The sequence below is a fragment of the Saccharopolyspora erythraea NRRL 2338 genome (assembly GCF_000062885.1).
In the GTDB taxonomy this organism is placed as follows: domain Bacteria; phylum Actinomycetota; class Actinomycetes; order Mycobacteriales; family Pseudonocardiaceae; genus Saccharopolyspora_D; species Saccharopolyspora_D erythraea.
Genome location: NC_009142.1, coordinates 1 through 57671, shown reverse-complemented (window position 1 = coordinate 57671; position 57671 = coordinate 1). Strand labels below are relative to the sequence as shown.

At 71.5% G+C, this 57671-nt stretch carries 39 protein-coding genes, 2 tRNA genes and 1 pseudogene (1 of these 42 running past the window's edge); 9 read left to right on the top strand and 33 right to left on the bottom strand.

What is annotated here, in order from left to right:
• A protein-coding gene (locus SACE_RS38940; protein WP_011872920.1) for an IS256-like element ISSer2 family transposase crosses the window boundary here: on the bottom strand, positions 1-139 show its start. Its footprint begins 1241 nt before the window's first position; 139 of the gene's 1380 nt are visible here — the first part of the coding sequence; its start codon is at positions 137-139; the stop codon falls past the left edge of the window.
• Between SACE_RS38940 and SACE_RS00195 the strand changes: the two genes are divergently transcribed.
• Positions 132-1184, top strand: coding sequence for an IS3 family transposase (locus SACE_RS00195; protein ID WP_231849889.1), 1053 nt, complete (start codon positions 132-134; stop codon positions 1182-1184). The genes SACE_RS38940 and SACE_RS00195 overlap by 8 nt on opposite strands.
• A 67-nt stretch (positions 1185-1251) precedes the next feature.
• On the opposite strand, the gene SACE_RS00190 is transcribed toward SACE_RS00195, so the two are convergent.
• The 3 genes from SACE_RS00190 to SACE_RS00185 all read right to left on the bottom strand — a co-directional run bounded on the left by SACE_RS00190 (position 1252) and on the right by SACE_RS00185 (position 2945).
• Positions 1252-1893 carry an aminodeoxychorismate/anthranilate synthase component II gene (locus SACE_RS00190; protein WP_029621524.1) on the bottom strand — a complete coding sequence of 214 codons (642 nt, stop codon included), beginning with the start codon at positions 1891-1893 and terminating at the stop codon, positions 1252-1254.
• A gap of 75 nt (positions 1894-1968) precedes the next feature.
• Positions 1969-2124 carry a hypothetical protein gene (locus SACE_RS38235; protein ID WP_009945648.1) on the bottom strand — a complete coding sequence of 52 codons (156 nt, stop codon included), beginning with the start codon at positions 2122-2124 and terminating at the stop codon, positions 1969-1971.
• Positions 2124-2945 (bottom strand): class E sortase, encoded by an 822-nt coding sequence (locus SACE_RS00185; protein WP_009945649.1) that lies wholly within the window; start codon positions 2943-2945, stop codon positions 2124-2126. The genes SACE_RS38235 and SACE_RS00185 overlap by 1 nt, the downstream gene beginning before the upstream one ends.
• Before the next feature lie 195 nt (positions 2946-3140).
• Between SACE_RS00185 and crgA the strand changes: the two genes are divergently transcribed.
• Complete coding sequence (gene crgA / locus SACE_RS00180; RefSeq protein ID WP_009945650.1) at positions 3141-3407, top strand: cell division protein CrgA; 267 nt, start codon at positions 3141-3143, stop codon at positions 3405-3407.
• A gap of 219 nt (positions 3408-3626) precedes the next feature.
• Positions 3627-4040 carry a PH domain-containing protein gene (locus SACE_RS00175; protein WP_009945651.1) on the top strand — a complete coding sequence of 138 codons (414 nt, stop codon included), beginning with the start codon at positions 3627-3629 and terminating at the stop codon, positions 4038-4040.
• Positions 4041-4119: 79 nt separating this feature from the next.
• Here the strand turns inward: SACE_RS00175 and SACE_RS00170 are convergent, their stop codons facing one another.
• Together SACE_RS00170 and SACE_RS00165 are read right to left on the bottom strand one after the other, a co-directional pair.
• Complete coding sequence (locus tag SACE_RS00170; protein ID WP_009945652.1) at positions 4120-5046, bottom strand: rhomboid family intramembrane serine protease; 927 nt, start codon at positions 5044-5046, stop codon at positions 4120-4122.
• Between the two features lies 1 nt (position 5047).
• Positions 5048-5602 carry a peptidylprolyl isomerase gene (locus SACE_RS00165; RefSeq protein ID WP_029621525.1) on the bottom strand — a complete coding sequence of 185 codons (555 nt, stop codon included), beginning with the start codon at positions 5600-5602 and terminating at the stop codon, positions 5048-5050.
• Positions 5603-5750: 148 nt separating this feature from the next.
• Between SACE_RS00165 and SACE_RS00160 the strand changes: the two genes are divergently transcribed.
• From SACE_RS00160 to SACE_RS00145, 4 genes are all read left to right on the top strand, one after another.
• Positions 5751-6284 (top strand): hypothetical protein, encoded by a 534-nt coding sequence (locus SACE_RS00160; RefSeq protein ID WP_009945654.1) that lies wholly within the window; start codon positions 5751-5753, stop codon positions 6282-6284.
• Between the two features lie 180 nt (positions 6285-6464).
• Positions 6465-6965: an SRPBCC family protein gene (locus SACE_RS00155; protein ID WP_009945656.1), complete on the top strand. Its 501-nt coding sequence runs from the start codon at positions 6465-6467 to the stop codon at positions 6963-6965.
• A gap of 53 nt (positions 6966-7018) precedes the next feature.
• Positions 7019-7228, top strand: coding sequence for a hypothetical protein (locus SACE_RS00150; protein ID WP_009945658.1), 210 nt, complete (start codon positions 7019-7021; stop codon positions 7226-7228).
• 2 nt (positions 7229-7230) lie between these two features.
• Positions 7231-7767 carry a Clp protease N-terminal domain-containing protein gene (locus SACE_RS00145; RefSeq protein WP_011872917.1) on the top strand — a complete coding sequence of 179 codons (537 nt, stop codon included), beginning with the start codon at positions 7231-7233 and terminating at the stop codon, positions 7765-7767.
• Positions 7768-7841: 74 nt separating this feature from the next.
• On the opposite strand, the gene SACE_RS00140 is transcribed toward SACE_RS00145, so the two are convergent.
• The 12 genes from SACE_RS00140 to SACE_RS00085 form a co-directional block, all read right to left on the bottom strand.
• Positions 7842-8489 carry an RNA polymerase sigma factor gene (locus SACE_RS00140; RefSeq protein WP_009945660.1) on the bottom strand — a complete coding sequence of 216 codons (648 nt, stop codon included), beginning with the start codon at positions 8487-8489 and terminating at the stop codon, positions 7842-7844.
• A gap of 154 nt (positions 8490-8643) precedes the next feature.
• Entirely contained in the window at positions 8644-9993 is a 1350-nt protein-coding gene (gene accC, locus SACE_RS00135) for an acetyl-CoA carboxylase biotin carboxylase subunit (protein ID WP_011872916.1), read from the bottom strand.
• Between the two features lie 2 nt (positions 9994-9995).
• Positions 9996-10502, bottom strand: a complete 507-nt coding sequence (locus SACE_RS00130; protein WP_009945663.1) for an acetyl-CoA carboxylase biotin carboxyl carrier protein — start codon at positions 10500-10502, stop codon at positions 9996-9998.
• Positions 10499-12205: an acetyl-CoA carboxylase carboxyltransferase subunit alpha gene (locus SACE_RS00125; protein ID WP_009945664.1), complete on the bottom strand. Its 1707-nt coding sequence runs from the start codon at positions 12203-12205 to the stop codon at positions 10499-10501. Before SACE_RS00125 ends, SACE_RS00130 begins: the two co-directional genes overlap by 4 nt.
• Positions 12198-13967: an acyl-CoA dehydrogenase family protein gene (locus tag SACE_RS00120; RefSeq protein ID WP_009945665.1), complete on the bottom strand. Its 1770-nt coding sequence runs from the start codon at positions 13965-13967 to the stop codon at positions 12198-12200. The genes SACE_RS00125 and SACE_RS00120 overlap by 8 nt, the downstream gene beginning before the upstream one ends.
• Positions 13964-15544, bottom strand: coding sequence for a PfaD family polyunsaturated fatty acid/polyketide biosynthesis protein (locus SACE_RS00115; protein WP_009945666.1), 1581 nt, complete (start codon positions 15542-15544; stop codon positions 13964-13966). The genes SACE_RS00120 and SACE_RS00115 overlap by 4 nt, the downstream gene beginning before the upstream one ends.
• A 21-nt stretch (positions 15545-15565) precedes the next feature.
• A complete protein-coding gene (locus SACE_RS00110; RefSeq protein WP_009945667.1) occupies positions 15566-22534 on the bottom strand; it encodes a beta-ketoacyl synthase N-terminal-like domain-containing protein in 6969 nt (2322 codons plus the stop codon).
• A 1-nt stretch (position 22535) separates the two neighbouring features.
• Entirely contained in the window at positions 22536-24794 is a 2259-nt protein-coding gene (locus SACE_RS00105; protein ID WP_009945668.1) for a KR domain-containing protein, read from the bottom strand.
• 8 nt (positions 24795-24802) lie between these two features.
• A complete protein-coding gene (locus SACE_RS00100) occupies positions 24803-28747 on the bottom strand; it encodes a type I polyketide synthase (protein ID WP_009945670.1) in 3945 nt (1314 codons plus the stop codon).
• The gene (locus SACE_RS00095) at positions 28744-29652 is read right to left on the bottom strand and encodes a thioesterase domain-containing protein (RefSeq protein ID WP_009945671.1); all 909 of its coding nucleotides are present in this window, start codon (positions 29650-29652) and stop codon (positions 28744-28746) included. Before SACE_RS00095 ends, SACE_RS00100 begins: the two co-directional genes overlap by 4 nt.
• Complete coding sequence (locus SACE_RS00090; RefSeq protein WP_009945673.1) at positions 29639-29926, bottom strand: acyl carrier protein; 288 nt, start codon at positions 29924-29926, stop codon at positions 29639-29641. Before SACE_RS00090 ends, SACE_RS00095 begins: the two co-directional genes overlap by 14 nt.
• A 34-nt stretch (positions 29927-29960) precedes the next feature.
• Complete coding sequence (locus SACE_RS00085; RefSeq protein ID WP_044547048.1) at positions 29961-31262, bottom strand: NAD(P)/FAD-dependent oxidoreductase; 1302 nt, start codon at positions 31260-31262, stop codon at positions 29961-29963.
• Between the two features lie 244 nt (positions 31263-31506).
• Here SACE_RS00085 and SACE_RS00080 point away from each other — a divergent pair, with 244 nt between their 5' ends.
• Positions 31507-32421 carry a class I SAM-dependent methyltransferase gene (locus SACE_RS00080; RefSeq protein ID WP_009945676.1) on the top strand — a complete coding sequence of 305 codons (915 nt, stop codon included), beginning with the start codon at positions 31507-31509 and terminating at the stop codon, positions 32419-32421.
• 243 nt (positions 32422-32664) lie between these two features.
• Here SACE_RS00080 and SACE_RS00075 read toward each other — a convergent pair whose 3' ends face one another.
• The 4 genes from SACE_RS00075 to SACE_RS00060 form a co-directional block, all read right to left on the bottom strand.
• Positions 32665-35424, bottom strand: coding sequence for a helix-turn-helix transcriptional regulator (locus SACE_RS00075; RefSeq protein WP_162131613.1), 2760 nt, complete (start codon positions 35422-35424; stop codon positions 32665-32667).
• A 175-nt stretch (positions 35425-35599) separates the two neighbouring features.
• Entirely contained in the window at positions 35600-37375 is a 1776-nt protein-coding gene (locus SACE_RS00070) for an acyl-CoA dehydrogenase family protein (RefSeq protein ID WP_009945678.1), read from the bottom strand.
• Positions 37376-37451: 76 nt separating this feature from the next.
• Entirely contained in the window at positions 37452-40448 is a 2997-nt protein-coding gene (locus SACE_RS00065; RefSeq protein ID WP_009945679.1) for an MMPL/RND family transporter, read from the bottom strand.
• A 257-nt stretch (positions 40449-40705) separates the two neighbouring features.
• Complete coding sequence (locus tag SACE_RS00060; RefSeq protein ID WP_009945681.1) at positions 40706-42148, bottom strand: carotenoid oxygenase family protein; 1443 nt, start codon at positions 42146-42148, stop codon at positions 40706-40708.
• 111 nt (positions 42149-42259) lie between these two features.
• Between SACE_RS00060 and SACE_RS00055 the strand changes: the two genes are divergently transcribed.
• Positions 42260-42859 carry a TetR family transcriptional regulator gene (locus SACE_RS00055; protein ID WP_009945682.1) on the top strand — a complete coding sequence of 200 codons (600 nt, stop codon included), beginning with the start codon at positions 42260-42262 and terminating at the stop codon, positions 42857-42859.
• Between the two features lie 338 nt (positions 42860-43197).
• Here the strand turns inward: SACE_RS00055 and SACE_RS00050 are convergent.
• From SACE_RS00050 to dnaA, 11 genes and pseudogenes are all read right to left on the bottom strand, one after another.
• Positions 43198-43270 (bottom strand) — tRNA-Ala (locus SACE_RS00050).
• Between the two features lie 144 nt (positions 43271-43414).
• Positions 43415-43522 (bottom strand): annotated as a pseudogene (locus tag SACE_RS38935) (DLW-39 family protein); the annotation flags it as partial.
• 62 nt (positions 43523-43584) lie between these two features.
• A tRNA-Ile gene (locus SACE_RS00045) sits at positions 43585-43661 on the bottom strand.
• 91 nt (positions 43662-43752) lie between these two features.
• The gene (locus SACE_RS00040) at positions 43753-44568 is read right to left on the bottom strand and encodes a DUF3566 domain-containing protein (protein ID WP_009945685.1); all 816 of its coding nucleotides are present in this window, start codon (positions 44566-44568) and stop codon (positions 43753-43755) included.
• 54 nt (positions 44569-44622) lie between these two features.
• Entirely contained in the window at positions 44623-47118 is a 2496-nt protein-coding gene (gene gyrA, locus SACE_RS00035) for a DNA gyrase subunit A (protein WP_009945686.1), read from the bottom strand.
• 154 nt (positions 47119-47272) lie between these two features.
• The gene (gene gyrB, locus SACE_RS00030; RefSeq protein ID WP_029621526.1) at positions 47273-49246 is read right to left on the bottom strand and encodes a DNA topoisomerase (ATP-hydrolyzing) subunit B; all 1974 of its coding nucleotides are present in this window, start codon (positions 49244-49246) and stop codon (positions 47273-47275) included.
• 1361 nt (positions 49247-50607) lie between these two features.
• Positions 50608-51129 (bottom strand): DciA family protein, encoded by a 522-nt coding sequence (locus SACE_RS00025; protein ID WP_009945689.1) that lies wholly within the window; start codon positions 51127-51129, stop codon positions 50608-50610.
• Positions 51130-51235: 106 nt separating this feature from the next.
• Complete coding sequence (gene recF / locus SACE_RS00020) at positions 51236-52411, bottom strand: DNA replication/repair protein RecF (RefSeq protein WP_009945690.1); 1176 nt, start codon at positions 52409-52411, stop codon at positions 51236-51238.
• A 158-nt stretch (positions 52412-52569) separates the two neighbouring features.
• The gene (gene gnd, locus SACE_RS00015) at positions 52570-53451 is read right to left on the bottom strand and encodes a phosphogluconate dehydrogenase (NAD(+)-dependent, decarboxylating) (RefSeq protein WP_009945691.1); all 882 of its coding nucleotides are present in this window, start codon (positions 53449-53451) and stop codon (positions 52570-52572) included.
• A 65-nt stretch (positions 53452-53516) separates the two neighbouring features.
• Positions 53517-54641, bottom strand: coding sequence for a DNA polymerase III subunit beta (dnaN, locus tag SACE_RS00010; RefSeq protein ID WP_009945726.1), 1125 nt, complete (start codon positions 54639-54641; stop codon positions 53517-53519).
• A gap of 1251 nt (positions 54642-55892) precedes the next feature.
• Positions 55893-57671: a chromosomal replication initiator protein DnaA gene (gene dnaA, locus SACE_RS00005; RefSeq protein WP_009945727.1), complete on the bottom strand. Its 1779-nt coding sequence runs from the start codon at positions 57669-57671 to the stop codon at positions 55893-55895.

Genomic DNA, 57671 nt, shown 5'->3' with positions numbered 1-57671 from the left:
CGCCCCGGTCGACGGTGTCCATCACCCCATCGAGCAGGCCTGCCTCGATCATCTCATTGACCGCGTCCCGCGCTGACGAGGGCTGTGCGGCCGTCCCGAACGGATGTCCTTCCTGCTGCTGCGAATCACGCGTGCCCATCGGTGCGTACTCCATCAACTATCGGATCTTGTACACAACCCACCTGACACGCCCGCCGACCGCCAGGCGCCCCGGAACCACCCGAGGGCGAGCTCAGCGAGGTGCAACGGCTGCGGCAGGAGAACCAGCGTCTGGCTGCCGAAAACGCCTACCTGAAAAAATTGCGGGCCTCGAGAGCGCAGGGGCGAAAGTAAAGACCCAGGTCATCGCCACTCTCAAGGCGCAGTACCCGCTGGCTGTGCTGCTGGCGGTCGCGGGCGTAGCCCGCTCGACATTCTTCTACCACCAGGCCCGGATGGACGCCGAAGATCCGCAGGCAGACCTCAAAGAAGCGGTGACGGAGGTCTTCGAGCAGGCCCACCGTCGGTACGGGCATCGGCGGGTTCACACGATCCTTGTCCGCCGGGGCTGGCAGGTCGCCAAAAAGACCGTGCTGAAACTGATGCGGGCCCTGGGCCTGGTCTGCAAGGTCCGGCGCCGCCGACCGTATGTGTCCTGGAAAGGGGAGGTCGGCACGATCGCCGCCAACGTGCTCAACCGCGAGTTCGCCGCGACCGCGCCGAACACCAAGTGGGTCACCGACGTCACCGAGTTCCGCGTCGGCACCGGCAAGATCTACCTGTCCCCAGTGATCGACCTGTTCGACCGGTCCGTCGTGGCCTACTCCTGGAGCACCTCACCCAACACGGAGCTGACGAACTCCTCGCTACGCAAGGCCATCGCCACACTCGAACCAGGGCAAACCCCGCTGGTGCACTCCGACCAGGGATTTCAGTACCAGCACGCCTCCTGGCGCAGACTCCTCACCAACGCCGGCCTGACACAGTCGATGTCCCGAAAAGCCACCTGCCTGGACAACGCCCTGGCCGAGAACTTCTTCGGCCACCTCAAAGAAGAACTCTTCCACCACAACCAGTTCGACACCGCCAAGGACCTCACCACCGCCCTCGACGACTACCTCGACTGGTACAACACCACCCGCATCTCCACCACGATGAAGGGTCTGAGCCCGGCCGAATACCGAGCCCAGACCCCCACCAACTAGCCTTCAATTAGTCGGTCCAACCCTCGGGGACCAGTTCAATCCGCGGGGCCCCTTCTTCGTCGGTGGGTCAGCGGCGCGCGGCCGCAGCGACCTGGCGCATGCCCTCTTCGAGCTGGGACACGACGTGCTCGTCGACCGGGTTGCCCGCCGAGGCCATCCAGTTGGCCAGCATCCGGTGCCCGCCGTCGGTGAGCACCGACTCGGGGTGGAACTGCACGCCCTCGACCGGGAGCTCCCGGTGGCGCATGCCCATCACGATGCCCGACTCGGTGCGGGCGGTGACCTCGAACTCGTCCGGGATGGTGTCGGCGCGGACGATCAGCGAGTGGTAGCGGGTGGCGATGAAGGGTTCCGGGAGCCCGGCGAAGACGCCGGCGCCGTCGTGCCGGATCTCGCTGACCTTGCCGTGCAGAAGCTCGGGGGCGCGCTCGACGACGCCGCCCCACGCGGCGCCGATGGCCTGGTGGCCGAGGCACACGCCGAGGACCGGCCGCCGCTCGTCGGCGCAGCGCCGGACGAGCTCCATCGTGCGGCCCGCCCGGTCGGGGGTGCCCGGCCCGGGGCTGAACAGCACGCCGTCGGACCACTCCACCTCGTCGTCGGTGACGACGTCGTTGCGGCGCACGACGCATTCGGCGCCGAGCTGCGCCAGGTACTGGACGAGGTTGTAGACGAAGCTGTCGTAGTTGTCGACGACGAGTACGCGCACGCCCACAGGGTACGTGGCACGCCGCCCGGTGTCGCGCACGTTCCGGCACGTGGCACCCGACGCGCCCGGGTGCCTTCAGAGCGTGGTGACCTCGTTGAACGGCAGCAGCGGCTCAACCCGCGGGAAGACCACGAACAGCAGCAGCGCGATGACCGCCGCGACCAGCAGCACGGCCTGGACGGCCTTCGCCGCGGTGGGGCCCGGCAACCGCCGCCAGATCCAGCCGTACATCAGCGCTCCTCGAGTTCGGGTGGTCGCAGGCCGGTGTCGGCCGGGTCCTTCGGGTACCGCTTCACCAGCACCCCGTGCACGATGAGCCGCTGCGCCGCGGAGAACTCCGGGTGACAGGTGGTGAGGGTGATGAGCCTGGTCTGCTGGTCCTTCGGCAGGGTGTCCCGCGGCCGGCCCGGGACCGGGTGGATCACCTCGCCCTGTTCCGGACCGACGATGCGCCGGCCGACCGCCTGGTCGTAGGGCACTCCGATCGGAGCCACGCCCCGGCACTTCGGGTACGCCGCCCGGGAGTCCCAGCTCGGGGCTTCCTCGGCCAGGGGCAGCACGCGGTAGATGTACCACTCGGTCGCGGTCTCGACGACCAGCGCGTCGCAGGAGTGCAGCCGGTCGAGGTCATTGAACGGCGCGCCCTTGCCGATGCGGTGTCCGGCGACCGCGAAGTTGCCCTGCTCACCTGGGCGGGCGGTGGCCGAGTAGTGGCCGGGTCCCGCCGCGAGCGTCGCCGGATCGGTGCCCTCGAGGACCGTGAACCGGTAGTCGGGGCCGAAGGCCGGTATGTGGAGCCGGGCGAACGCGTCTCCCTCCCCCGGCGCGGGCGGCGGGGGCCCCGGAGCCCGCCACTGCTGGTCGAGCCGACGGCTCGCGTCGTCCTGCTTGCGCGCGGTGAACCAGTCGGTGACGTAGACCTCGTAGAACACGAACAACAGGAGCACCAGGCCGAGGGTGATGAGGACCTCGCCGAAGACCCGGACCGCCGCGCGGACCCGGTGGGGACGGCGGTCCGGCGGTGGTGCCACTGCGAAGTCGGTGGACCCCACGGTGTCCCTTCCCACTGCCGGCCGACCGAACTCGCCAGCGCACGGGGTGTTCGGTCGGCTACGAGATTACGTTAACGTGTTAGTCGGAAAACGAGCCGCTCCGCCTCCGGTTCCGCTCCGGGCCGGATCGCGCGGTACGGCCGCCGCCCCCGAGCACGCAGCCGACGCTGCGCTGCCTCCCCTGGCGAGGACACCATGCCGAAGTCCAAAGTCCGCAAGAAGGACTCCTCCACCCCGGTGGCTGATCGCCGCACGCCGGTGAAGGCGAAGGCGGTAGGACCGTCGCACCCGATCTACGTCGTGGTCATGCTGGGCATGATGGTCATCGGCCTGCTGTGGCTGGTGGTCAACTACCTGGCGGGGGACAAGATCCCGTTCATGGCCGACCTGGAGGCGTGGAACTTCGCGGTCGGGTTCGCTTTCATGATCATCGGCCTGCTGATGACCATGCGCTGGCGCTAGCCGCCGGAAAACCGCACGTGATCGAGGCCCGGAGGTGCTACACCTTCGGGCCTCACTCTGTTCATGTCGGCGAAAGCGTCCGGTAACCGAACAACACGTGTGTAACTCATCCCCACTGGGGATAACTCCTGTGGATAACTTCACCCGCTGAACGGATCAGCGCTGGTCAGACCCTGGTTTCACGTGAAACCACGGCGGTGGATGAGGAGGCGGAAAGCGGTGCGTTCCCAGATTTCGCGTGAGTGGTCCACACCCGTCGGCCTGGCCGCTTCCGGGTGGGTGCTCACCGCGGCCGCGGTTGCGTGGTGGCTGCTGAGCGGCAGCGCGCCGGACCGGCTGTTCGTCGGCGCGGTGGTGGTCGTGCTCGCGGCCGCCTCGGCCTACGCCACGCTCTGCCGGCCGCGGCTCAGCGCCGACGCCGCAGGCATCACCGTGCGCGGTCTGCGCGGCCGCAGGTCGTGGCCGTGGGCGGCGGTGACCGTGCGGACCGAGCGCAGCTCGCGGCTCGGCCGCACCGTCGAGGTGCTCGTCCTCGACACCGCCGACGACGAGCTCGTGGTGCTGACCAGGCTCGAACTCGGCGCCGATCCGGTCGAGGTCGCGGACGCGTTGAACGCGATGCGACCCGGCTAGGCCCCGTTCGGCAAGCGGCATCAGCTGCTGGCACGGGACCCGACCCGGACCGCTACGCGAACCAGCTCTGGAACATCCGCTAACCCACGGCGCAGCGGGTGCCCGCGCCGCCGTAGCCCGTGCAGACCATGTTGCCCAGCGACATGTCCTTGGTGACCAGCGCGACGGCGAGCACCAGGAAGATCGCCGCGAGCGCGCCGCCCTGGAAGAGCAGCCTGCGCTGCCTCGGCGCGTAGACCAGCGCCGCCGTCGCGGCGGCGCCCACGAAGAGCCCGCCCAGGTGCCCCAGCAGGGACAGCCCCGGGATGGTGACGCTGAGCAGCACGTTCAGGCCGATCACGATGAGCACCGGCCGCAGGCTGACCTTCAGCCGCAGTGCGGCGACCGCGATGCCGCCCATCAGGCCGTACACCGCGCCGGACGCGCCGGCGACCGGCTGCACCAGCTCGCCGAACACGAACACCGCGGTGCTGCCGCCGAGCAGCGACAGGAAGTAGACCGCGGTGAACCGCAGGCGGCCCAGCACCAGTTCGAGGTCCCGGCCGATCACCCACAGCGCGATCATGTTCATCGCCAGGTGCGGCAGGCCGATGTGCAGGAAGCCGGAGGTGACCAGCCGCCACCACTGGCCGCCCGCGACCAGGATCGGCAGCAGCGCCGACGTGGCGAACCCGTCGGAGTCGAAGTTGTCCATCCCGCTGCCCGCCTGGACGGACGTGTAGACGTGCACCAGCACGTTGACCGCGATCAGCACCGGCACGACGACCGGCTTGGCGGCCAGCCGCGCACCGGCGACCGTGACCGCCTGGCGGGTGCCACCGCGGCCGGCCTGCACGCAGTCGACGCAGTGGTAGCCCACCGACGCCTCGCGGAGGCAGTCCGGGCAGGCCGGGCGTTCGCACCGCGTGCAGCGCAGCCCGGTCGGCCGGTCCGGATGGCGCACGCACGCCTGAAGCGGCGGCGCCCCGTCCGAACCGGTCGGCTGCCCGTGCGGCGGTACCGTCACGTCAGCCCTCGCCGCGCTCCACGGTGACCTTCTCGATCACGATGTCGTTGACCGGGCGGTCGGCGGGACCGGTCGCGGTCGTGGCGATGGCGTCGACGACATCGCGCGAGGCCTGGTCGGAGACCTCGCCGAAGATCGTGTGCTTGTAGTTCAGCCAGCTCGTCGCGCCCACGGTGATGAAGAACTGCGAGCCGTTGGTGCCGGGACCCGCGTTGGCCATCGCCAGCAGGTACGGCCGGTCGAACTGCAGCTCCGGGTGGAACTCGTCGCCGAACTGGTAGCCGGGGCCACCGCGCCCGGTACCGGTCGGGTCTCCCGTCTGGATCATGAAGCCCTCGATGACCCGGTGGAAGATGACCCCGTCGTAGAACGGCCCGGAGCGCTCGCCCTTCGCGTTCGGGGCGTCGTACTCCTTGGTTCCTTCGGCCAGGCCGACGAAGTTCGCGACGGTCTTGGGCGCCTTGTTCGGGAACAGGTTGACCCGGATGTCGCCCTGCGTCGTGTGCAGGGTCGCGGTCAACGTCGTCCCAACGAGCGATCCGTTGTCTTCAGCCACCAGACCATCCTGCCATCGAAAGGCGGGAACGTGGTGTCTGGGTGCAGTATGGGGGCTGATCGTCACGTGCCAGGCGTTCCCGCCACCCGGCCGGGCCGCCTGGACGCCAGAGCGAAGACCGGCGAACGCCGGGCGTAGGAGGCACACGATGGACGAAGTGAAGGCCATGACCCGAGCCGGTGAGAACGTGGGCCGGGCAGTCGGCACCGGGATCCGCTCGGCCCGCATCGGGGCCGCGCGAGCCGGGCGGGCCGGAATGGCGATGTCGAAGACGGCCGCGGCGCGCGCCGAGTACGAGCTGGCCCACCGCGGTATCGACACCGACGAGTTGCAGGAGCTGATCGCCCGCAAGGCGACCGGCATGTCGCGCAAGCAGCTGGCCAAGCGGCGGCGCAAGGCGCAGAAGCAGTTCGCCAGGAACGCCGAGATCGCCCGCCGCGAGCTGGCCAGCCGCATCGCGCCCGAGGCGCGGCGCAGGCGGAAGTGGCCGTGGGTGCTGCTGGTGCTGGCCGGGGTGGCCGCGGCGGGCGTCGCGCTGTCGCGCCGGCCCGAGGAGCTGCCGGTCGCCGAGGCCGAGGACGGGCCGCGGCACGGCGCCGACGGCCGCCACTCGCCGGTGCCCGCGCAGGGCGACGGCCGTGCCGACCGGCCGACCTCGCTGGGTTCGGAGTACCAGCGCTGAGGGCCTCCCTGCCCCTGAACTCGCCTTGCGTGGCGGTGCAGGTGGCGGAACCTAGGCGCCCTCTGACTTCGGGATCTTTTTCTCGCGTATCACCCGAAGACGGAATGTGAGAACGGCGGCACCCGCTGGGTGTCGCCGTTCTCACGTCCGAGGGTGCCTTGCGTCGCACAGACTGATCAGATGAGTGAGCAGATCGAGCTGTCCTTCGACATCGAGGCCACCACGGAGGTCGACGCGTCCCCCGATGAGGTCTACCGGGTCGTCAGCGACATCACTCGCATGGGCGAGTGGAGCCCGGAGTGCACCGGCGGCGAGTGGCTGCGGGGCCAGCCCGGCGCGGCCGGGTCCCGGTTCCACGGGCACAACCGGGCCGGCGGGGAGACGTGGACCACCGAGTGCGAGGTCGTGGCCGCGGTCCCGGGCCGGGAGTTCGCGTGGGCGGTGCTGACCTACGCCAGGAGCCCCGAGGTGTCGGTCTGGTCGTTCGCGATCGAGCCGGACGGCGACGGCTGCGTGCTCACCCAGCGCTACCGCATGCAGGAGCCGCCTGCGAGGTTCGCGAGCTTCATGCGCGGCATGGACGCCGATCAGGCCGCGGCCCTGGGGGCCAAGCGGCGGGCGATGCTCGAGGACGCCATGTCCAGGACGGTCGCCGGGATCAAGGCTGCCGTGGAGGACTGACCACCACGTCAACCGACGTTGACATACCTCCCGTGTCAACCTACATTGACACCATGACTGAAGCGACGGAACTGGCCTCGGCGGCGGGCGGCCGGGACCCGCGCGCGGGCCTGCGCGCCGTGGCCGCCCTGCGCAAGCTGCTCGAACAGCTCGAGGCGGTGCAGGTCCGCAACGCGCGCAACCAGGGCTGGTCGTGGCAGGAGGTCGCCAACGAGCTGGGGGTCTCCCGGCAGGCGGTCCACAAGAAGCACGGGAGGGCATGACGATGTTCGAGCGATTCACGCGCACCGCACGCGACACCGTCGTCCGGGCCGTCGAGGAGGCCAAGCGGGCCGAAGCCGCCGAGGTCACCGCGGAGCACCTGGCGCTGGCACTGCTGGCGACCCCGTGCGGAGCCCTGCTGGCCGAGCACGGCGTGCGGCGCGAGGACATCGCGTCGGCCTACGAGACGGCCCGTCGCCGCGCCGGGCTCTCCGAGTCCGACGCCTCGGCTCTGCGCGCGCTGGCCATCGAGGTGGACCACGTCGTCGGCAGCGTCGAGGGGGCCCACGGCACCGGAGCGATGGTGCCGCGCGGGCGCCGCCGCCGCTTCGCGCCGCGCGGGCACGTCCCCGTCGCCGCCGACACCAAGGAGGTGCTGCGGCGCTGCCTGCGGGAGGCGGTGGACATGGGCGACCGGCAGCTCGACGACCGCCACCTGCTGCTGGGTCTGGTCACCACCTGCGGCGTCGCGGCCGACCTGCTGGACGAGCACGGGATCGACTACGCCTCCCTGCGGGCTCGCCGGCGCAAAGCGAGCTGACGGAAGCCGGCCGGGTATCTGCCGCGAAGTCCCCGGCCGGTTCCGCGGCGCAGCCGCTCAGCGCGGACGGCGGTTCACCCCGGGTCCGAACCGTCTTCGGCGGTGAGCATGTCGCGCATCCTCGCCAGGACGCGCATCCGCGTCGGACCGACCGAGCCCCGCGGCATCCGCAGGGCCTGGGCGACGTCGTCGTAGCTGGTACCGGGATCCGACACGAGCATCCCCAGCAGCGCCTGGTGCTTCTCCGGCAGCAGGCGGAAGGCCGCGAGCACCTCGCGGTCGCGGTCGTGGGTGACCGCGACCTCCTCGGGTGTCGCACCGGCCGCCGCGCGTCCGGGCCCGACCTCGGTGGGATCGGCGACGGGCACGGTGCGGATCCGCACCCGCCGGTTCCGGATGGCCTCCCGCTTGGCGACGGTGACCAGCCACGGCCGGATGCGGTCGGCGCGGTGCAGCCTCGGCAGGTGCTCGACGAGCCGCTGCCAGGTCATCTGGCAGACGTCCTCGCAGTCCGGCGGGGACAGTTCGTAGGAGCGGGCCACGGTCCAGATGACCGGGCTGTAGCAGCGCACGAGCTCGTTCCAGGCGCGCCGGTCGCCACGCCGGCACCGGTCGACCAGCGGTGACGGCTCGGTCCGCGGCTCTCTGGCGGTCGGCTCCGCCTCCGCGGCCGGCGCCGCGTTCGCGGTCGTCTCCCGGTCGGCAGTCCCCAACGCAGGCATCGTGTTCTCCCTCCGGCAACTCTCCTCGCGGGCAGGTGGCTGGCGTTCGAACCTTGATCACCTTCGATGGTGGTGCCGGAAGATTCGCGGGAAATCGGTCACGATGACTGGTTCGCGTTCGGGATCGAGAAAGAGCCGGGCCGCGCCGACCGGGTCACCCGTCGCGGAGCTGCCGCACGAAGTCCGTGCCGGCGGCACCGTCGCGGAAAACCGGGTGGTCGACGACCTCGCGGTGGAAACCGATGGTGGTGGCCATGCCTCTGCCCTCGACGCGGTACTCGTCCAGGGCGCGGCCCATCCGGTCCAGCGCCCGGTCGCGGTCCTCGGCCCAGACCAGGAGCTTGGCGATCATCGAGTCGTAGTTCGGCGGCACGGTGCAGCCGGGGAAGCAGTGGGAGTCCACCCGCACACCGGGACCGCCGGGCGCCACGTACTGCTCGATCGTTCCCGGCGTCGCGGCGAAACCGCGGTCCGGGTCCTCGGCGTTGACCCGGCACTCCACGGCGTGGCCGCGCATGCGCACGTCCTGCTGGCGCACCGACAGCCTCTCCCCGGCGGCGACGCGGATCTGCTCGCGCACCAGGTCGAGCGAGGTGACCAGCTCGGTCACCGGATGTTCGACCTGGATGCGCGGGTTGACCTCCATGAACCAGAACTCGCCGTCGTCGTCGAGCAGGAACTCCGCGGTCCCCACGCCCTGGTACCCGGCGGCCACGGCACCGTCGACGGCCGCGCGGCCCATCCGCGCGCGCAGGTCGTCGCCGACGCGCGGCGAGGGCGCCTCCTCGACGAGCTTCTGGTTGCGCCGCTGCACCGAGCAGTCGCGTTCGCCGAGGTGGACCGCGCCGCCGTGGGAGTCGCAGACGACCTGGATCTCCACGTGGTGCGCCGGGCTGAGGTACTTCTCCAGGTAGACCGACGGGTCCTTGAACAGCGTCTGCGCGGTGGCCCTGGTCTCGGCCAGCGCCGAGGGCAGGCTCTCGCGGTCGCGCACGACGGTGATGCCGCTGCCGCCGCCGCCCGCGGACGCCTTGATGATCACCGGGTAGCCGATCTCGTCGGCGATCCGCTCCGCCTCTCCCGCGGAGGCCACCGGCGACAACGTGCCGGGCAGCAGTGGCAGGCCCGCGTCGCGCATGACGCGGCGGGTGCGGGCCTTGTCGCCGAGCACGTCCATGACCCCGGGCGGCGGGCCGATCAGCGTGATGCCGTGCTGCTGGCAGATCTCGGCGAAGTACGGGTCCTCCGACAGGAAGCCGTAGCCGGGGTGGATGGCGTCGGCACCGGTCTTGCGCGCGGCTCCGATGATGTTGGGGATGCTGAGGTAGCTCTGCCGCGCCGCCGCGGGACCGATCCGGACCGCTTCGTCGGCCAGCCGGACCGGCAGCGACTCCGCGTCCGCGGTGGAGTGCGCCGCCACCGTCGCGATGCCGAGCTCGCGGCAGGCGCGGATGATCCGCAGCGCGATCTCCCCGCGGTTGGCGACGAGCACCTTGGCGAACACGGTCACACCTCCTCGACGGGGTCGAGCTCCACCAGGACCTGCTCGAACTCCACCAGTTCGCCGTCGGGGGCCAGGACTGCGCGGACCCGCCCGGGCCGATCGGCCGTGACCGGGTTCATCAGCTTCATCGCCTCGACGATGCCGAGCTGCTGGCCCTCCTCCACCACGTCACCGACCTCGACGAACGGCGCTTCGCCCGGTGACGGGGCGTGGTAGAAGGTGCCGACGAGCGGCGCGACGACGCGGATCGCGCGGTCCTCCCCCGCGGTCTCCTCGACCGGCGGCTGAGCGGTACCGACCGCCGCGGCACCTCCCTGCTCGTCGCCGGTCTCCCAGTCGACCTCGATCGCGTTGCCACCGGCGCGCAGGCTCACCCGGCGCACCGGCCGGCCCGCCGCGCGCATCAGCCGTTCCGCCTCGGCGCGAAGGGTGGCGAGGCTGTCGCCGTGTTCGGGTGCCTCACCCGCGATCCGGGTGACGCCGGTTCCGTCGGTGATGTGCGCGGTCATGGTTGCACCTCGCTGTCGCTGTGGTCTGGGTCTCCGAACCGGTCGAAGCGCCGCCGCCGCTGGTCGAGCAGCGCGTCCCCGTCCAATTCGGACAGTTCGCCGATGCTGGCGCGCAGGGCGGCGGCGAGCCGGGACGCCATGGCGGCGTGGTCCTGCTGCGCTCCCCCGGCGGGTTCGTCGACCACGCCGTCCACGACGCCGAGCCGCAGGAGGTCCTCGGCGGTGATCCGGAGCTGTTCGGCGGCCTGCGAGGTGCGTTCGGCGGTTCCCCACAGGATCGTCGAGCAGCCCTCCGGGCTGATCACCGAGTAGTAGGCGTTCTCCAGGACCAGGACCCGGTTGCCGACGCCCAGCGCGAGCGCGCCACCGCTTCCGCCCTCGCCGGTGACGACGGAGACCGCGGGCACCTTCAGCCGCGCCATCCGGCTGATGCACTCGGCGATGGCGGTGCCCTGACCGCGCTGCTCGGCGTCCACCCCGGGATGGGCGCCGGGGGTGTCTACGAAGGTGACCAGCGGGAAGCCGAAGCGCTCGGCGTAGTCCATCATCCGCCGCGCCTTGTGGTAGCCGGCCGGCTGCGGCATTCCGAAGTTGCGCTGCACCAACTCCGCCGTCTCGTGGCCCTTCTGGTGGCCGACGACCACCACCGGCCGGCCCCCGAGCGTGCCGATGCCCGCGACGACGGCGGGGTCGTCACCGGACACCCGGTCGCCGTGCAGCTCCACGAAGTCCTCGAAGATCCGGGCGCAGTAGTCCGATGTGCTCGGTCGTCCGATGTCGCGAGCGGCGTGGAGGACCTCCGAGGCGTCCCGGTCCGCGGCCGGGCGCGGCCGCGTGCGGTACCCGCGCTCCGCCGCCGGAGCGGCGGTCCCGCCCGAGTGCACCCGCAGCAACCGGGCCAGGTGGGCGCGCAGCTCGTGGCGCGGCACGACGAGGTCGACCATGCCCGCGTCGCGCAGGTACTCCGCGGTCTGGAAACCGGCGGGCAACTCCTGCCTGATGGTCTGGCGGATCACCTGCGGGCCCGCGAAGCCGATGCGCGCGCCGGGCTCGGCCACCACGACGTCGCCGAGCATGCCGAACGACGCGGTGACGCCGCCGTAGGTCGGATCGGTGCCGATGCTGACGACCAGGACACCCGCTTCGTGCAGCCGCGCGACCTCCTGGCTGGTCTTGGCCATCTGCATCAGCGAGATGGTGCCCTCCTGCATCCGGGCGCCGCCCGAGGCGCAGACCAGCACCAGCGGTGTCCGCCGGTCCAGCGCCGTGCGCGCCGCGCGGGCGACCAGCTCACCGGTGACGCCGCCGACGCTGCCGCCGAGGAAGCCGAAGTCCAGCGCGGCCACGACCAGCGGCGCGCCGTCGATCGTCCCGGTGCCGCACAGCACGGCCTCGTTCGAGCCGCTGCGGCGCTGGGCCTGCGCCAGCCGTTCGGTGTAGGGGCGGGAGTCGGTGAAGCCCAGCACGTCCACCGGCGCCACGTCCGCGCCGAAGCGCTCGAAGGAGCCGGCGTCCAGCAGGGACTCGATCCGGTCGTGCACCCCCATGCGCATGTGGTGCGCGCAGTCCGGGCAGACGTGCCCGTTGCGGCGCAGCCGGCGCAGGTACACCAGCGACCGGCAGTTCGGGCACCGCGTCCACCGCACCTGGTCCGCGTCGGCCAGTCTGGGGTCCTGGGCGAGCGTGCGAGCCGGCTCAGCCATCGTGCCTCCCTCGGTCGTCCTCGGTGCCCGCGTGCGCGCGGCCGGACTCGGCGAGCGGGAGCGCGACCGCCGACACCAGCCGCCCCGAGCCGTGCAGCGCCCTCACGTGCCGGGCAAGCGGCTCGGTCAGCCCTGCTGGGAGCCGGGTGGTGACTCCCCGGGCCCGGTCGAGCAGCAGCCGCAGGGCGGCGGCCAGCCAGTCCGGCGACTCCGGTGCTCCTCCGAACAACGGCAGGTGCCTGCTGAACCACCACAGGTGCACGCAGCAGGCGGCCGCGTGCAGGTAGCAGAAGCGTTCCGCGTGCTCGAAGCGGTCCTCGGCGTCGCGGGCCGGGCCCGTTTCCTCTCCCATCTCCGCGAGTTCGTGGGCCACCTGGCGCACGAGTGCCGCCGCGTCGCCGTTCCCGGAGGTCAGCAGGGCGCGGTCGGCACGCCCCACCACCGCGGGCAACGCGGAGACGAAGGGGTCGCGGCGGCAGGAGAGCACCAGCCGGTCGAGCCGGAACTCGGGAAGCGGCGCGTCGAGCGCGAAGGTGGCGGCGAGCGCGTCGTCCGGGTCGCTGCCGTCGGCGGCGAGCACCCGCGCCGCCTGCGCGGCGACCTGCCGGATGTTGGCCACCGGCCCGGTGTCGACGTAGCGGACCACCTCGTTGTCGCGTCGCGCGGTCTCGAACGCGCCGGGCAGCTGGCTGCGGGTGCCGAGCACGTCCGCGCAGCGGGCGAAGACCTCCGCCGAGAGCTCGGTGAGGACCTTCTTGACCACGCTGGAGTGCAGGCTGGCCGCGGCGGGCGCGGTGTGCAGGGCGCGGGTGCACGCCAGCGCCAGCGCGTCGCAGGCGACGACGGCCGCCGCCGCGGTGCCCAGCTCGCGGCGGGCGTGCTCCTGGTCGATCAGGGCGCTGCCCGCCACCACGTGCTCGGTGGCGAAGTCCAGCGCCAGCCGCAGCGCGGTGTCGCTCGCGGCGAGGTTGGCCGCCGCGCTGGTCGTGCGCACCAGTTGCATGGCCGTCATCGCGGTCTCCATGCCGCGTCCGGTCTCGCCGACCACCGACTCCTCCGGCACGGGCGCGCCTTCGAACCGGAACCCGGCGAAGTCGATGCCCCGCATGCCCGCCGGGTGCTGCTGCTCGCCGGTGCGGGCCTCGCGCACCGCGTCGCCTTCCACCAGGACGGTGGAGAAGGCGGCGGGACCGCGGCCGCCGGAGCGCGCCACGACCAGCAGCGCGTCGCACCGGCGGCCCAGCCCGACCAGCCACTTGTGCCCGTCCAGCCGCGGCGCGCCTTCGGAGTCGCGGCTCAGCGCGCAGGTGTTGGACAGCAGGTCGCTGCCGTGCTCGGCCTCCGACAGCGCGAACCCGACCGCTCCGCCGCCGCGCAGCAGGCCGACCACGCGCCGCCGTTGCTCTTCGGAGCCGGCCAGCAGCACGCACCCGGCCGCGGTGATGCTGAACATCGTGGCCGGCATGACCGTGATGTCGCGCCGGGCGGCGACGCGCACCAGAGCCAGGGTTTCGTCCATGGTGGACAGTTCACCGCCGTGGCGGGAAGGCAGGTAGGACAGCCGCAGCGCGGGCCCGGCGGACTCGACCAGCGCGTCCGGGAACGCGGCGCATTCGTCGCGCCCGCGCATCGCGGCGAACCCGCAGGGGTTGTCCGGATCGGCCGGATCGCCGAGCTTCGCGTCCAGCTCGGCGGCAGCGGCGTAGGGCCCCGTCCAGTTCCCGGCGGCTCCCCGCCACGCGACCTCGTTCACCGTCGTCACCGCTGGTCACCTGCCTCCGGACGGTATTCGGCGCACGACGCCGGCAACCGCACGCCGCAGAGCTGGAGCTGGTGCACCCGGCTGGTGAAGGCGGCGCCGCGCAGCAGTTGCCAGGCGACCTCGGCGACCGCTCGGTTGTCCGGTTCCGCCAGGTGGCTGCCGCGCACCCACTCGTTGAACGCGCCCATCGCCGGGCCGCACCAGATCTGGTAGTCCTGCTCCCGGCCGGCCTCCCCGGTGTTGGCCCAGCGCGAGGCCATGCCCAGGTACCAGCGGAATATCAACGCCATCCGGCGCCTCGGGTCGGCGGCCGCCCGTTCGAGCTGGTCCGGGTCGCGCCGGCGGAAGTAGCCGACGACCTCCTCCCACACCTGCTCCACCGGACGCCGCAGCACCGACTTCTCCAACCGCGCGCGCTCGACCTCCGGCAGCGCCTCCACGCCGTCGTGGTCGCGGTACAGCTCGTAGAGCTGCTTGGCCCGCATCGGGAACAACGTGCCGCGCTTGAGCACCTGGAGCTGCACGCCGAGCTCGAACATGTCCGCCGCCGGGGCCATCTCGCAGTCGGCGATCCCCGCGCCGGCCAGCAGCCCGCGCACCGCGGGCGAGGTGCCCGCCTCCAGGCAGGACTGGTTCACCGAGCCGGTGACCACGTAGTCGGCACCCATCGCGAACGCGGCGGTCGCGGCGGTGGGGGTGCCGATCCCGCCGGCCGCGCCGATCCCGACCCGTTCCCGGTAGCGGTGGCGCCGCCGCACCTCGTCGCGCTGGCGCAGGATCGTCGGCAGCAGCGCGGGCATGGGCCTGCGGTCGGTGTGGCCGCCGGAGTCGGCCTCGGCGGTGACGTCGTCGGCCAGCGGCACGTGCCTGGCCAGCTCCGCCTGCTCCGCGGTCACCAGCCCGTCGGCGGCCAGCGCGTCGACCATGGACGGCGGGGCCGGGTGCAGGAACTTCTCGGCCACCTCGGGCCGCGACACCTTGGCGATCAGCCGGTTGCGGGCCAGCGGTGCGCCCTGGGCGCCGCGTTCGAGCCCGGCGACGCGGTAGCGCACCAGGTGCGGTGTCACGTCCATGAACGCCGACGCCTCGACGCACCGCACGCCGTGGCGCAGGTAGAGCTCGACGGCGCCGCGTTCCAGGCCCTCCTCGCTGGGGCTGTGGATGAGGTTCACCGCGTACGGGCGGTCCGGGATCTCCTCCGCGAAGCGCACCAGCGCCTTCTCGATGCGTTCGGGCAGCAACCCTGCCGAGCCGAAGGACGCCAGCAGGCCCGCCCGCGCCATCGCGATGACCAGGTCCTCGGAAGCGACGCCGCCTGCCATCGAGCCGGCCATGTAGGCGTAGCGGGTGCCGTGCCGGTCGCCGAACGCGGTGGAGCCCAGCCGCTCCGGAGGCAGCGGGCCCACGGCGGCGAGCACCTGGTCCTGCTCGGCGGGCAGCTCGTTGGACGCCCCGTACCCGGCGCCGGTGTCGACGACGTAGCAGGGCCGGTCGAGCCGGCGCAGCGCCTGGTAGACGCCGGCCGGGTCGGTGCGCACCGGTGCAGGGGCCGCGTCGGGTGCGGTGGTGGCGGTCATGGGCACCTCCGTTCTCGGCTGTCAGCTCACGCGGCGGGCCTGCACGGCGACGCCGGTGAGCTCGTAGATGCGCAGTCCGGGTTTCCACACGTTCGCGTCGGCCACCACGACCACCCGGTCGTCGTCGACGCGGACGTCGGTGATGTGCGCGTCGAAGGTCATCTCGCCGTCGGTGCGCAGGATCTGGCCTCGGTACTTCCACTCCATCCGCTCGTCGACCGGCGTTGCGAAGGTCGCCTCGCCCAGGTGCCCGGCGAGCCCGGTCTCCAGTACGTACAGGTGCAGGGCCTGGATGACGGCTTCGACGCCGAGCGAGCCGGGCATCACCGGGTCGCGGTGGAAGTGGCAGTCGAAGTACCACTCGTGCGGGTCTATCTCGCGCCGGCCGCGCAGGTAGCCCCTGCCGTGCTCGCCGCCGTCCTCGACCAGGTCGACCTCGTCGACCAGCCGCAGGTGCCCGCCGGAGAGCCGCAGCCCGTCGCGCGGGGTGAACCAGCGCTCGTCGGAGCGCACCGGGACGGTGCGCACCCGCGCGGGGTCGATGTCGGTCTGCCGGTCGAGCCACGGTGCGACGTGGCTGCCGGAGTCGAGACCGACCTGGTTGGCCAGCGCCTGCTCGGTGAAGTAGCCGAACAGCGACTCGCCGCGGTAGAACACCTCGCCGTCGGCGGAGAGCTCGTAGCGGAAGCGCTGCAGGATCGCCCCGGTCGCGGTGCCGCTGGAGAGCATCGTGGTCTCGTGCCGGATAGTCCTGCCGCGCAGGTCGACGCGCTTGACCAGCTCGGCGTTGCCGTCCAGGTTGCGGATGCTCAGCTCCTGGTGCGGGTGCTCCAGCGTCGCGCCGAGGTAGTAGCCGAGCAGGATGGCGGCCTGCAGGGAGGTCTCCATGTAGACGCAGTTCGGGATGTCCTCGACCGCGGCCTCGCGGTGGAACCAGGCTTCCGGCGGGCAGTCGTACTCGGTGGCCATCGACACGCCCGGTTCCAGCCGCCCGCGCGTGCCGTCCAGCCGCATGATCCGGTCGACGAACCTGAAGTCGCCGTTGGGGATGTGCGGCGCGCGCCGGTCGTCGTAGACGTCGAACTCCGGTCCCATCGCGGTGCCCAGGTGGCCCTTGGCCGCGTGCGCGAGGTGCAGCTCGTTGATGAACGCCGCCTCGCCGGACTCGTTGCGCCTCGGCCGCACCTCGGGCACACCTCCTGCCCCGGGGCGGTACGGCGTGCCCGGCTTCTCCCGGACCTGGACGCCGAAGTCGCGCATGGCCACGATCGGCTTGTCCCCGTCGTAGACGGTGATGTCGGCGATCACGGTCGGGCGCGGCAGCATGGTGATCTCGGTGATCTCGACGTGGTAGTCGATGCGCGGGGTTTGCGGGGTGATCTGCCCGCGCACCTTGACCTCGGTCCGCAGCCCGGGCACCGACTGGAACTCCGCGTCGGGCAGCACCAGGTGCAGTCCGAGGTACATGGCGTAGACCTGCAGGATCTGCACGCCGCCCTCGGCCACCAACGATCCGGCCAGCACCGGATCACCCGGGAAATGGCACTCGAAATACCAGCCGTCCGGATCGAGGTGCTTGACCGCCGCCAGGTCACCCAGCTCGCGCGGTCCACCCTGCCGTTCGATCCGCGGCATCTCGTCGATCATGCGGAGCGCGTCGCCGGGCAGCCGCAGCGACGGGTTGAAGCCGTCGGCGGACTGGTCCCAGCTCGGCCCGAAGACCTCGCCGGGGCGGCCCTGCGCGAGCAGCCGCAGGTCGGCGGCCGTCAGCGAGGTGCGGCCGGTGCGGGCCAGGGGTTTGAAGTCGCTCGGCGTCATCGCCTCGCGGCGCCTGCGGTCGGCGTCGGTCTCGACGATGCCCAGCGACTCGTCCAGCTCCTCGCGGCTGAAGAACCCGGCGGACGCCTCCAGCAGCTCCAGGATCAGCTCGCCGTCGGCGTAGCAGCGGTAGTCGAAGAAGAACAGCAGCCGGTCGCCGGTGGACACGAAGCGGTCGATGCCGATCTCGTAGCGCAGCGTCTGGCCCCGCCGCGGCAGGTCGCCGTGGAAGACCAGGCTGCTGTCCAGCAGCCGGTACACCCGTTCGCCGCGGTTGCGGAAGTCGATGCCCAGGTAGCTGATCAGCAGCATGTCGCACTGGCCGGCCTCGATCGTCACCGCGCAGGGCACCAGGCCGTCCACCGCGTACCAGGGGTCGTCCGGGACGTCGTACTCGGTGGTCAGCGAGGAGGGTTCGTACTGCCCCGGGCGTGCGTCGAGGTCGGTCACGCGGCTGACGAACAGGTACGGCGGGGCGGGCAGCCGCACCCGCACCGGGTAGGAGTCGATCTCGGCGTAGGAAGGGCCGAAAACCTCGCTGATGCGTCCCTGGGCGAACTCCAGGAGGTCGGACTCGCCCCACACGACGCCCGGACGACCTCCGGTGGGCCCGCCCGACGGGGGATCGGCGGGCCCACCGGGGTCTGCCGCGGGCGGCTCGGTGCCGTGGGCTGAGCCGTTGCCGCTCGCGTCCGGTTCCGTCCTTTCCAGCTCGCGCAGCGCGCATTCCTGCAGCGCGGCCTGCGTGCGCAGCGCGCTGCGGTGCGCACGTCCGACGGTGGCCGCGATCGCCTGCACCGGCCCGGGAGCGCGCCGCTGTTCAGGCGGCGACGACCGTTGCCCGTGCTGCCGCGCCGGCGGTGCACCGCGCTGGGTGGGAACGGCGTGCGTCACCGTCGTGAGGTGCACGAACGGCTCGCGCTCGATGGTGATCGCCTCGTCGTCGGCCGGCCCCGCGTCTCGGTCCTCCGCCTGCACAGCGGCGTGCAGGACCGGCTCGGCCGCCTCGCGAACCCGCTCCACCACGGACTCGCCGCCGCAGGGCACGACGTGGGTCGTCGGGGCCTGGGCGGTGGAGTCGGGCATCCCCAGCAGCCGCGTCAGGTCCACCCGCATCCCGTGGCTGACCAGCCGGGCCACCGCCCTGGCCAGCGAGGCGCCGGCCGGTGCGCCGCGGCGGTCCAGCGACACCGCGACGTGCTCCCGCCCGTCGAGGGTGTCGTCGATCCACCGGGTGCACGTCGATCCGGGCCCCACCTCGACGAAGTAGCGGAACCCGCGCTCGTGAGCGGTCCGGGCCAGCCGGGCGAAGTCGATGGGTCCGCGCAGGGTCCGGGCGATCCGCTCGGCGATGCGACCGCGGTCGGCGAAGTCCACCGGTTCGTAGTCGTAGGCCGACAGCAGCTCCAGCCCGGGATCGGGATCGCCGAGCGGGTAGTCGTTGAGCGCGGCCAGCGCGTCCAGGTGCGGATCGACCAGCGGCACGTGCATCACGTGGTTCGCGGGCGCCTTGGCCGCCTGGCAGCCCACCCGCTCGACCAGCGCGCGGCACTGGCCCGGATCACCCGCGACCACGACTTCCTCCGGCGTGTTGACGTGGGTGAGGAAGACCCGGTCCAGCTCGCGCATGTGGCCGCGCACGGTTTCGGGGTCGGCCAGCAGGACGTGGGTGGACCAGACAGCCGAGTCCGCCGTCTCCGGAGCGAGGTCCCAGCTCCGCCGCACCTGCCGCTTGGGGCCGCGCAGCTCGTCCCGGAACAGCGGACTGGCCGCGAGCGCGGTGTCGTCGCGGGCCTGCGCCGACCACACCCCGGTCGCGAAGAGCATGCTGCTCTCGCCGAGGCTGTAGCCGAACCCGCCGTCCGGCCGCACACCCAGCACGTCCCGCAGCATCCTGGTGGCCAGCACCGCGAAGTTGGTGCCGGTGGCGAGCATGACCGGGATGTCGTCCAGCAGCTCGGCCTCGTGGCGCAGCAACGTGCGCCGGTCGAGCGGCTCCCGCGCCCGCGGGTAGAGCTCGCGGTGCTTGAAGCGCTCGGCAGGGTGCTCGCACTCGGCCTCGAAGTCGGCGAGCAGCTCGGGGAACAGGCGGAACATCTCGCGCCCCGCCCCCGGATAGGTCGTGAACGCACCGGGGTAGACCAGCGCGACGCGGCCCTGCGGTCCCAGCGGCCGGCCGGTGCAGAAGCTGCCCGCCGGCGTGCTCCACTCGCCGTCGGCGACCGCGGCGGGCAGGTCTCGCTCGGCGCTGCGCAGTTCCTCGCGCAACCCGTCGCCGCTGTCCGACACCAGCACCGCCGTCAGCCTCGCGCTCTGCGCGCCGTGCGCGTGCTCCCAACACAACGCGAGCGCGTCGCCGCCGGAGTCGAGCTCGGCGGCGCACCGGGCGGCCTGCTCGGCGATCCCTTCGGCGTCGTCGGCGGAGAGCGCGAGCACCAGCGGTCCGGCGACGTGGGCCGTGCGCACCGCGTCGCCGGTGGCCACCTGCCCCGACGACAGGACCAGGTGCGCGGCGGTGCCGCTGCCGACCGCGCTCAGCGCGGCGATCCTGCGGCCGTCGCGGTGGCGGCGCAGCCACGGGCGCGGCTCGTCCACGCGGTAGAAGGCGCTCTCGGCAAGCTCGGGTCCGGCGAGCGGCGGCTCGGCCGGGGTCGCGGGCAGTTCTGCCCCGTCCAGGCACAGCGCGACCTTCACCAGCGACGCGACCGCGCAACCGGCCTGCGTGTCGCCGACCAGCGGCGCCAGCCCGCCGACGGCGCAGGACAGGTCGTCGGCGCGGTAGGCCCCGGCCAGCTCGGCGACCTCGGTGGCGAGCCCGTCCGAGGTCGCCGATCCCAGCTCCAGGTAGTCCACCTCGGATGCGTCCGAGCCCGCGGCGCGAAGGGCTTCGCGAGCAGCGGACCCGGGGTCCGGCCGCAGGCTGACCGAGTCGACCGTGGCGTACTCCTGACCCTCCGGGCCGACCTGCCCGGCGCGGGTCAGCACGACCGCCGCCGCGCCGTCGCCCAGCGGCGGCAGCTCCTCGCCGCGCTCGTCGGCGAGCCGTGCGCGGGCGTTGACGTTGGCCGGTCCGCAGGCCAGGTCCACGCCGCCCACGACGACGGCCTCGATGCTCTCGTCGAGCAGCAGCAGACCGGCGATCTCCACCGCACGCGCGCCCGCGGTGCGGTCGGCGGAGATCGTGAACGACGGTCCGACCAGGTTGCGCGACGCGGAGATCCGGCTGGACATGATGTTGCCGATGTAGGAGAGCACCTCGTTGGCGCCGATCGGCTCGTGCACGGCGTCGCGCACCGACCGCTCCAGGCGCTTTAGGACCTCGCCGCCGAGCTCGACTCCCGCCCGCGCGCATTCGGCGCGGACGTGCGCGCCGATGTCGAAGCGCGCGCGGTGGGTGTGGGTGTGCGGCTCCATCTCCATCGCCACGACCACCGCGACGCGGCGGGCCGGTCGCCGCTCGGCGCCGGAGGTCTCCTCCGGTTGGTCGAACCCGGCGTCGGCGAGCGCGGCGTCGGCGGCCTCGAACATCATCAGGTGCTGCGGGTTCGCCTGGTTCAGCTCGAACGGCGGGATGCGGTAGGTGGAGAGGTCGACCTTGAGCTGCTCGGCGTAGCCCGACTCGCCGAGCTCACCGGGCGGCTCCGCGATGTCGTCCGCGCCGTACCAACGGCCGGCCGGGCGTTCCCGCAGGCCGCTCTCCGCTCGGCGCACCTTGCGCTGGAGCGGCGCGGTCGTCTCCAGCGGACCCAGCCTGGCGCCCACGCCGGTGACGGCCATGCGGGGAACCCGCCGCGACGGTGCGTGCCGCGAAGGCTCCGGACCGGGCTCGGAGGAGAGCACCAGGTGCGCGTTGGTGCCGCCGAAGCCGAACGCCGACACCCCCGCGCGGCGCGGACGACCCGCGGTTTCCGGCCACGCGCGCTCCTCGAGCACCACGCGCCGGGCGGCGGCCTCACCTCCCGACGGGCTCAGCGCTTCGCCGACGCCCGGCGTCGCGGGGATCCGGCCCTCCCGCATCGCCATGATGACCTTGAGCATGCTGGTCAGCCCGGCGGCGGTGAGCAGGTGTCCCACGTTGCCCTTGACCGAGCCCAGCAGCGGCGCGCTCCCGCGTCCGTCGAAGAACTCGCTGAGGCTGCGCAGCTCCGTGGAGTCCCCGAGCGGTGTGCCGGTCGCGTGGCACTCGACGTAGTCCACGGTGGCCGGATCGACGTCGGCGTAGGCGGCGCGGTAGGCGTCGAGCTGCCCCGCCGCGTCCGGGCTGAGCACGTGCCTGCCCGCACCGTCGTTGCCGAGACCGATCGACTCGACCACGGCGTGGACGCGGTCGCCGTCGGCCAGCGCGTCGGGAAGCCGCTTGAGCACGAACGCGCCCGCGCCCTGGCCGGTCACGATGCCGGAGGAGCGCGCGTCGAACGGCTGGCTGACGTCGTCGTCGGAGGGCAGGGCGCGCAGGTCGGAGAAGGAGAGCTGGATCAGCAGCGGGTCCGGCGCGCACACGGCGCCGGCCAGCATCACGTCGGCCGCACCGGTGAGCAGGTAGTCGCGGGCGAGCGCGATGCCGTAGAGGGTGGACGAGCACGCCGCGTCCAGCGCCAGGTGCGGTCCTCCGAGCCCCAGCGCGGTGTGCACCACACAGGCGGGCAGGCCGCTGGCCCACACGCTGCGCGGATCGGCGTCGGGCCGCGGGGACGCGTCGTCGGGCAGCGGCAGTCCCGCGCGGCGCAGCCCGTCGCTGACCTGCGCGCGCAGCATCGGCAGCACGAAGCGCGTGGACTCCTCGGTCGGGAACGAGTAGTTGCCCAGCACCAGGCCAGTGCGGGCGAGGCCTTCGCCGGACTCCGGCAGCCCGGCGTCGGCCAGCGCCCGCCGGGCGGTGTGCAGGGGCCAGCGCACGACCCGGCCGAGACCGTCGAGCTCCTCGGCGGGCAGGCCGAGACCTTCCAGGTCGGTCTCGACCTCGCCGACGAAACCGCCGCGGGTCGTCGTGATCGAGTGCTGGTCGTCGCCCCATCCGCCGGGCACGCTCGGGTCGGTGCCGAACACCTCGCGACCACCGTGGCTGCGCTGGTCGGCGCCCTCCCGCAGGCTCGCCCAGAACTCCTCGGGGGTGCTCGCGCCCGGCAGCAGGCACGACATCCCGACGACGGCGATCGGTGTACCGCTGGACATCTCAGCTCCCCCGCTCGCTGCGCGTGAACTTGCTTTCCAATGCCGTGCTGACCACCGCGTCGACGTCGCGGAACCGCAGGAGCACCCCGCCCGCGGGATCGCAGGCGGTGGCGGTGGCCCGCACCGAGCCCTCCGCGGCCCGGACCTCGTCGACGACGACGTGGAACGGTTCGCCGTCCGGCAGCGGCGCGTGCGGTTCGACGCTCCCGACGGCGGTGGGCAGGCTGGGCCGGCCGAGGTGCCGGCGCACCCACACCAGGACCGCTTGGAGCAGCAGGTCGGCGTGCTCCGGCCGGTAGGCGGCGACCTCGTAGGCGCCGTCGGCGATGCCCGCCGCGCGGAGCCGGCAGCCCAGCACGAGCCGGTCGTCGTCGGCGAGCAGCCGCTCGATGCCGCGCAGCGCCGGGCCGTGGAACAACGTCCCGTCGGAGTACGGGTCCAGCGGCTCCCCCGCCGTCGTCGGTGGCAGGTCGCGCAGCGGTTCGGCGGTAGGCGGTTCCGTGCGCGCGGCTGCCCGGTACCGCGGTTTGCCGGTGTCGTCCGAGGCGGTGACATCGTCACCCACCGCCAAGTGCAACGCCGGCACCGATCCGTCGAAGACGACGCCGCTGAGCACCTGGAACTCCTCCAGCGCTCGCACATCAGGGCGCACCTGGCGCACCGCGTTGAGCATTCCGCCGATCGCGACCGCGGCCGGCAGTACCGCGGCACCGCCGATGACGTGGTCGGCGATCACCGGGTCGTCGGTGAGCGGGCCGAGGTCGCGGCGCAGGTGCACTTCCCCGTCCTGCCGCGGCGGTACCCGCTCGGACAGCGGCTTGCCGGGGCCGACAACGCACACCACATCACCGGAGCGTTCGGGCCGGAACTCGTTGACGAACACGTCCACACCGCTCTGGAGCGGGATCAGCTCGACGCCCCGCTCGGCGAACATCCTGGCGAGCTCGGGGGTGACCATGCCGCCGTCCCATGCTCCCCAGTTGACGGCCGTGACCGACGCATCCGGGTGGTCCCGCTTGAACGCGCAGGCCAGCGAGTTCAGCGCGGCGTTGGCCATGCCGTAGTCGGACTGCCCCCGGTTGCCGAAGAACCCAGCCACCGACGAGAACAGCATCAGGTGGCGCAGGCGGTCCTGGTCGACCGCGCCGAGCACCGAGCGCAGGCCCGCCAGCTTCGGCGCGAGGACCCGCGTGACCTCCGGCTCCTGCTTGGCGGTGATGAGCTGGTCGGCCAGCACCCCGGCGCCGTGCACAACGCCGGTGACGCGGTCGCGGTATGCCGCCAGCGCCTCGGCGGTCGCCGCCGCGTCGGTGGTGTCGACCGGCAGGTACTCGGCGAACGCACCGCTCTCGCGGATCGACGCCAGGGTCTGGCGGATCTCCCGCTGCGCGACGAGCTCCCGTTGCAGGCCGCCGACTTCGCGCGGTGTGGGCTTGCGCCCCTCGGCTCGCAGGTGGTCGGCGATGGCCGCCTTCAGCTCGGCATCGCCGCTGACGCCTTCGGCCCACGGCGGTTCGTCGGCCGGCTCGGTGCGTCCGAGCAGCAGCGCGCCGCAGCCGTATCGCCTGGCCAGACCGACCGTGCACGCGGCCGTGACACCGCGTCCGCCACCGGTGACAACCAGCAGGTCGTCAGGCCCCGGTTCTGGTGCCGCGCAGCCGCCGGCGGAGCCGTCCGCGTCGGCCGCTTCGACCGTCCAGCGGGCACCGTCGCCCGAGTAGCCGGTCTTCACCAGGTCCGAGCGCGCGTCGTGCAGCTCGGCCACCACGAGTTCGGCGCAGCGCTCCTCGGAGAGTTCCGGGTCCAGGTCGAGCGAGCGGCAGAACAGCGCGGGAGCCTCGATCGCCAACGTGGAGACCAGGCCGACCACCCCGCCGAGCACGGCATTCGCCATGTCCCCGGCACCGGACATCCCGAGCCCGCCGTCGATCCGGGTGACCGTCACGAACGCCGCGCGCCCGGACTCCGCGACCCGCTCCAGCGGCTCCTGCACGCGACCGGCCAGCAACAGCGCTTCGGTCAGCGCCGACGACGCCCGGTCCCAGTCGGCGGGCCGCTCGGGTGCCAGCCAGAGGACCACGTCGGGTTCGCCGCCGTCGCCGGGCTCCTCGTGCCGGACCCGCCAGCCCGCGGCGCACAGAGCATCGGCGAGCGCGGTGCTCAGCGGCGACTGCTCACCGGCGACCAGCACCACCGGGTCGGTGCGGTACGCGCCCGCGAGGTGGTCGGGGGCGGGGAGCCGGCTCGTGCGCGCCGGCATCCGCCCGATCAGGCTTTTGGGGCTTGAGCCTGCCCGCCTTCCGACGCTCCGGCGCTCGCGATGAGGCCGACGATATCGTCCAGCGTGCGCAGCTCGGCGAGCTCCTCCGGGCTGGGTTCGGGCATCGCCGGGAACCGCTCCCGCAGGCCGCCCATGATCTCGACCCGCTTGATCGAGTCGATGCCCAGGTCGGCCTCGACGTCCATCCCGGGATCGAGCATGTCGGCCGGGTAGCCGGTCTTGGCGGCGACGATGTCCAGCAGCGTCCGGCGCACCTCTTCGGCGTCGGCAGGCCCACCACCGGACTCCGGCTCGCCGCTCGCGGTCCGCGCCGGCTCGGCCGGGGCGACGGCGTCCCCCGCCTGCTGCGGCGGTTCCGGCGCCTGCGGCGGTACCGGGGCGGGAGCGGGCTCCGGCGCGGGAGTTGGCAGCGCGATCTGCTCTTCCGGCTCCGGTGCCGGGGCTGCCGGCTGGGCGGGCGGCGCGGGCTGGTCGCTGTAGGCGGTCGGCATCCGGCGCGGCGGGACGGCCGGTGACGGCGGCGCCCCCGTTTCCATCTCGGCGAAGCCGCGGAGCACGTCGCTGGCGTGCATGTGGCTCTCGCCCACGGTGACGCTCTGCTGCGCGACCGCGGAGATGCCCGAGATCATGCCGTCGCGGGGCCCTTGCTCGGACTCCCGTTGCAGCATCGAGCTCAGTTGCTGCGCCACCCGGAGCTGGCCGTCGAGGAACTCGCGGTGCGCGGCCATGTGCTCCGCGGCGACCGAGCCCGGTCCGAAGGCCGCAGGCACGCCGTCATGCGCCGCCGGCTGCCGGTCGTCCGCGGGCTGCTGCCCCGACGCCTGGCCGTTGTGCTGCCTCGCGACCTGGCCGTCGGACTGCTGCGCCGGTGCGTGGCCGTCGGACTGCTGCGCCGGTGCGTGGCCGTCGGACTGCTGCCTCGCCACCTGACCGTTCGACGCCTGCGCCGGTGCGTGGCCGTTGGACTGCTGCCTCGCCACCTGACCGTTCGACGCCTGCGCCGGTGCGTGGCCGTTGGACTGCCGCGCATGGCCGTTCGCCGGGGGCGGCGGTGCGTCGCCGTTGCCGGTCTGCGCGGCCGCGCCGCCCTGCTGGTCGACGCGGTAGCCGTTCTGGAGTGCTTCGCGGTATGCCTCGCGGCGTGCTTCGGACACGTGGTTCACACCATTCAACGGAATCGTCATCCCCTTGCCCGGCTCGCGCCGGGCGGGCTCGGCGGCATAGCGGTTGAGGCGCGTCAGCGGGGCGCCGAGCACCACCAGCCGGGCCGCGAGCTGCTTGAGCGCGCGGTCGCCGTCGCGGTCGGGACCGGCGTCGGCGCTGAGCACGACGACGTCGCCCCGGTCGGCAAGGGTGCGCCGGACCATGCCGGAGAGCAGGGATCTGGGACCGAACTCGACGAAGACCCGGAAGCCGTCGTCGTGGAGCTGCTCCAGGCGCGGAGCGAACGAGAGCGTGCTGGTGAGCTGGCCGACCAGCACATCGCGGTTGGCCTCCTCGTCGGGGCCGTAGGAGGCGCCCGCGGTGTCGGCGTAGACCGGGAAGGCGGGCTCCCGCACCGCCACACCGGCGACCTCGGCGGCGAACGGTTCGACCGCGTGCGCCACGTACCGGGTGTGGAAGGCGCCCGACACCGGCAGCGGGCGGACGTCCACGCCGGCGTCGCGGGCGGCCGAGACGAACTCGCCGACCGCCTCGGTGCCGCCACCGACCACGGTCTGGTCCGGTGCGTTGAGGTTGCACACCACGACGTCGTCGTGGCCGTCCAGCAGCTCCCGGACCCGCTCGGGGCCCGCGCTCACCGCGGCCATCGTGCCGGGGTCGGCGCCGCCGTCCGGGGAGACCGCCATGGCGCGGCCCCTGGCGCGGGCGAGCCGGTGGAAGCCGTCGTCGTCGAGGCTGCCCGCCGCCCACAGCGCGGTCAGCTCGCCGAAGCTGTGCCCGAGGGCGCCGTCGGCGCGGAACCCGAGCTCGGCGAGGAAGCGGTGCTGTCCGGACGAAAGTGCGCCGATCGCAGGCTGGGCGTGCTCGGTGCGGCGCAGCTCCTCCTGCTGCGCCTTGCCGGTCTCCTCGTCGAACGCCGGGGGCGGGAACACCACCCGGCCAAGCGCCGTCGAAGCGGATGCGGCGTCGAAGGCGGCTCGCACCGGCGGCACCGCGACGGCGGCGCGAGCGCCCATCCCGACGTACTGGCTGCCCTGCCCGGCGAACAGCGCGGCGACCTTGCCGCCCCGTTCGGACCCGACCAGCGACCGGCTGCGGTAGTGGGCACCGCCCGGGAGGTCGAAGGACTCCTGCCCAGGCTCGGAGCTCAGCCGCTCGATGCTCTGCTCGCGCAGGCTCGCGAGCTCATGCTCATCGGTGGCGACCACGGCCAGCCTGGCGTCCTCGGCGGGGACCGGTTCCTGCGGATCGATGCCCTCGGCGTCCTGCCGCAGCGCGTCGAGCAGTTCGTCCGCGGTCGGGGCGTGCCAGACGTGCACGCGCGTTCCCGGATGCAGTCTCCTGGTCGACGAAGTTGCCGCGTGCTCTTCGAGCACGGCGTGGAAGTTTGTGCCCCCGAAGCCGAACGACGACACCGCCGCGCGCCGCACCGGCCGGTCGGGGTCGTGCACCCAGGGCCGGGTCCGCGCGGCGACGTGGAACGGGGAGTTGGCGAAGTCGGCGTCGCGCCGCGGCTGCTCGACGTTGATCGTCGGTGCCAGCACCTTCTCGTGCAGCGCGAGCGAGACCTTGATCAGGCTGGCCGCGCCCGCGGCGGCCTTGGTGTGCCCGATCTGCGACTTCACGCTGCCCACGGCGGCGAACTGGGTGTCGTCGGACTCGGCCGCGTAGACCTCCCGCAGCGCCGAGAGCTCGGTGAGGTCGCCCACCGCGGTTCCGGTCCCGTGGCACTCCACCAGCCCGACCTGGTCCGGCCCGAAGCCGGCGTCCTGGTAGGCCCTGCGCAGCGCGAGCACCTGGCCTTCCTTGCGCGGCGCGTAGATGCTCTTGGACCGGCCGTCGCTGGCCGACCCCATGCCGCGCAAGACCGAGTAGACGCGGTCACCGTCGCGCTCGGCGTCCTCCAGCCGCTTGAGGGCGAGCATGCCCATGCCCTCGCCGATGAGCGTGCCGTCGCTGGACTCGTCGAACGGCCGGATGCGGCCGCTGCGGGAGAACGCCGGGGTCTTGGAGAAGCACAGGTACATCAGGATCGTGTTCTCCGCGTCGCAGCCGCCGGTGACCATCAGGTCCGCGCGGCCCGACACCAGCTCGTCGACGGCCATGTCCACCGCGGCCAGCGAGCTGGCGCAGGCCGCGTCGACGGTGCAGTTCTTGCCGCCGAAGTCGAACCGGTTCGCCAGCCGGCCGGCCACGACGTTGCCCAGCATGCCGGGGAAGGAGTTCTCCTCCCACGGGGCGAACGCGCGGGTGAACTTGTCGGCGATGGCGTCGGCGTCCTGCTCGGTCAGCCCGCAGGACCGCACGACCTCCTTGAGCACCGGTGTCTGCAACCGGGTGGCCAGCGGCTGGGTCAGCGAGTTCGCGCCGGTGACCCCGAGGACCGCGCCCGTGCGCGACGGGTCGTACCACTCGGCGCCCCGCACGCCCGCGTCGTCCAGCGTCTGCTTGGCCACCACCAGGCTCAGCAGTTGCAGCACGTCGGTGACCTCGAGCATGTTCGGCGGCAGCCCGAACTCCATCGGGTCGAAGTCGACGGTGGGCACGAAACCGCCGCGCTTGCAGTAGGTCTTGTCGGGTGCTTCCGGGTCGGGGTCGTAGTGGTCGTCGATCCGCCAGTGCGACTCCGGGACCTCTTCGATGCAGTCCCGCGCCTCGACGACGTTGCTCCAGAACTCGCCGAGGTCGCCGGAGCGCGGGAACAGCGCGCCCAGCCCGACCACGGCGACCGGGTTGTCGGCCAGTCTGCGTTGCGCGGTTGGTGTCATGACGGTTGCCTGCCAGTCGTGCGGGATGGGGCGGGGGCACGGGAACCGCCGCGCTCCAGCGCGGCGTCGGCGAGGACCGCGACGGCGTCGGGATCGGACAGCATCGAGTAGTGGTCGCCGGGGCAGTCCAACGTGGACAGACCGGCTGCTGCGAGCTGGTCCCAGCCGAGCGGTCTGCTGCCGCCGAGCAGCCCGGAGCGGGGACGCACCAGCGTGATGGGCACGTCCACGGGCTTGGCGGCGTGGTCGCGCGCGACCCGGTCGTTGCGCAGGAGTCCCCGCGAGTACGCGCGGTAGACGCTGCGCAGGCCCGCCACGCTGGTGTCGGGCGGCAGCGCGCCCGCGTCGAGGACCGCGGTGAGCGCGCGCTGCAGGCCCGCTTCGACGTCCATGCCGCGGACGTCGCCGGCGTCGAGGTCGATGGCGACGCCGCGCTTGGCGCCGAGGTACATCGCGAACCACGGCAGCAGCAGCTCCGGGCCGATCTCGTCGTCGGTCGTGGTGGTGAACTCGGCCACCGGGGCGATGCTGTCGGCCACCAGCAGCCGGCGCGGACGCTTCCGCGGCGCCGACCTGGCGGCCACCGCGTAGCCGACCACACCCCCGAACGACCAGCCGCCGAGGACAACGTCATCGCCCAGCAGGCCGTGTGCCGCCAGCTCGCGGTGGACCCGCTCGGCCACGCCGTCCAGCGACAGGCCGGTGTCGTGGTCGGTCAGCGCCGCCTCGAAGTACTCCGGGACCTTCTCCAGGTCCACCACGTGCAGCGAGGTGTCGCCGGAGAGCTCCGCCGCGAGCGGCCGGTAGCAGCTCAGCGGCAGCGCGCCGGGGTGCACGAGCACGACCCGGCGGCCGGGACCGCTGCCGGCCAGCAGCTCCCGGACCAGCGGCTCATCCCCCCGCATTGCCGCCCCCGTACTCCTGGGCGATGTGCCGGGAGAGGTCGGAGATCGTCGGGTGGTACCAGAGCGCGGTGGCCTCCAGCTCGAAGCCGAGCCACTTCTCCAGCTCACCGGAGAGCACCAGCGCCTCGGTGGAGTCCAGGTCGAACTCGTCGAAGTACATGTCCACGTCGACCTTGGCCGGCTCGACGTCGAGCTTGTAGGCCATCTTGTCGACCAGCCACCGCTCGACCTGCTCGGGGGTGAGCGTGCCGGTGCTGTTGGTGGTCTCTGCCATGGGAACGGCTCCTTCGCGGCAGGGTCGGTGTTCTTCAGGCCACTGCCCGGTCGGCGGCGTCGCGCCGCACGGACTCGGCGGCCGCGGACCCGGAGTCGAAAGCCGACTCGTGCGAGCCGACGATGTCCGGACCCATCCGGCGGCTGTGGAAGTAGGAACCGGCGAACTTCACCCGCGAGCCCTCGTTGACCGAGTGGATGTCGGGCTGCATGCGCCGGACGTCGATGGTGAAGATCGGGTGCCGGTAGTCGAACCGCTCGATCAGCCGGCTCTCGTCGATGGGCACCGGGCAGTCGAGGGTGACGAAGTAGTCGTGCTCGGAGGTCAGGCCCTGCAGCTCGTTGAGGTAGTAGACGACCCACGAGTCCTGGGTGCCACCCCCGCGGAGCCGGCCGTAGTTCCAGCTCCGCCAGCGGCCGCGGTCGGCGGGCATGACGGCCGGATCGGTGTGCAGGTCCACCCTGGTCCGGTGGTAGCGAACGGCCTCCAGCATCCGCTGCCGCTCGGTCGGACGGTCCAGCACCGCCAGGGCGTCGTCGGCGTGCGTCGCCAGCACCGCGTAGTCGAAGTGCTCCACGCCTTCGTCCGTGCGCACCGCGACGCCGTCCTCCTGCTCCCGCACCCGGGTCACTGGCGCGTTCACCCGGACTTCGTTGCCGCAGCGGCGCAGTTCCTCCACCGCCGCGCGCACGTAGTGCACGCTGCCGCCGGTGACCGTCCGCCAGGGCACCGCGCGCCCTCCCAGTCCTTCGGCGCCGTGGGCGAGGAAGAACGCCACCACGGTGCTCGCGGGCATGTCCCAGATCCGTTCGGCGGGTACCGACCACGCCGCGGTGGAGACCAGCACGACGAACCCGTACTTGAACTCCTCGCTGTAGCCGTTGCGGTCCAGGTACTCGCCGAGCGGGCAGTCGGTGCGCTTGCGGATGAAGTCGCGCGGCGACTCGCGGTAGAAGCGCGTCGCCTCCTCCCACAGCCGCACGAACTCGTCGGGGTAGCGCTCCCGAACCTGCTCCGCCGTCAGGTCGAAGTCCTCCGACACGTAGGCCGTCGGGCTGTCGAGGTCGAAGAACGAGAACCGGCCCGGATGCTCGCGGGTCGCGACGCCGAGGTGGTCGAAGAACCGGGTGATCTCCGGGTAGTGCGGCTCGTTGTAGACGACGAAGGCGGTGTCCAGGCCCAGCGTCCGGCCGTCGTCGGTGACCTCGACCGTGCGGGCGTGCCCGCCCGGCCGGTCGGACGCCTCGAACACGGTCACGTCCGCGTCCGAGCGCAACCGGTGCGCGGCCGAGATGCCGGCGGCGCCGGCGCCCACCACAGCGACTCGCACACTCACCACGTCCCTCCTCACAGGTCGTCGCGGACGAGCGGGACCCGTCTCGCGCGGTGACCTCGCGCGTGGCTCGACGCGGAGTCGGCTCGCCCGCGAGATCCACCCGTACAGAGCGGGCTGCGCCGCCGCGGGATACATGCCGAGGCGGATCCGGATCGACGGCGCCGGTGACGTATCCACGCGCGCCCGCGCCGCCTCGGTGTAGGTGAGGACACGTCCAAACCGACCGCACCAGGAGGAGGACGTCGTGACGCTCGCCGGAAAGGTCAGGGCGGCCAAGGGGGCCACCAGCCCCACCGCGGAGCTGTGCGCGGTGATCCGGGCAGCCGAGACGCAGCAGCCGGAGCGGTCGCGACTGCTCGACGACCCGTTCGCCCAGTACTTCCTGCAGAACTGGCGGTTCCGGACCACTCATCCGTTCCCGCCCGTCTTCAGGCTCTGCCTGCGCATGGCCGACCGCCGCTACACCGGTCTGCTGGCCGAGGTGGTGCTGCGCCACCGCTTCTGCGACGAGGTCGTCGAAGCCGAGGTCGCGGCCGGTTGCACGCAGGTCGTGCTGCTCGGTGCCGGGTACGACACCACCGCGCTGCGCCACGACTTCGGCCCCGGCGTGGTCGTCTACGAGGTCGACAAGCCCGACACCCAGGCCGAGAAGACGGCCATCATGCGGCGGAACTCCTTGCGGCCCAAGGGACGCGTGCAGTACGTGACGTGCGACTTCGCCGCCGGCGACGACCTGGGCGAGCGGCTCACCTCGCAGGGGTTCGACCCCGCGCTCCCGTCGGTGGTGCTCTGGATGGGCGTCACCTACTACCTGCCGGGCGACTCCGTGCTGGACACCCTCGGCAAGCTCGGCGCCATCACCGCACCGGGCAGCAAGGTCGTGCTGGACTACATGGACGCCTCGGTCGTCAGCGGCTCCGGCGACGACTCGGCGCGGCGGGCGAGGCAGCTCGTGGCCAGCGGCGGCGAGCCGTTCGTCTTCGGCGTCGAGTCCGACGACATCCGCGCCTTCTGCGACGCGGGCGGGTTCGGCGTCGCCGAGCACCACCGCATCCCGGACCTCCTGCGCCGCTACGGCGACGACGACCGCTTCTGGCTCACGGTCGTCGACTACATGGGAGTGGTGGTGCTGGAGAAGGAGAACGCGCCGGCCGCCTGAGCGGGCTCCCGCCCAGGACGACCGGTGCGGCTCCCTCACTTCGAAGCGGCGAAGCCGCTTGGCCCACCCCCGCAACCCGCACCGCCGCGGGTTCTCAGGCGTCCTCTGGCGAGGACGGCTATTTCGCAGCGTATGCGCATACGTCAGAAAAAGATCCCGGAGCCAGAGGGCGCCTGAGGTTCCGCCACCGGCACCGCCACGCAAGGCGAGTTCAAGTTCCGCCACTGGGGCGAAGGCAACTCCTCAGCCGTCCTGGGTGGGGGCCGACTCCAGGTCGAGGCCCCGCAACTGGGCGCGCGAGGAGATCCCCAGCTTCGGGAAGAGCTTGTACAGGTGGTGGCTGACCGTGCGTGGGCTGACCGAGAGCTGCGCGGCGATCTCCTTGTTGGTCATGCCGGTGGCGGCCATGCCTGCTATCTGCTTCTCCTGCCTGGTCAGCACGGCCGGGTCGGCGGTGCGCAGCAGCGCTCCCCGAGCCGCGCGCAACTGGCCGCGGGCACGTTCGGACCAGGGCGCCGCACCGAGGCTGTCGAACAGCTCCGCCGCCTGCTGCAACTGCCAGCGGGCCTCGGCCTGGCGCCGGTTGCGACGCAGCCACTCGCCGTGCAGCAGGGCCGCGCGGGCGCGGTCGAAAGGGCGGTCCTCACCCAGGTCGGCGCCGGTGGCGGTGGCGAAGTCGGCACCGGACTCCTCGACCAGGGCCCGGCACATGTGCAGGTGCAGCTTCCGCCACCGCGCCGTCGTCCCGCGGCAGCCTTCCCGCACCTCGGAAAGCAGCACCTCGGCGATGTCCGAATGTCCACATCGGACCGCCGCTTCGACGAGGTCGGGGTGGACCAGCGCCGCGACCTTGCTGTTGGCGTACGGCGATCCCTCCGACCTGATCGACGACAACCGCCGGTACGCGTCGGCGTCCCGTCCCCTGGCCAGGTCCGCCAGACCCAGCGCCCAGCTCACGTGCGCCGCGGCGGCACGGTTGCGCAACACCAGCGCCGTCTCCAGCGCGGCGTCGGCGTGGTCCCGGCACCCGTCCCAGTCGCCCCGCACGGAGGCGAACCGGGCGAGCAGCGCCAGGCCGTCGGCCATCCGGTTGCGCTGCCCGGTGTCGCGGGCCAGCCGCACCGCCTCCTCGGCGTGCGCCTGCCCGTCGCGCCACAGCCCCAGGTGGTACTCGGTGTCGGCCACCCAGTTCAGCATCACGGGCAGGACGCTGGCCACGCCCTTGAGCCGGAACGTCCGGCAGGCCGCGAGCCCGAACTCCCTGGCCTGGCGCTGGTGCGGACCGAGCCAGCTCATCGCCATCACCCACAGGAACCGGATCTCGTCGTCGGGCGTGGGCAGGGCGGGTGCGGCATCGAGCAGCTCGCGCGGGGTGGTGCCCTCCAACGGCAGGCGCCCTTCGAGCGCGGCGCACATCCGCTCGGCGAGCAGCCGGTAGTCCGGCCCGCAGTCCAGTTCGGTCATCAGCCGCGCGGCCCGGCCCGCGTCCTCGATCCGCCCCGACAGGTAACCGCCGTCCACGGCGAGGAAGAGCAGGGTCAGCGCCTCCTCCGGGTTGTGCTCGGCGACCTCCTGGGCACCCCGGACGAACTGCGCGCACGCCACCGCCGGGTCGTTGCTGTCCAGGTCGATCAGGCCCAGCAGACGCGTCAGCCCCACCCTGGCGTGCATGTCCGTCGGTGCGGTCATGACCTCGGTCGTCAGCGCCCTGGCGAGGTCGGGCTGGCCGGACTGCCACGCCGCGTACGCGGCCGAGGCGGTGCGCCGCGTCCGCCCCTCCGGATCGGTGCTCAGCTTGGCCGCGCGCTGCAGGACCGACACCACCGCGGCGCTGCCGCCGCGCCGCTCGGCGGTGTCGGCGCTGCGCTCCAACGCCGTGGCGAGCTCCTCGTCCGGTTCGACCGCCGCCATCGCCCGGTGCCAGGACGCCCGGTCGGACTCACCGCGGTCGGTCAGCTCCTCGGCCACCGCGGCGTGCGCCTTCGACCGCATCCGCAGCGACGCCTTGTGGTAGGCCGCCGACCGCATCAGCGAATGGCGGAAGCGCACCCAGCGTTCGGTGATCTCGAGCTGGTCGTAGCCCCTGAGCACCGAGTCCAGCACCCCGGCGTCGATGCCCAGGCGGGCGCAGGCGCCGAGCACCACGCCGAGCCTGCCGGTCTCCTCGACGGCCACCACCAGCAGCAGCGCCCGGGCCTTGGCAGGCAGCCCCTCCATCCGCTGGATGAACGCCGTCCGCAGGCGCTCGCTCAACGGCACGGTGCCCAGCAGCAGCGCGTCCCCGACGAGCTGCTCCGGGGCTCCGAGCCGGGTCAGCTCCCGCAGCGCGAGCGGGTTGCCTCCGGTCGCGGTGATCAGCGAGTCGCGGGCCGGTGCGTTCCAGCCCAGCTCGTCGAGCAGGTCGTCGGCGGCTTCGTCGGACAGTCCGGTCAGCAGCATGGTGGGCAGATCGCGGGCCTCCCGCTCGTGCTGCTCGGCCTCGCCCATGCCGAACAGCAGCGCGATCGGTTCGGTCGCGATCCGGCGGGCGGTGAAGTACAGCGCGCCGAGCGTGGCCCGGTCCAGCCATTGCGCGTCGTCGACGACGACGAGCAGCGGTGTTCCGCGCGCGGAGTACGACAGCAGCGAGCACACCGCCGCCGACACCACGAACTCGGTCACCGGCAGTTCGGACATCCCCAGCGCCGCGCGCAGCGCCTCGGCCTGCGACGGCGGCAGCCCGTCGATCTCGTCGAGCAGCGGAGCGACCAGGTGCTGCAACCCGGAGAACGCGAGCTCGGACTCCGATTCCAGTCCGGAGCAGGACAGCAGCCGCATTCCCGCGGCCCGGCGTTGCGCGTACTTCAGCAGCGTGCTCTTGCCGATCCCGGTTTCACCCCGGAGCACCAGTGCGCGGCCTCTCGCCGACCTCGCGTCCTCCAGAATCGACCGGATCGCGCGGCGTTCGCGTTCGCGCCCGTGCAACACGTGTTCTTCGGCCGGGCGAAACGCATTGCCCGGCATGCTCGCGACATCTTCGGTTAAGTCGTAATCATCCACAGCGGCACCCCATCGCGCGGCCGGAACCCCCCAGTGCCACCAGCCGCGGCGAACGGGTTCACCGGTCCACATCGTCATGGCTTTTCGTGATTGTCCCCCGCGAACGCGAACCTGGGAAACCGGAACGCGTTCGCCGCGGTCACGACGATGACGCCCGGAGCCGGAATTGCCAGTGCGAGAACAGCCGGTGCTCGCTGTGCTGCCACCTGAGCACCTCGACGACGCGGTCGATCACGTCGATGTCGGTGACGGGTTCGTCCGAGCGGAACTGCCGCCACACCCTTTCCAGGCACAGAAGCAGCACGGCGCCGTCGGGCATCGGGTCCTGCAACACGTCGGCGGACCTGGTCACCAGGTGGACCAGCGCGGCACCCGCGTGCACCGCGCAGTACTGCTCACCGAGCCGGAACAGCTCGTCGGAGGTGCTGTACTCCTTGCCCCACCGCTGCTTGAGCCGCGTGGTGCCCTCGTGCAGGCGGTCGAGCTCGCCCATCAGCCGCTGCGCGACCTCGGCGGATCGCAGGTACCACCGCCGTTGCGCGGGGTCATGCTGCCTTTCGGCAAGGGCGCGCAACCGCTCGATGCCGTCCGGCATCGCCAGCACCGTGTCGTCCTTCCCGCGGCTGAACAACGACTGGCGTTGCGGTTGCCAGCGCGGCAGCTTCGCGTCCACGTCGTACAGCAGCCCGACGCTCTTCTCGGCGCCGGCGCGCAGTTCTTCTCCGGGATCGCGTGCGGTGCCGAGCAGTTCGTGCAGTTCCAGGGCGATGTTCTTGAGGTTCACAACGGTGTTGCCGTCGGCGAAGATGGCCACCAGGACATCACGCATCATCTTCTGGTACACACCGAAATGGGGATGGTCGCGCAGGTAGAGACGAGCCCCGAGAACGACCGACGTCTGCGCCATCGTGCGTTCCAGCAACGTCGGCACGAAGTACTTCACCACCGATGAGAAAACGCTCGCCTGCGCCGGATTTCCCTGCAAACCGCGCACGGCCTCGGTGCACAGCGCATCCCCGATCAGCAGGTCCGCGAAGCATTCGGCGAGCTGCCGCCGGGAGTACGGGATCTCGACGACCTTCCTGCCGAAGATCTCGCGCTGCTCGGCGAAGTCCATCGCCAGCCGCAGCGCGGTGTCGACGGCGCCGAGCGACATGCTGCAGATCGAGATCCGGGCGACCTGGGCACCCTTGATGGAGATCTCCAGGCCCCTGCCCTCCTCGCCGAACCTGCTTGATTCGGGTACGAAGACCTGGTCCAGCCGGAACCCGCCGAGGTCCGAGGCGCGCAGCCCGTGCAGCCGCTCCCGCGGCAGGTGCTCGAAGGTGCCGGGAGCGCACTCGCGCTTGTCCACCGCGAACAGCGACCACCCGCCCGGTCCGCCGCGCTCGTCGGTGCGCGCCTGCAGGCTCACCACGTCGGAGACCGTCGCGTTGCCGATCAGGTACTTCTCGCCGGAGAGCAGGTAGCCGCCGGGCACCTTCTCGGCCCGCATCTCGTTGGCGAGCACGTCGCTGCCGTGGTGCCGCTCGGAAAGTCCCCACGCCATCTTCGTGCCGTCGGTGATCGCGCGCACGAACCCCTCGCGCTGCTCCGCGGTCCCGGCGATCCAGGCCGGCATGAAGGCCAGGTCGGTGAGCATGACCGCGGTGGCCGCCGCGGGGTCCCGGCGCGCCACCAGGCGCAGCAGGTTGAACCCCACCTCCACGTCGATCGCGCGCCCGCCCCACTCCTCCGGCAGGAGGTAGGTGTGCAGGCCCCACTCGTGCAGGACGTCGACCAGCTCGTGCGGGTACCGCTCGCTCTCGTCGTGCTCCAGGATGCGCTGGTAGGACATCCGGCTGGACGGGTCGTGGGGGTCGCCGAGGTAGCGCTCCACTTCCTCCGCGAGCGAGATCAGGTGTGAGACGGTCACGGTGCTGCGCCCCTTCCAGACAGCTCTCTGCAAGACAGAGGCCCCGCATGCCCGAAGGGATACATCGCTCAGCCGATCAGCCGCTCTCCCCGGCATTCTTCGAGGGCCACCAGTTCCACTTGCGCAGCAGCACCGCGATGGCGGGGATGACCAGCGTCCGCACGACGAAGGTGTCCAGCAGCAGGCCGACGCCGATGGTGAAGCCGAGCTGCGCCAGGATGTCCACGGTTCCCGACATCAGCGCGAACATGCTCGCCGCGAAGATGATGCCCGCCGAGGTGATCACGCCTCCGGTCGTGGCCACCGCACGCGCGATTCCCGCCCGCGACCCGTCGTCGGACTCCTCCCTGATGCGCGACATCAGCAGCATGTTGTAGTCGGCGCCGACCGCGACCAGGATCACGAACGCGATCGGCTGGACGCTCCAGTCCAGCTCGCCGCCGAGCAGGAACTGCCAGAACAGCACGGCGATCCCCATCGCGGCGGCGTAGGAGAGGATCACCGAGACCAGCAGGTAGATCGGCGCCACGACGCTGCGCAGCAACAGCATCAGGATGACCAGCACCGACAGCAGCGCCACCAGCGCGAAGACCGAGAAGTCCGCGTCGGACATCCGCGCGAGGTCGCGGTTCACCGACGCCGAGCCGGTGTTGTGCACCCCGCTTCCGTCCAGCGAGGTACCGCGCAACGCGTGTTCGGCGGTACGCACGATCTCGCCGGTCCGGTCCATCGCGGCCCGGTCCAGCGGGTCGCCGCTGTGCAGCACGACCAGCCGGGCCGTCCTGCCGTCGCCGGACAGGAACATGCCGCTGGCCATGGCCATCCGGGGATCGCTGAGCGCGTTGGGCGGCAGGTAGAACCCGCCGACGCCGGGGTGGTGCGACTCGGCGCGCACGGTGCGCAGGAAGTCCGCGGCCTGGGCCAGCCCCCGTTCCAGCTCCTTGACCGAGACGGTCGCGTTCGCGGTGCCGTCGCGCAACCGGCCCGCGCCGTCGGCGGCCAGGCCCGCGTTGTCGGAGAGCTGCTGCGCGCCGTTGGCCGCCTGGCCGGCCCCGTCGGCCAGGGCGCCGAGCTGGTCCCGCATCGTGCGCTGGCCCTCGGCGAGCCGCGCGATGCCGTCGCGCGCGGTGGCGATCCCACCGCGCAGGTCGTCCATGCCGGAGGCGAGGTCGCCGTTGCCGTCGGCGATCTTGTGCGCGGCGGCGGCCGCCTGCTCCAGCCCAGGCAGAAGCTGGTCGCGCTCGCTGACGTAGATGTCGCCGATGCCCTTGCGCGCCTGGGCGCAGATCGGGTCGAGCGAGCACACGGCGTCGGCTTGCAGCGCGTGGTAGGCCAGCCCGAGACCGTCGACGGCCAGCGATGTCTGGTCGCGCGCCAGGTCGAGTCCGGTGGCGAGCTGCCGCGCCCCCTCGGCGAGCGTGGTCGCGGCCGATCCGGCGTCGTCGGCGCCGTCGCCGGCGGTGCCCAGACCACCGTGGGCCGTGTTCAGGCCGTTGAGCAGCTGGTCTGCGCCGTCCACCGCGCTGCGCGCGCCCGCGGCCAGGCGTCCGCTGCCCGCGGCGAGCTCCGCGGCTCCGCCGGCGAGCCTGCCCGTGCCGTCGGCGAGCCGCCCCGCACCGTCGGCCAGTCCGCCGATGCCCTGCTGACCGCCGCCGAGCTGCTCCTCCGCCGCGCCGAGCCGGTCCCCGACCACCCCGACCTGGTTGCCCACGTTGGCTTCCGCGATGGGCTCGCCGGTCGGCCTGGTCACGCCGCGCACGGCCCGCACACCGTCCACTTTGGCCACGTTCGCCGCCGCGGTCTCCAGGGCCGCGAGGTCCTGCGGGTTGCGCATGTCGTGGTCGGAGTTGACCAGTAAGTACTCCGGGAGGATCTCGCCCGCAGGGAAGTGCTTGCCCAGCGCGCCGTAGCCGAGGTTGCTGTCGGTGGCGGCCGGTTGCACGGCTCGTTCGTCGTAGCTCAGCCGCGCTGCCGGGTAGAACGCGGCGAGCAGGAGCAGCACCACCAGCCCCGCCGCCAGCACTCGGGCCGGCCTCGCCACCACGCGTTCGGCGATGGCCGTCCACCGGCCGTTCTCCGGCGAGCGCCGCGGCATCGCCCAGCCGCGGGTGGCCGCGATGGCCAGCAGCGCGGGCGTCAGCGTCAGGCCCGCCGCCAGGGTGACCGCGAGGCTCACCGCGATGGCCGGCCCGGTGGTGCGGAAGATGCTGACTTCGGCCAGCGCCATGCCGCTGCAAGCCGCGATCACGGTTCCCGCGGAAGCCGCGATCACCGCCGCCACCCGCCGGTTCGCCGTGATCACCGCCTGCTCGGGGTCGTCACCGGCGCGTATCCGCTCGTGGAACCGGCTGAGCAGGAACACCCCGTAGTCGGTGCCCGCGCCCAGCACCACGGCAGTGAGCAGCGACGCGGTGAAGGTCGAGACGTCGAAGAACTGCAGCCCGCACACCGCCGTCACCGCGCGGGCGGTGCCCAGCGACAGCCCGATGAGCGCCAGCGCGACGAGCGCGGTCACCACCGACCGGTAGATCACCAGCAGGATCGCCGTGATGAGCCCGACCGTCACCGCGGTGATGACGAGCATGCTCCTCTCGATCTCGTCCTGCATGTCGGCGATCGTGGCCATCGGCCCGGTCACGTGCACGGCCAGCGAGTCCGGCCGCCCCTGCTGCGCCGTCTCGCGGATGTGCTTGATCTGCGCGGTGGTTTCCGGGGATCCGTTCTCCCCGCGCAGGCCGACCGGGATGTAGATCGCCTTGCCGTCGCGGCTGACCAGCGCGTCGGCCAGCTCGGGCTGCGAGACGGCGTCCTGCACCGAGGCGATCCGCGAGTCGTCGCGTTCCATCCGGCCCACGAGCTCGGCGTAGTAGCGGTGGTCCTCTTCGGACAGACCACTTTCGTCGGCCAGGACGACGAACACGAGGCTGTTGGCGCCCTCGCCGCCGAACCTGCGGTCCATCTCGGGCAGTGCCCGCACCGATGGTGCGCTGTCGGGGACGAACGGGACGCGGCTCTGCCCGATCACCGCCTCGAGCTGCGGCACCAGCACGTTCAGCAGCGCGGCGAAGGCCACCCAGGCGCAGACGACGGCACCTCGTCTGCGGACGACGAATCTGCTCAGGCGGGCTAACGGACCACCGTCCCGCTCGTCCGACCCCGTCGCGTTCATCGGACCGCCGACACCGGACGCGCGCCGCGCCGCGGTGGTGGAGCGTGGACCGGGATGTGCATGACGCGCTCCCTTCCCCAGGTTCCGGAGCGCTGCCAGGGAAGAACGGATCGATCACCGTTGTCAAGGGCTCGATCGACTCCTGGCGGCGTATGCGCTGGTCAACGACTGCTGAACTGGCCGTGGAAGCCGAACGGGATCGCATGCGGCACCTCGGCCCTGGCGATCTCGGTGAACGACCGGCCGTCGAGCGCGAGCATGAACGACCGGCCCGCGGCCGAGTCGAGGACGACCGAGAGCACCGCGCCGTCGTCCTCGGCCTCCGCTTCCGGGGCAGGCACGAAAACCGGTTCGCCGGGGTAGCAGCCCCCCTCGTACCAGGTGCTCGACCGCCCGTCCTCGACGTCGATCTTGACGAGCTGGTCGAGGAAGTCGCGCCCGTCGTGCCCGCGCATGCCGACGCCGTAGGCGCAGCGGTAGGGCCGGCCGTTGCGGTGGCCGTAGGAAATCCCCGGCAGTTCCAGCGGTTCTTCGGCCAGGCGGTGCGAACGGGCGGTCCCGGCGTCGAGATCCACCCGGTACCGCATCGGCGCGGGCACCGGCATCCGCGCACCCGAACGCAGGCGGTCCAGGTAGAAGGAGTCGACGACACCCGAGTCCGGATACGCGCAGACGTCGACCACCAGCTCCCCACCGTCCACATAGGAGTTGATGTGGTGGAAGGCGAAGAACGCCTCCTCGGTGCGGACGCTGCGCACCGACCCGTCGTCCAGTCCGATCACGATGAACCGCGTCCCGAGCTCCGGGCGCCAGCGGTAGTTCTCGATGAAGGGCTTGCCGCTCAGCAGAAACGCGAGCGGGTTCACCACGAACGGGAACTCCACGAGCACCACGTGGTCCTCGGTGATGGCGAAGCTGTGCAGGTAACCGGGCTGGTCGGTGGGCACCGACGCGAGCAACTCGCGAGTCCGGCCGTCCGGTCGCTGCCGGTAGATCCGGTACTCGCTCTGCCGGGAGAAGCGGAGCACGTAGTTCACGAGGTCGCCGGTGCGCGGGGCCTGGTGCGGGTGCGCGGTGGTGACGTTGCCGCCGATGCTGTCGTCGTACCCGGAGATCCCGATCGTCTCCAGGGTGTGCGGGTCGAAGTCCACGGCCATCGGGATCTCGGTCAGCGCCGCATACGTGTCGTCGCCGTTGGGCACGACGTTCACGCACGCGTTGGCCGAGGGTTCGCTGCGCCGGAACCGGGTGAACAGCCGCGCGAACAGCGAGCGGCACGGATCGGTGGCGAACTCGGCGTAGCGGATGCGCCCGTCGCGGGCGCTGCGCAACGCCGGGCTGTCCAGGAACCGGTTGCGGTAGGCCACCCTGCCGTCGGCGATGGCGAAGCGGTGCAGCATCGCCTGGCCGTCGAACCAGTGCCGGAACCTCCTGCGTCCGGCCTCGAACTTGGCCGGGCCGTTGCGCAGCAGCTCGCCGCTGAGCCACTCCGGGAGTTCTCCGGTCACCGGCAGCTCGGCGACCTCGACCTCGCTCTCGAGGCTGGCGAACCCCCGCGCGAAGCCGGTGGCGGGCGTGTCGTCGGAATGCGTCCGAGTACTCATAACATAGTTATGTAACACTGTTTGAAAACGGCGTCAATCCTCATCCCGACGACGAAGGCGCAGCTCAGGCGGCACCCGAAAATCAAAACATTGTTATGCTATGTTGCCGGGATGGGGCGAAAGAGGGTCCACGACGACAAGCTGCGGCTGCGACTGCTCGACCGCGCGGGCGAGCTGCTGGCCGAAGGCGGTGCCGACGCGCTCGGCCTGCGCAGCCTGGCCAAGGCGGCCGACACCTCGACCAGCGCGGTCTACTCGCTGTTCGGTGGCAAGGACGAGCTGCTGCACGCCCTGTACGAGGAGGGCTTCCGCCGCCTGGCCGAGCGGCTGCGGGCGGTGCCCGCCGACGACGACATCGTCGAGCACCTGGTCCGCTTGAGCCACGCCTACCGGGCCAGCGCCCTGGAGGGCCCGCACTACTACCGCGCGATGTTCGACCGCCGGCGGACCGCCGAGGAGGACGACGCCGTCCGCCGCGCCGGCCACGACGCCTTCGAACCGCTGCTGGAGACCGTCCGCCAGTGCGTCGAGCAGGGCAGGCTCGTCGACGCCGACCCCACCCTGGTCGCCTCCGCCCTCTGGGCCCACGTCCACGGCCTGGTCTCGCTCGAGCTGAGCAACCTGCTCCCCGACGTGGGAGACGACATGTTCGAACGCGCCATCCGAGCCGGCCTCTCCGGCTGGCAAACGACGACTACCGCCGATCGCTGAATACGAGCGGCCCCAACCCGAAAGCCCTGACCACCGACAACCAAATTGCAAACGGCGAAAACGGGCGGTCCGGACTCAAAAGCCCCAATCCACCGAAACCAAAGCCGACGAAACAACCGAATCGACGACAACCCCGAAAAGCGCCTGCCGGCCACGAACGACCCACCACATCCCCAAGGAGGACCGAAGGGTCTGGTCGAAGACCAGGCCGGGAACGGCGGAGAAGCTGCGAAGCCGGAGAGAAGCGACCACCGCACCGTGGGGGTCTACGGGGGCTCGGCCCCCGTAAGGAAATCAGGAAAGCGGGAAGGTGCGGAACGCACCGAACACGCGGAACGTGGAGACGAGGGGAATCGAACCCCTAACCCCCGCCTTGCAAAGGCGGTGCTCTGCCAATTGAGCTACGTCCCCCGGCGTCGAGCCGGTCACCGTCTGCTGGCTGTCCGCCGCGATGGCAACCGAGCCTCGAACGACATGAACTCCGCCCCGACCTGCTTCCGCTCTGGGAAGTGCAGGAGTGGAGGCGGAGTCGGCTCGCCGGTCGGCTCAGGCTTCCGCGGTGGCCTCGCGCCAGAGGTCGGCCTCGGCCTTGGCGGCGCGGTTGCGGCGGACGACGAACAGAACGGCACCAGCAACCACGGCGAGTGCGATCAGCTTCTTCACTTCAGTCGCCTCCTAGCACGGCGTTGGCCCGTGTCGTTCCGGATCAGTTCGTCGACACGGGGTGGTGGGCCTAGAAGGACTTGAACCTTCGACCTCTTCGTTATCAGCGAAGCGCTCTAACCGCCTGAGCTATAGGCCCCTGGTGCGCTCCAAACATTACATGACGCTCGGAGCGCTCCGAAACGGGGGGTGCATGTGGCGGCTGCCCTGGGGAAACCGCCACATGCTCGTCACTCCCGCTCGGACAGCGTCACCTCGACGCCACCGGCGAAGTCGGCGGCCACGTTGTAGATGAACGCGGCCACCGTCGCCAGCGCCGTGATGAGCACTATGTTGATCGCCCCGATGATCGAGGCGACGCCGAACACCCGGCCCGCGCTGATCAGCGGCTCGGCGGCCGCGTCGTCGGGCTGGGTCAGCTCGGTGAACGTGCCGTTGAGCTGGTCCCAGACGCCCATGCCGTCCAGGACGCCGTAGAGCACCGCCACCGCGATCATCCACACGAAGAACAGCGCCACGCTCAGCACCAGGGCGAGCTTGAGCACCGACCACGGGTCGACCCGCTTGACCTGCAGGCTGGCCCGCCTCGGTCCCCGGCTGGGACGTCTGGCGCTGCCCGCGGCGGTGGTGGCCCGCCCGGCGGACCCGAAGGTCACCGCGGTCCGGCCGCCCGAGGACGACTGCGGGACCTCGTTGCGGGCGGTCTCCTGCTCCTGCGCGGGCCGCGGGATCTTCTGGGTGTCCTCGGAGTCCGGCGCTCCGCCGGCATCCGCCGGGGACCCGGAGGTCCCCACCGGCTGCTCCGTGGGCCAGGAGGGCTGCTCACCGGCCGAGGAGGTTGCCGCACCACGTTGCCACGGCGGCGGTGCGTCGGTGCCGTCCAGCGCGGCGGCCTCCTCGCCGTGGTTCGGTGCCTGGTCCTCAGCGGCCGGCGTCCCCCGCTCGGCGGTGGACTCGGTGGCTTCTTCGGACTGCGTGATGACCGAGGTGTGGCTCGCGTCCTTGGACTGCGATGCCGATTCCCCCGGCTTCTCGGAAGGTGTCACGAGCGATCCTTCGATGATCGTCGGTGGCCTGTGGCGGTGTGGTTACCCGCTCCCCTATTTTTGCTGCTCCGGCCCGGCGGCGTCGGGATCGGCGGCCTCGTCGGCATTGCGTGCGACCGCGACCACCGAGGTCCCGTCCCCGAGGTTCATGAGACGAACACCCTTCGTCTGCCTGCCGGCCTTGCGCACCTCCTTGGCGGTGGTCCTGATGACCCCACCGGTCGAGGTGATCGCGTAGAGCTCATCATCCACATCGACGATGAGCGCCCCGACCAGCCTGCCACGCTTCCTGTCGTACTGGATCGTCAGCACTCCCTTACCGCCGCGACCCTGCACTGGATAGTCGTCGATGGGCGTCCGCTTCGCATATCCACCGTCGGTCGCGACCAGCACGTAGCGGTCCGGACGGACGACACCCATCGCGAGCAGTTCGTCGCCCTCGTTGAAGCGCATGCCCAGCACACCCGAGGTGGCCCGGCCCATGGGGCGAAGCGCCTCGTCACTGGCGTGGAAGCGGATCGACTGGCCCTCGGCCGAGACCAGCAGCAGGTCGTCGTCGGCCGAGCACAGCACGGCCCCGACGAGCTCGTCGTCGTCCTTGAGGTTGACTCCGATGAGACCACCCGATCGGTTGGAGTCGAAGTCGGTGAGCCGCGACTTCTTCACCAGCCCGTTGCGGGTCGCCAGGACCAGGTACGGCGCGGCCGTGTAGTCCTTGATCTGCATGACCTGGGCGATGTGCTCGTCGGGCTGGAACGCCAGCAGGTTCGCCACGTGCTGCCCGCGCGCGGTGCGGTTGGCCTCCGGCAGCTCGTAGGCCTTGGCGCGGTAGACGCGGCCCTTGTTGGTGAAGAACAGGATCCAGTCGTGGGTCGAGCACACGAAGAAGTGCGACACGATGTCGTCCTGCTTGAGCTGTGCGCCCTGCACGCCCTTTCCGCCGCGCTTCTGCGCCCGGTACAGGTCGGTCCGGGTCCGCTTGGCGTAACCGGTCCGGGTGAGGGTGACGACCACGTCCTCGTCGGCGATGAGGTCCTCCATGGAGACCTCGCCCTCGTGCGGGACGATCCTGGTCCGCCGGTCGTCGCCGTGCTTGTCCACGATGGCCATCAGCTCGTCGCGGATGATCTGGCGCTGCCGCTCGGGCTTGTCGAGGATGTCCTTGAGGTCCTCGATCTCGCGCTCGATCTCGGCGAGCTGGTCGACGATCTTCTGCCGTTCCAGGGCGGCGAGGCGCCGCAGCTGCATCTCCAGGATCGCGTTCGCCTGGACCTCGTCGACCTCGAGCAGCTCGATCAGGCCGGTGCGCGCGTCGTCGACCGTCGGCGAGCGCCGGATCAGCGCGATGACCTCGTCGAGCATGTCCAGCGCCTTGACCAGACCGCGCAGGATGTGGGCGCGTTCCTCGGCCTTGCGCAACCGGAACCGGGTGCGCCGGACGATGACCTCGACCTGGTGCTTGACGTAGTGGCGGATCACCTGGTCCAGGCGCAGCGTGCGCGGCACGCCCTCCACCAGCGCCAGCATGTTCACGCCGAAGGTGTACTGCAGCTGGGTGTGCTTGTAGAGGTTGTTCAGCACCACCTTCGGGATCGAGTCCCGCTTGAGGGTGATGACGATGCGCATGCCGCGCCGGCTGTTGGACTCGTCGGCGATGTCGGAGATGCCGGTGAGCTTGCCCTCGCGGTGCATCGCCGCGATGCTCTCGATCAGGTTGTCCGGGTTGACCTGGTACGGCAGCTCGGTGACGACCAGCGAGGTGCGGCCCTTGGTGTCCTCCTCGACGTCGACCACCGCGCGCATCTTGATCGAGCCGCGGCCGGTGCGGTAGGCGTCGGCGATCGCGTTGGTGCCCATGATCAGGCCGCGGGTCGGGAAGTCGGGGCCCTTGATGCGCTCGATCAGCGCTTCCAGCAGCGCCTCGTCGTCGGCCTCGGGGTTCTCCAGCGCCCAGACGACGCCGTCGGCGACCTCCCGCAGGTTGTGCGGCGGGATGTTCGTCGCCATTCCGACCGCGATCCCGCCGCCACCGTTGACCAGCAGGTTCGGGATGCGCGCGGGCAGGACGTCGGGTTCCTGGCTGCGACCGTCGTAGTTGTCGGAGAAGTCGACGGTGTCCTCTTCGATGTCGGCGAGCATGTGCATCGCCAACGGGTCCAGCCGGGACTCGGTGTACCGCATGGCCGCGGCCGGGTCGTTGCCGGGCGAACCGAAGTTGCCCTGGCCGTCGATCAGCGGGTGGCGCATCGACCACGGCTGCGCCAGTCGCACCAGGGTGTCGTAGATCGACGAGTCACCGTGGGGGTGGTAGTTGCCCATCACGTCGCCGACGACGCGCGAGCACTTCACGTAGCCGCGGTCCGGGCGGTAGCCCGAGTCGTACATCGAGTAGAGCACGCGACGGTGCACCGGCTTGAGCCCGTCGCGCACGTCGGGCAGCGCACGGGCGACGATGACGCTCATCGCGTAGTTGATGTAGGAGTTCTGCATCTCCTGCTGGATGTCGACCGGTTCGATCCGGCCGTGTTCCGGCGGCAGGGTTTCCGTCACGGGTGGGGGTTCCTTTCAGGCGGGTCAGCGTGTTCCTGCGCGACCACAACGCGGGCGAGTGTTCCCTCGGACCTTTGCCGTTCCGTTGCGAACGGGGCACTTCTGGCGACTGCCCATGGCGGGGGTCCTCCGGGGATGGCGGGTGGCCGCGATGTCAGATGTCGAGCAGACCCGCGTCCTTGGCGTTGCGGGTGATGAACGAGCGCCGGGCCTCGACGTCCTCGCCCATCAGCACGCTGAACAGCTCGTCGGCCGTCGCCGCGTCGTCGAGGGTGACCTGCATCAGCAGCCGGGTCGCCGGGTCCATGGTGGTCTCCCACAGCTCGTCGGCGTTCATCTCGCCGAGACCCTTGTAGCGCTGGATGCCGTCCTCCTTGGGCAGCTTCTTGCCCGCCGAGGCACCCGCCTCCAGCAGCGCGTCGCGCTCCTTGTCGGAGTAGGCGTACTCCGGCTCCGACCGCGGCCACTTGATCTTGTAGAGCGGCGGGCGCGCCAGGAAGACGTGACCGTGCTCGATCAGCGGGCGCATGAACCGGAACAACAGCGTCATCAGCAGCGTCTGGATGTGCTTGCCGTCGACGTCGGCGTCGGCCATCAGCACGATCTTGTGGTACCGCAGCTTCGACAGGTCGAACTCGTCGTGGATGCCGGTGCCCAGCGCGGTGATGATCGACTGGACCTCGTTGTTCTTGAGGACCTTGTCGATGCGCGCCTTCTCGACGTTGATGATCTTGCCCCGGATCGGCAGGATCGCCTGGAAGCGGGACTCGCGGCCCTCCTTGGCCGAACCACCGGCCGAGTCGCCCTCGACGATGTAGAGCTCGCACTCGTCGGGCTGGTTGGACTGGCAGTCCTTGAGCTTGCCGGGCAGGCCGCCGATGTCCATCGCGCTCTTGCGGCGGACCAGCTCCTTGGCCCTGCGCGCGGCCACCCGCGCCTGCGCCGACGAGACCGCCTTGTTGACGATCGTCTTGGCCTCGGTGGGGTTGCGCTCGAACCAGTCGGTCAGCCACTCGAAGGCGTTGGTCTGGACGAACGACTTGACCTCGGTGTTGCCGAGCTTGGTCTTGGTCTGGCCTTCGAACTGCGGCTCGGAGACCTTCACCGACACGATCGCGGCCAGGCCCTCGCGGACGTCGTCACCGGTCAGGCTGCCGTCCTTGTCCTTGAGGAGCTTCTTGTCCTTGGCGTAGGCGTTGACCACGCGGGTCAGCGCGGAGCGGAAGCCCTCCTCGTGGGTGCCGCCCTCGTGGGTGTTGATGGTGTTGGCGAAGGTGTAGACCGACTGGTTGTAGCCGGAGTTCCACTGCATCGCCACTTCCAGCTCGTGGCCCTTGCCGGACGCGCTGAAGGACACCACCTTCTTGTGGATGGGCTCCTTGGTGGCGTTGATGTGGCGGACGAAGTCCTCGAGCCCACCCGGGTAGTGGAAGGTGCGCTCGGTCGCGCGGGCGGCGGCGCCGCTGGCGTCCTCGCCGCCCTCGTGCTCCTCCGCGGCGCGCTCGTCGCGCAGGACGATGGTCAGGCCCTTGTTCAGGAACGCCATCTCCTGCAGGCGGCGCGAGATCGTCTCGGCGTTGTACCTGGTCGTCTCGAAGATGGTCGGGTCCGCCCAGAACGTGATGGTGGTCCCGGTCCTGGTGGTTCGCTCGCCCTTCTGCAGGTCGTGGACGGGCTTGGAGTCCTCGTAGCGCTGCCGCCAGACGTGACCGTGGAGGTGGATCTCGGCCTCCAGGGCCGTCGAGAGCGCGTTGACCACGGACACGCCGACGCCGTGCAGACCACCGGAGACCGCGTAGCTGTCGCCGCCGAACTTGCCGCCCGCGTGCAGGACGGTCAGCACGACCTCGAGCGTCGGCTTCTTCTCCACGGGGTGCATGTCGACCGGGATGCCGCGGCCGTCGTCGACGACGCGCACGCCGCCGTCGGCCAGCAGGGTCACCTCGACCCTGGTCGCGTAGCCGGCCATCGCTTCGTCGACGGAGTTGTCCACAACCTCCTGCACCAGATGGTGCAGGCCGCGCTCACCGGTCGAGCCGATGTACATGCCGGGACGCTTGCGGACTGCCTCAAGGCCCTCGAGAACGGTGATTGAGGAAGCGCTGTAGTCGTTCTTCTTCGATGCCACGGGCCTCGGTGTCTCCTAGAGCAGGCTGTTCTGTCAGGGTGGTCCGGTGGGCGGAGCCCACTTGCGCCGCTGCACAGCATCGGGACCAGTGCGGAACGGCGTCACACGGATGGCCGAACCTCAGCGGTGCGCCGCTCATCGCCCGGCGGCCGTCGGGTGTCGCCGGGAAGCCGAGCCGCGCCCCTCAGATTGATTCTACTGGTCCCGCTCGACAGAAGTAGGGCAAGGACACCCCTGACTTGCTCACAGAGTCGAGAAATCGGATCAGGACACCATCGGAGAGCGGCAACGCCCCCTGCGAACCTCCTGCGCGGCGTTCGGAGCCCCGCCGCACAACGTCCCCGGGCACCCGCCGCACAACAGCACCGGCGGAGTGGTCCAGGCCACCTAACGGGTGCGATTCACCCACCCCGCGAATCCAACTCCCGCCTTCGCACCTCTTATTGGAAGGGGCCCCGACCCGCGCCGACGGCGGGCGCAACCCCGCTATGAGGAAGAGGCGCGGAGGCAAGCCTTGGATTCACCGCTTTCGGGTGGTTGGGGCCTGGCGTTCGGTCGAGCGGGTTGTAGCGGCCCGGCGGTGGCCCGCGGCGGTGGTTCGCCGGTGGGTTCGGCGGGTTCAGGGATCGCCGGGGCAATGTGTCGGGCATGGCGGGGCCGGGCGAGCCGGAGGCGCGGAGGGCGGGACGAAGACGTGTCAGGCGGTGAGGGGGCACGGCCCGCCGGCGGAGGCACGACCCGGCGGGGCGTGGCGACGGCGCGGAGATGTAGGCGGGATGGAATCGGGCGCGGTAGAGCAGTGCGGTGGGCCATAGGTCGCGGTGGGCGACGGCAAGTGGGCGGCCAGGTCACGGCTGACGAGCGGCGGCCGACCCCGGCCATCCACAGGGCCCGACTGCGGAGTCAATGGCCAAGTGAGTTCGGCCAACCCGATCACGGTCGGCCCGGTCGCTACCCGGCGGCTCGCGGCCCACAGGTCACGGCCAGCCCGACCGAGGCCAACGGACGACGCCGGTCACGACGGCCCACGCCCCCATCGGCCCAGGTCCACACGTCGCGGCAAGCCCGACCAGGGCCAACGACCAGGCCGGCCACGACCGGCATACGCCCCATCGGCCCAGGGCCACACGTCGCGGCAAGCCCGACCAAGACCAACCGACCACGCCGGCCACGACCGGCCCACGGCCCAGGCCGTCGCGGCTGCCCGGTCAGGGCCGACCGACCGTGCCGTGACCAGCGCAAAAGGCATATCCGCCCACTGAGTCAGACACCCCCGCCGCTGGGCGGCGCCGCGGGCTCGCCGGGTGCGGGCGGGCCGCGCTCCCGGCCAGCGGCGGCTGCGGGACCAGCCGCCTGCACGGTCAGCCGTAGGTGTCGCGGGGACCCCGACCCGGGATGTGGCGGGGGCCGTGGCGCCAGCTCGGCGCGGCCGGGCCCTGGACCTTGATGCGGCGCACGACGTCCTTGCCCACGCCGTCGGCGATGCGCTTGAGGATCTGGCGCTGGAGCAGGCGGAGCTGGGTGGCCCACGCCGTCGACTCGGCCTGCACGCTCAGCTCGCCGTCCTTGAGCGCGACCGGCTTGGTGTGCTCGGCGATGTCACCGCCCACCAGGGTCGACCACTCCCCGAACACGCGACCGCCGGAGAGGCGGTCCGCCCAGCCCCGTTCGGCCGCGATGCGGGAAGCGAGCCGACCCAGCGGCTGCGGGTCGCGGTCGTCGGCGCCGGGCCCCGACCAGCTCCGGCGCCGCCGCTGACCACCACCGCCGTAGCGGCGGCGGGCCGTCGAGCGCTTCGCCTTCGACTGCTCGCGGGCCGCCTGCAGCGCCGCCCGCGCCAGGTCCGGACCGTTCAGCGCGGCACCGTCGGTGCCCATCGCCACCCCGGTGTCCGCAGAGTTATCCACACCATCCACAGAGTTATCCCCAGATGTGGGTAGTTCGGCTTCGGTAGGTGTACGCGGCATCACCCTGCGTGTATCGAGCCGCTCATTCGACACGCCGCACCTCACCTTCGCGCACGTCGAAGCGGACGCCGGTGAGTTCCTCCGGGACGTCCTCGGCCACCGCCGCCGTGACGAGCACCTGCTCGGCGCCCGCGACCAGCTCGGCCAGCCGCGAGCGGCGGCGCCGGTCGAGCTCGGCGAAGACGTCGTCGAGGATCAACACCGGTTCCGCGCCATCCTCCGCCAGCAGGTGGTAGGAAGCCAGGCGCAACGCCAGGGCGAACGACCACGATTCACCGTGACTGGCGTATCCCTTGGCAGGCAGCTCGCCGAGCATCAGCTCCAGGTCGTCGCGGTGCGGCCCGACCAGCGACACGCCTCGCTCCAGCTCCTGAGCCCGGACCCGCTCCAACTCGGCCAGCAGCGCCTTCTCCAGCACCTCGACGTCGGCCGGCTCGCCGCGCGGCACCCCGTAGCCCTCGGGCAGCGACTCGCCCAGGCTGCTGCGGTAGCGCACGTCGGCGACCCGGCCCGACGGCGCGGTCTCCTCGGCGGTGGCCGCGACGTTGGCGTACGCACTGGTCACGTGGGGTGCGATGGCCGCGACGAGATCCAGCCGACCGGCCAGCAGCTCGGCGCCGTAGCGCGCGAGGTGGCCGTCCCAGACCTCCAGGGTGCGCAGGTCGCCACCCGAACCACCGCGCTTGGCGGCGCCCGCCGATTTGAGCAGCGCGCTGCGTTGCCGCAGGACGCGGTCGTAGTCCGAGCGCACGCCCGCATAACGCGGGGCACGGGCCACGAGCAGGTCGTCGAGGAACCGCCTGCGCTCGCCGGGGTCGCCCCGGACCATCGCCATGTCCTCCGGCGCGAACAGCACGGTGCGCAGGATCCCGAGCACATCGCGCGGCTTGCCGGCCGCACCGCGGTTGATCCGCGCGCGGTTGGCCTTGCCCGGGGTGATCTCCAGCTCGACCAGCAGCTCACGCCCGTGGTTGACCACCGCGGCACGCACCACCGCGCGCTGGGTGCCGTAGCGCACGAGCGGTGCGTCGGTCGCGACCCGGTGCGAGCCGAGCGTGGCGACGTAGCCGAGCGCCTCGACCAGGTTGGTCTTGCCCTGGCCGTTGGAGCCGACCAGCACGGTCGGCCCCGGCTCGAAGGTCAGGTCGGCGTGCGGCCAGGACCGGAAGTCGGTCACTTGGAGATGGCGGACGTACACGGCGGTCCAACATAGTCGTGGGTGCCGCCCGCTTGGTGCGGTTCACCGAGCGGGCGTGACCGGAGCCGATACGACGACGGATCGATTTGTCGACAAATCGATGTGGCGTGGTGGTTCCGGTGCGCGCCCTCGCGGATGCGCACCGGAACCAGCGGCGATCAGCTCTTCTGGACGGAGTGCCCGCCGAACTGGTTGCGCAGCGCGGCGACCGCCTTCATCGCGGGCGAGTCGTCCTGCCTGGAGGCGAAGCGGGCGAACAGCGCGGCGGTGATCACCGGGGCGGGCACCGCGTTGTTGATCGCTTCCTCCACCGTCCAGCGGCCCTCGCCGGAGTCGCTGACGTAACCGCGCAGCTGCTCCAGCTCCGGGTCCTCCTCCAGCGCCCGCACCAGGAGGTCGAGCAGCCAGGACCGGACGACGGTGCCGCGGCTCCACGCCTTGATGGTCGCGGGGACGTCGGTGACGACGTCGGCGGCCGCGAGCAGCTCGAAGCCCTCGGCGTACGCCTGCATCAGGCCGTACTCGATGCCGTTGTGCACCATCTTCGCGTAGTGACCCGCGCCGACCGGCCCCGCGTGCGCGAAGCCCTCGTCGCGGGGACCCTCCGGACGCAGTGCGTCGAAGATGGGCATCGCCCGCTCGACGTCCTCGGCGTCACCGCCCGCCATCAGGCCGTAGCCGTTGTCCGCGCCCCAGACGCCGCCCGACACGCCGACGTCGACGTACTTGATGCCCTTCTCCGCCAGCAGCGCGGCGTTGGCCTGGTCGTCGGTGAACTTGGAGTTGCCGCCTTCGATCACCAGGTCGCCCGCCGAGAGCAGCCCGGCGAGCTCCTCCACGGTCTGCCGGGTCGGGTCGCCGTGCGGAACCATGATCCACACGATCCGGGGCCCGGACAGCTTCTGCACCAGGTCGGCGATCGATGCGACGTCGCTGACCTCCTGGTTCCGGTCGTAGCCGACGACCTCGTGGCCGGCGGCGCGCAGCCGCTTGCGCATGTTGAAACCCATACGGCCGAGACCGACAAGTCCGAGTTGCAACCCGATCTCCCTAGAACGATTCCGTAGTCGGTGGCGCGTGCCACCGGTTGGCACGTGCTCGCGGTTCAGCCGGGCAGGCGAACCGGCATGAGCAGGTAGAGGTAGCCCTCCGCCACCTCTCCATCTTCCCCGACCGGCTTGAGCACCGCCGGTCGGTTCGATGTGGTGAACAGCATCTGCGCGCGGTCGGACTTCAGCGCGCCCAGGCCGTCGAGCAGGTAGGCCGGGTTGAACGCGATCGTCAGGGCCTCGCCGACCAGCTCGACCGGCAGCTCCTCTTCCGCGCTGCCCTCGTCGTCGCCGCCGGCGGTCAGGCGCAGACCCGCGTCGGAGAACTCCAGCCGCACCTGGGTGCCGCGCTCGGCGACCAGCGAGACGCGCTTGATCGCCTCGACCAGCGGCGCGACGTCGACGACCGCGGTCACCGCGCTCTCCGAGGGCAGCAGCTGGCGGTACTTCGGGAACTCCGCGTCGAGCAGCCGGGTGGTGCTGCGGCGGCTGTTGCCGGAGAGGCCGAGCAGGCCGTCACCGGAGGCCAGCGAGATCTCGACCTTGTTGCCGCCGGTGCCGAGGGTCTTGGCCGAATCCGACAGCGTCTTGGCCGGCACCAGCACGGAGGTGTCCTCGATGGTGGTGCCGGGCTCCCAGGTGAACTCGCGCATCGCGAGCCGGAACCGGTCGGTGGCGACCATGGTCAGCCGGTCGGCGTTGATCTCCATCCGCACACCGGTGAGCATCGGCAGCGTGTCGTCCTTGCCCGCGGCGACCGCGACCTGCGAGACCGCCTCGCTGAACAGGTCGCCGGGCACCGAACCCGCGTGGTCGGGCATCGCGGGCAGCTCGGGGTAGTCCTCGACCGGCATCGTCGGGAGGCTGAACCGCGAACTGCCGCAGGTGATCGTCACGCGCGAGCCGTCGACGGTGATCTCGACCGGGCGGTTCGGCAGCGCCTTGGTGATGTCGGCCAGCAGCCGCCCGGAGACCAGGGTGCGGCCGGTGGAGTCGATCGAGGCGTCGATCGTGACCTGCGCCGAGACCTCGTAGTCGAAGCCCGAGATGGTCAGCGCCTCACCTGAGCTGGCGTCGAGCAGCACTCCGCCCAGCACCGGCACCGGAGGCCGCGACGGCAGGCTGCGCGCCACCCAGGCGACGGCGTCGGCGAGACCGTCACGTTCCACGCGGATCTTCATGGGTGTCCTTTCGGTTTCAGCCGTGGCTCGGCTGCCGGAGAACTGTGGTCGAGCCTGGGCACTTCGGGGTCGAACCGCTTCGGGCGCGGACGCCGGCGGAGCGGTCCCGCGCGACTGCGGCGAGCACGAAGAGCGGCTACCGGCCTTCGCGGGAGTTCCACCGTAGAGCGTTCGCGGTGAACGCCGCATCCGGGTCGGGGCACTCCGCGGGAGCCGTCCACCCCGTCACCGCGAGTTGTCCACTTGTCCACCGCCCCTTCTCTTCTTTTCTTTTTTCTTTCAAGAGAAGAAAGGAGCGCAGTAGTAATAGGGGCTGTGGGTTGTGGGGACAGCCGCTGTTTGTGCTGGTGGTGCGGCGGGTCGGACTGTGGATGAACACTGGGTGTAACCGGTGGATGGTTCCTTCGGGTGGTGGACAACTTCGGCGCCCCCCAGGTCCATCCACAGCCATCCACAGTTGTCCACACCCCATCCACAGCTCGGGCCCTAGTTGTACCCATCCCCTGCGGATTTTCCCCATCTCCACCGATCGGGGTGTGGGTGGATCTGTGGGTTTCCTGTGATCAACTGCCCGGAGCCTGTGGGTCGGCTGTGCACAGCCTGTGGGTGGATTGGGGAGAACTCCAGGTCAGGTCTGGGGATGGGTCGACTGTGGACAGCCGGCGTCGCGGCGGGTTTTTCTGGCGCGGGGGTGAGGCGAAGGACACCCGGGGGCCCAGAAAAGAACCAGTGCCCTGGAAGCGTTTCCGTGTACTCGGTGGCGTTACCGCGGGACCCGCAGTAGTCGAATCCCGAGTCTCGGCGGTGCCGGCGGATGCTGTGGAACTTTTCTGATGGACCGGTGGGGTCGCGCGCGGGTGGCTCAACAGAAAGATCTGACGTCCGCAGCCGGGGTCATCGGGACCGCCGCGCGCTCTCCGCGCGCCCTGTCGTCCGCGCCCCAGAGGCCGGGTCGGGGGTCGGCCGCAGCATCGGAAGCGCCGGCGACGGCCATCTGGCCGGGCTTGCCGGACGTCCCGGGGTGCTCTCCGCGGCTGCCGGCTCAGACCGCCGCTGCGGGCGTCGCGCGCCGCGCGGCCACGACGACCCTCGGGATCGACGCGCGGGTTTTCTGGTCGAGGGGGTGGCTCGCGCCGGGGTGGTTCAGCAGAAAGATTCCACGTCCGCCCCGAGGGTGACGAGCCCGGCCCGCGACACGTCGCGGTGAAGCCGTGGAGATAGGTGTGGAGGGGAACGAGCGCGCCGAGGGCGTCAGGAGCCGCGCGACTGCTGCTTGATGCGGGAGGTCAGCTCCTGCACCTGGTCGTAGACCCGCCTGCGCTCGGCCATCTCCTTGCGGATCTTCTTGTCGGCGTGCATGACCGTGGTGTGGTCGCGGCCGCCGAAGCTCTGGCCGATCTTCGGCAGCGACGAGTCGGTCAGCTCGCGGCACAGGTACATCGCGATCTGGCGGGCCTGCGCCAGCGCCTTGGTCTTGCCCGGGCCGCACAGGTCGTCGATGGTGACGCTGAAGAAGTCGGCGGTCACCGCCATGATCGTCGGCGCGGTGATCTCCGGCGTCTGGGAGTCCGGGATCAGGTCGCGCAGCACGATCTCGGCGAGCTGCACGTCCACCGGCTGCCGGTTCAGCGAGGCGAACGCGGTGACCCGGATCAGCGCGCCCTCCAGCTCGCGGATGTTGCGCTCGATGCGCGCCGCGATGAACTCCAGCACGTCGGCGGGCGCGTTCATCCGGTCCTGGGCCGCCTTCTTGCGCAGGATCGCGATCCGGGTCTCCAGCTCCGGCGGCTGGATGTCGGTGATCAGACCCCACTCGAACCTGGTGCGCAGCCGGTCCTCCAGCGTCCGCAGCCCCTTGGGCGGGCGGTCGGAGGACACCACGATCTGCTTGTTCGAGTTGTGCAGCGTGTTGAAGGTGTGGAAGAACTCCTCCTGGGTGCCTTCCTTGCCCTCCAGGAACTGGATGTCGTCGACCAGCAGCACGTCCACGTCGCGGTAGCGGCGCTGGAAGGCGACCTGGCGGTCGTCGCGCAGCGAGTTGATGAAGTCGTTGGTGAACTCCTCGGTGGACACGTAGCGGACCCGCATCCCCGGGAAGAGCCGTTGCGCGTAGTGCCCGACGGCGTGCAGCAGGTGCGTCTTGCCGAGCCCGGACTCACCCCAGATGAACAGCGGGTTGTACGCGCGGGCCGGCGCCTCGGCCGCGGCCACCGCCGCGGCGTGCGCGAAGCGGTTCGACGCGCCGATGACGAAGGTGTCGAAGGTGTACTTCGCGTTCAGCCTGGTCTGCGAGGTCGGCGGGGCGTGCTTGGGCGCGGTGAACGGCTGGCCCTGCTGGGCCTCGGGCGCCTGGCCGCGCCCGAACGTCGGCCAGATCTCGTTGGCCGCGTCGATCGCCTCGCGCTCCTCGTCCACCTCGTCGTCGGACTCCGGCGCCGCCTCGGACTCGCCCTCGTGCGGCGTCCCCGCCGTCAGCTCGGCCGCGGTGGGCCAGTCGTGGTACTCCGTCGTCGGGTAGTCCGCGCTCTGGTAGTCGACCACCCGCGGCTGCTCGGCCGTCGGGTAGTGGTTGTCCACGGCGGGCAGCGAGCCGGTGACCGGCGGGGTGAAGGAGTCCGTTCGCGGCGGCTGCAGGTAGGAGGAAGAGGTCGAGATGTAGGGCGAGACGCCGGCCTCGGCGAAGCCGGTCGGGCGGTCCGGTCCGGTGATGCTGTCCCGGGTGGGCCACGACTCAGCGGGTGGCGGGGCCGGCCTGCTCGGGGCCTGGACCGCGGTGTCGACCTTCACGGCGAGCGAGACGTCGCGGCCGAGGCGGCGCGAGAGCGCGTCGGTGATGGGTTCGCGCAGGGCGCGTTCGATGGCTTCCTTCGCGAAGTCGCTGGGCGCGGCCAGCAGTGCCGTCCCGTCCAGCAGGCCGATGGGGCGCGTCACGCGCATCCACGCGCGCTGCTGGGGTGAGAGCGTGCCGGAGGACAGCTCCTGCACCACCTCTTCCCAGACCCGGCCAAGATCCGCCTGGTGGTCGGCCAC

Excerpts from the sequence above, each read along its gene's own strand:
- SACE_RS38235 (WP_009945648.1), bottom strand. The coding sequence starts at position 2,124 with ATGTACGGCTGGATCTGGCGGCGGTTGCCGGGCCCCACCGCGGCGAAG.
- crgA (WP_009945650.1), top strand. The coding sequence starts at position 3,141 with ATGCCGAAGTCCAAAGTCCGCAAGAAGGACTCCTCCACCCCGGTGGCT.
- SACE_RS00160 (WP_009945654.1), top strand. The coding sequence starts at position 5,751 with ATGGACGAAGTGAAGGCCATGACCCGAGCCGGTGAGAACGTGGGCCGG.
- SACE_RS00155 (WP_009945656.1), top strand. The coding sequence starts at position 6,465 with ATGAGTGAGCAGATCGAGCTGTCCTTCGACATCGAGGCCACCACGGAG.
- SACE_RS00150 (WP_009945658.1), top strand. The coding sequence starts at position 7,019 with ATGACTGAAGCGACGGAACTGGCCTCGGCGGCGGGCGGCCGGGACCCG.
- SACE_RS00145 (WP_011872917.1), top strand. The coding sequence starts at position 7,231 with ATGTTCGAGCGATTCACGCGCACCGCACGCGACACCGTCGTCCGGGCC.
- SACE_RS00140 (WP_009945660.1), bottom strand. The coding sequence starts at position 8,489 with ATGCCTGCGTTGGGGACTGCCGACCGGGAGACGACCGCGAACGCGGCG.
- SACE_RS00130 (WP_009945663.1), bottom strand. The coding sequence starts at position 10,502 with ATGACCGCGCACATCACCGACGGAACCGGCGTCACCCGGATCGCGGGT.
- SACE_RS00125 (WP_009945664.1), bottom strand. The coding sequence starts at position 12,205 with ATGGCTGAGCCGGCTCGCACGCTCGCCCAGGACCCCAGACTGGCCGAC.
- SACE_RS00115 (WP_009945666.1), bottom strand. The coding sequence starts at position 15,544 with ATGACCGCCACCACCGCACCCGACGCGGCCCCTGCACCGGTGCGCACC.
- SACE_RS00110 (WP_009945667.1), bottom strand. The coding sequence starts at position 22,534 with ATGTCCAGCGGTACACCGATCGCCGTCGTCGGGATGTCGTGCCTGCTG.
- SACE_RS00105 (WP_009945668.1), bottom strand. The coding sequence starts at position 24,794 with ATGCCGGCGCGCACGAGCCGGCTCCCCGCCCCCGACCACCTCGCGGGC.
- SACE_RS00100 (WP_009945670.1), bottom strand. The coding sequence starts at position 28,747 with ATGACACCAACCGCGCAACGCAGACTGGCCGACAACCCGGTCGCCGTG.
- SACE_RS00095 (WP_009945671.1), bottom strand. The coding sequence starts at position 29,652 with ATGCGGGGGGATGAGCCGCTGGTCCGGGAGCTGCTGGCCGGCAGCGGT.
- SACE_RS00090 (WP_009945673.1), bottom strand. The coding sequence starts at position 29,926 with ATGGCAGAGACCACCAACAGCACCGGCACGCTCACCCCCGAGCAGGTC.
- SACE_RS00075 (WP_162131613.1), bottom strand. The coding sequence starts at position 35,424 with ATGCCGGGCAATGCGTTTCGCCCGGCCGAAGAACACGTGTTGCACGGG.
- SACE_RS00060 (WP_009945681.1), bottom strand. The coding sequence starts at position 42,148 with ATGAGTACTCGGACGCATTCCGACGACACGCCCGCCACCGGCTTCGCG.
- SACE_RS00055 (WP_009945682.1), top strand. The coding sequence starts at position 42,260 with ATGGGGCGAAAGAGGGTCCACGACGACAAGCTGCGGCTGCGACTGCTC.
- dnaN (WP_009945726.1), bottom strand. The coding sequence starts at position 54,641 with ATGAAGATCCGCGTGGAACGTGACGGTCTCGCCGACGCCGTCGCCTGG.